The organism is Neisseria sp. HMSC070A01, from assembly GCF_001810165.1.
Taxonomy (GTDB): domain Bacteria; phylum Pseudomonadota; class Gammaproteobacteria; order Burkholderiales; family Neisseriaceae; genus Neisseria.
Genome location: NZ_KV800120.1, coordinates 57672 through 115342 on the forward strand (window position 1 = coordinate 57672; position 57671 = coordinate 115342).

49 protein-coding genes (2 of these 49 cut by a window edge) are annotated in these 57671 nt (G+C 49.9%); 22 read left to right on the top strand and 27 right to left on the bottom strand.

The annotated features are described in order from the left end of the window. From HMPREF2711_RS03370 to HMPREF2711_RS03380, 3 genes are all read left to right on the top strand, one after another. Positions 1-458, top strand: the 3' portion of a protein-coding gene (locus HMPREF2711_RS03370) for a S24 family peptidase (protein WP_003680158.1). It extends 229 nt beyond the left edge of the window; the window shows 458 of its 687 coding nt (coding positions 230-687); the start codon falls outside the window, past its left edge; it ends in the stop codon at positions 456-458. 131 nt (positions 459-589) lie between these two features. Beyond that, the gene (gene erpA, locus HMPREF2711_RS03375) at positions 590-928 is read left to right on the top strand and encodes an iron-sulfur cluster insertion protein ErpA (RefSeq protein WP_003680162.1); all 339 of its coding nucleotides are present in this window, start codon (positions 590-592) and stop codon (positions 926-928) included. 338 nt (positions 929-1266) lie between these two features. After that, positions 1267-1941 carry a hypothetical protein gene (locus tag HMPREF2711_RS03380; protein WP_003748368.1) on the top strand — a complete coding sequence of 225 codons (675 nt, stop codon included), beginning with the start codon at positions 1267-1269 and terminating at the stop codon, positions 1939-1941. An 80-nt stretch (positions 1942-2021) separates the two neighbouring features. Here the strand turns inward: HMPREF2711_RS03380 and HMPREF2711_RS03385 are convergent, their stop codons facing one another. Then, the gene (locus tag HMPREF2711_RS03385; RefSeq protein WP_070615510.1) at positions 2022-4211 is read right to left on the bottom strand and encodes a primosomal protein N'; all 2190 of its coding nucleotides are present in this window, start codon (positions 4209-4211) and stop codon (positions 2022-2024) included. 135 nt (positions 4212-4346) lie between these two features. Here HMPREF2711_RS03385 and HMPREF2711_RS03390 point away from each other — a divergent pair, with 135 nt between their 5' ends. Next, a complete protein-coding gene (locus HMPREF2711_RS03390; protein ID WP_003748365.1) occupies positions 4347-5138 on the top strand; it encodes a DsbC family protein in 792 nt (263 codons plus the stop codon). A 135-nt stretch (positions 5139-5273) separates the two neighbouring features. Here the strand turns inward: HMPREF2711_RS03390 and HMPREF2711_RS03395 are convergent, their stop codons facing one another. The 7 genes from HMPREF2711_RS03395 to HMPREF2711_RS03425 all read right to left on the bottom strand — a co-directional run bounded on the left by HMPREF2711_RS03395 (position 5274) and on the right by HMPREF2711_RS03425 (position 15217). Next, positions 5274-5957, bottom strand: a complete 684-nt coding sequence (locus HMPREF2711_RS03395) for a 2,3-diphosphoglycerate-dependent phosphoglycerate mutase (protein ID WP_003748363.1) — start codon at positions 5955-5957, stop codon at positions 5274-5276. A 102-nt stretch (positions 5958-6059) separates the two neighbouring features. Continuing rightward, entirely contained in the window at positions 6060-6812 is a 753-nt protein-coding gene (locus HMPREF2711_RS03400; protein ID WP_003748361.1) for a class I SAM-dependent methyltransferase, read from the bottom strand. Between the two features lie 46 nt (positions 6813-6858). Beyond that, a complete protein-coding gene (locus tag HMPREF2711_RS03405) occupies positions 6859-8484 on the bottom strand; it encodes a sigma-54-dependent transcriptional regulator (RefSeq protein WP_070615512.1) in 1626 nt (541 codons plus the stop codon). After that, positions 8477-10063: a two-component system sensor histidine kinase NtrB gene (locus HMPREF2711_RS03410; protein WP_003748356.1), complete on the bottom strand. Its 1587-nt coding sequence runs from the start codon at positions 10061-10063 to the stop codon at positions 8477-8479. Before HMPREF2711_RS03410 ends, HMPREF2711_RS03405 begins: the two co-directional genes overlap by 8 nt. 70 nt (positions 10064-10133) lie before the next feature. Continuing rightward, positions 10134-12437, bottom strand: a complete 2304-nt coding sequence (gene parC / locus HMPREF2711_RS03415) for a DNA topoisomerase IV subunit A (protein ID WP_003748354.1) — start codon at positions 12435-12437, stop codon at positions 10134-10136. Between the two features lie 208 nt (positions 12438-12645). Then, complete coding sequence (locus HMPREF2711_RS03420) at positions 12646-13968, bottom strand: MFS transporter (protein ID WP_003748352.1); 1323 nt, start codon at positions 13966-13968, stop codon at positions 12646-12648. 205 nt (positions 13969-14173) lie between these two features. Beyond that, on the bottom strand, positions 14174-15217 hold the full coding sequence (locus HMPREF2711_RS03425) for a LacI family DNA-binding transcriptional regulator (RefSeq protein WP_070615515.1): 1044 nt from the start codon (positions 15215-15217) through the stop codon (positions 14174-14176). A gap of 251 nt (positions 15218-15468) precedes the next feature. Here HMPREF2711_RS03425 and pgi point away from each other — a divergent pair, with 251 nt between their 5' ends. Further along, positions 15469-17109 carry a glucose-6-phosphate isomerase gene (gene pgi / locus HMPREF2711_RS03430; RefSeq protein ID WP_070615519.1) on the top strand — a complete coding sequence of 547 codons (1641 nt, stop codon included), beginning with the start codon at positions 15469-15471 and terminating at the stop codon, positions 17107-17109. 171 nt (positions 17110-17280) lie between these two features. Here the strand turns inward: pgi and ftnA (HMPREF2711_RS03435) are convergent, their stop codons facing one another. Next, on the bottom strand, positions 17281-17778 hold the full coding sequence (ftnA, locus tag HMPREF2711_RS03435) for a non-heme ferritin (protein WP_003686798.1): 498 nt from the start codon (positions 17776-17778) through the stop codon (positions 17281-17283). Positions 17779-17794: 16 nt separating this feature from the next. Next, positions 17795-18280, bottom strand: a complete 486-nt coding sequence (gene ftnA / locus HMPREF2711_RS03440) for a non-heme ferritin (RefSeq protein ID WP_003686837.1) — start codon at positions 18278-18280, stop codon at positions 17795-17797. A 912-nt stretch (positions 18281-19192) separates the two neighbouring features. On the opposite strand from ftnA (HMPREF2711_RS03440), the gene HMPREF2711_RS11245 reads away from it, so the two are divergent. Together HMPREF2711_RS11245 and HMPREF2711_RS03455 are read left to right on the top strand one after the other, a co-directional pair. Beyond that, complete coding sequence (locus tag HMPREF2711_RS11245) at positions 19193-19366, top strand: hypothetical protein (RefSeq protein WP_224783520.1); 174 nt, start codon at positions 19193-19195, stop codon at positions 19364-19366. A gap of 261 nt (positions 19367-19627) precedes the next feature. Continuing rightward, positions 19628-20905: an AmpG family muropeptide MFS transporter gene (locus HMPREF2711_RS03455; protein WP_283118175.1), complete on the top strand. Its 1278-nt coding sequence runs from the start codon at positions 19628-19630 to the stop codon at positions 20903-20905. A 79-nt stretch (positions 20906-20984) separates the two neighbouring features. Here HMPREF2711_RS03455 and raiA read toward each other — a convergent pair whose 3' ends face one another. From raiA to HMPREF2711_RS03490, 7 genes are all read right to left on the bottom strand, one after another. Beyond that, positions 20985-21299 (bottom strand): ribosome hibernation-promoting factor, HPF/YfiA family, encoded by a 315-nt coding sequence (raiA, locus tag HMPREF2711_RS03460; protein WP_003748344.1) that lies wholly within the window; start codon positions 21297-21299, stop codon positions 20985-20987. A 49-nt stretch (positions 21300-21348) separates the two neighbouring features. Continuing rightward, positions 21349-22704, bottom strand: coding sequence for an RNA polymerase factor sigma-54 (gene rpoN, locus HMPREF2711_RS03465; protein ID WP_070615522.1), 1356 nt, complete (start codon positions 22702-22704; stop codon positions 21349-21351). Positions 22705-22869: 165 nt separating this feature from the next. Further along, entirely contained in the window at positions 22870-23604 is a 735-nt protein-coding gene (lptB, locus tag HMPREF2711_RS03470) for an LPS export ABC transporter ATP-binding protein (protein ID WP_003748339.1), read from the bottom strand. Positions 23605-23674: 70 nt separating this feature from the next. Next, positions 23675-24205, bottom strand: coding sequence for a lipopolysaccharide transport periplasmic protein LptA (lptA, locus tag HMPREF2711_RS03475; RefSeq protein WP_003748337.1), 531 nt, complete (start codon positions 24203-24205; stop codon positions 23675-23677). After that, positions 24186-24767: an LPS export ABC transporter periplasmic protein LptC gene (gene lptC / locus HMPREF2711_RS03480; RefSeq protein ID WP_003748335.1), complete on the bottom strand. Its 582-nt coding sequence runs from the start codon at positions 24765-24767 to the stop codon at positions 24186-24188. The genes lptA and lptC overlap by 20 nt, the downstream gene beginning before the upstream one ends. Further along, positions 24764-25300: a KdsC family phosphatase gene (locus HMPREF2711_RS03485; protein WP_003686818.1), complete on the bottom strand. Its 537-nt coding sequence runs from the start codon at positions 25298-25300 to the stop codon at positions 24764-24766. The genes lptC and HMPREF2711_RS03485 overlap by 4 nt, the downstream gene beginning before the upstream one ends. A gap of 66 nt (positions 25301-25366) precedes the next feature. Further along, positions 25367-26341 (bottom strand): KpsF/GutQ family sugar-phosphate isomerase, encoded by a 975-nt coding sequence (locus HMPREF2711_RS03490; protein WP_003748334.1) that lies wholly within the window; start codon positions 26339-26341, stop codon positions 25367-25369. Between the two features lie 134 nt (positions 26342-26475). Here HMPREF2711_RS03490 and tal point away from each other — a divergent pair, with 134 nt between their 5' ends. The 3 genes from tal (at position 26476) to HMPREF2711_RS03505 (ending at position 29546) form a co-directional block, all read left to right on the top strand. Further along, on the top strand, positions 26476-27531 hold the full coding sequence (gene tal, locus HMPREF2711_RS03495; RefSeq protein WP_003748331.1) for a transaldolase: 1056 nt from the start codon (positions 26476-26478) through the stop codon (positions 27529-27531). A gap of 153 nt (positions 27532-27684) precedes the next feature. Continuing rightward, positions 27685-28572 (top strand): tRNA glutamyl-Q(34) synthetase GluQRS, encoded by an 888-nt coding sequence (gene gluQRS, locus HMPREF2711_RS03500; RefSeq protein WP_003748330.1) that lies wholly within the window; start codon positions 27685-27687, stop codon positions 28570-28572. Between the two features lie 239 nt (positions 28573-28811). After that, on the top strand, positions 28812-29546 hold the full coding sequence (locus HMPREF2711_RS03505; protein ID WP_003748328.1) for a LytR/AlgR family response regulator transcription factor: 735 nt from the start codon (positions 28812-28814) through the stop codon (positions 29544-29546). A gap of 275 nt (positions 29547-29821) precedes the next feature. Here the strand turns inward: HMPREF2711_RS03505 and pilC are convergent, their stop codons facing one another. Then, positions 29822-33193 carry a PilC family type IV pilus tip adhesin gene (gene pilC / locus HMPREF2711_RS03510; protein WP_003748327.1) on the bottom strand — a complete coding sequence of 1124 codons (3372 nt, stop codon included), beginning with the start codon at positions 33191-33193 and terminating at the stop codon, positions 29822-29824. Between the two features lie 483 nt (positions 33194-33676). Between pilC and carA the strand changes: the two genes are divergently transcribed. After that, positions 33677-34807 (top strand): glutamine-hydrolyzing carbamoyl-phosphate synthase small subunit, encoded by a 1131-nt coding sequence (carA, locus tag HMPREF2711_RS03515; protein ID WP_070615525.1) that lies wholly within the window; start codon positions 33677-33679, stop codon positions 34805-34807. Between the two features lie 136 nt (positions 34808-34943). Continuing rightward, positions 34944-35201 carry a SemiSWEET family transporter gene (locus HMPREF2711_RS03520; protein ID WP_070615529.1) on the top strand — a complete coding sequence of 86 codons (258 nt, stop codon included), beginning with the start codon at positions 34944-34946 and terminating at the stop codon, positions 35199-35201. Between the two features lie 57 nt (positions 35202-35258). On the opposite strand, the gene HMPREF2711_RS11095 is transcribed toward HMPREF2711_RS03520, so the two are convergent. Then, positions 35259-35441, bottom strand: a complete 183-nt coding sequence (locus HMPREF2711_RS11095) for a hypothetical protein (RefSeq protein ID WP_168162753.1) — start codon at positions 35439-35441, stop codon at positions 35259-35261. Between the two features lie 293 nt (positions 35442-35734). Between HMPREF2711_RS11095 and HMPREF2711_RS03525 the strand changes: the two genes are divergently transcribed. The 10 genes from HMPREF2711_RS03525 (at position 35735) to ispH (ending at position 47695) form a co-directional block, all read left to right on the top strand. Continuing rightward, on the top strand, positions 35735-36742 hold the full coding sequence (locus tag HMPREF2711_RS03525; RefSeq protein WP_168162754.1) for a PDDEXK family nuclease: 1008 nt from the start codon (positions 35735-35737) through the stop codon (positions 36740-36742). A 27-nt stretch (positions 36743-36769) separates the two neighbouring features. Continuing rightward, on the top strand, positions 36770-39985 hold the full coding sequence (gene carB / locus HMPREF2711_RS03530; RefSeq protein WP_070615534.1) for a carbamoyl-phosphate synthase large subunit: 3216 nt from the start codon (positions 36770-36772) through the stop codon (positions 39983-39985). A 403-nt stretch (positions 39986-40388) separates the two neighbouring features. Continuing rightward, positions 40389-42068, top strand: a complete 1680-nt coding sequence (pilB, locus tag HMPREF2711_RS03535) for a type IV-A pilus assembly ATPase PilB (protein ID WP_070615537.1) — start codon at positions 40389-40391, stop codon at positions 42066-42068. A 79-nt stretch (positions 42069-42147) separates the two neighbouring features. Continuing rightward, positions 42148-43389 carry a type II secretion system F family protein gene (locus HMPREF2711_RS03540; RefSeq protein WP_070615539.1) on the top strand — a complete coding sequence of 414 codons (1242 nt, stop codon included), beginning with the start codon at positions 42148-42150 and terminating at the stop codon, positions 43387-43389. 1 nt (position 43390) lies between these two features. Next, a complete protein-coding gene (locus HMPREF2711_RS03545; protein WP_070615546.1) occupies positions 43391-44278 on the top strand; it encodes a prepilin peptidase in 888 nt (295 codons plus the stop codon). Continuing rightward, positions 44278-44898: a dephospho-CoA kinase gene (coaE, locus tag HMPREF2711_RS03550; protein WP_070615547.1), complete on the top strand. Its 621-nt coding sequence runs from the start codon at positions 44278-44280 to the stop codon at positions 44896-44898. Before HMPREF2711_RS03545 ends, coaE begins: the two co-directional genes overlap by 1 nt. Next, the gene (gene yacG / locus HMPREF2711_RS03555; protein ID WP_003682475.1) at positions 44895-45077 is read left to right on the top strand and encodes a DNA gyrase inhibitor YacG; all 183 of its coding nucleotides are present in this window, start codon (positions 44895-44897) and stop codon (positions 45075-45077) included. The genes coaE and yacG overlap by 4 nt, the downstream gene beginning before the upstream one ends. A gap of 81 nt (positions 45078-45158) precedes the next feature. Continuing rightward, a complete protein-coding gene (gene glyQ / locus HMPREF2711_RS03560) occupies positions 45159-46058 on the top strand; it encodes a glycine--tRNA ligase subunit alpha (protein ID WP_003685919.1) in 900 nt (299 codons plus the stop codon). Between the two features lie 148 nt (positions 46059-46206). After that, positions 46207-46713 (top strand): signal peptidase II, encoded by a 507-nt coding sequence (lspA, locus tag HMPREF2711_RS03565; protein ID WP_070615550.1) that lies wholly within the window; start codon positions 46207-46209, stop codon positions 46711-46713. Between the two features lie 13 nt (positions 46714-46726). Continuing rightward, positions 46727-47695: a 4-hydroxy-3-methylbut-2-enyl diphosphate reductase gene (gene ispH, locus HMPREF2711_RS03570; protein WP_049331909.1), complete on the top strand. Its 969-nt coding sequence runs from the start codon at positions 46727-46729 to the stop codon at positions 47693-47695. 120 nt (positions 47696-47815) lie between these two features. Here the strand turns inward: ispH and ftsZ are convergent, their stop codons facing one another. The 8 genes from ftsZ to HMPREF2711_RS03610 form a co-directional block, all read right to left on the bottom strand. Next, positions 47816-49015 carry a cell division protein FtsZ gene (gene ftsZ, locus HMPREF2711_RS03575; RefSeq protein ID WP_003748303.1) on the bottom strand — a complete coding sequence of 400 codons (1200 nt, stop codon included), beginning with the start codon at positions 49013-49015 and terminating at the stop codon, positions 47816-47818. Positions 49016-49268: 253 nt separating this feature from the next. Continuing rightward, positions 49269-50522, bottom strand: a complete 1254-nt coding sequence (gene ftsA, locus HMPREF2711_RS03580; protein ID WP_003682483.1) for a cell division protein FtsA — start codon at positions 50520-50522, stop codon at positions 49269-49271. 74 nt (positions 50523-50596) lie between these two features. After that, positions 50597-51316: a cell division protein FtsQ/DivIB gene (locus tag HMPREF2711_RS03585; RefSeq protein ID WP_003748302.1), complete on the bottom strand. Its 720-nt coding sequence runs from the start codon at positions 51314-51316 to the stop codon at positions 50597-50599. Continuing rightward, positions 51306-52220: a D-alanine--D-alanine ligase gene (locus HMPREF2711_RS03590; RefSeq protein WP_003748301.1), complete on the bottom strand. Its 915-nt coding sequence runs from the start codon at positions 52218-52220 to the stop codon at positions 51306-51308. The genes HMPREF2711_RS03585 and HMPREF2711_RS03590 overlap by 11 nt, the downstream gene beginning before the upstream one ends. Before the next feature lie 88 nt (positions 52221-52308). Further along, positions 52309-53718 carry a UDP-N-acetylmuramate--L-alanine ligase gene (gene murC / locus HMPREF2711_RS03595; protein WP_003748299.1) on the bottom strand — a complete coding sequence of 470 codons (1410 nt, stop codon included), beginning with the start codon at positions 53716-53718 and terminating at the stop codon, positions 52309-52311. Positions 53719-53883: 165 nt separating this feature from the next. After that, the gene (murG, locus tag HMPREF2711_RS03600; RefSeq protein WP_003748297.1) at positions 53884-54951 is read right to left on the bottom strand and encodes an undecaprenyldiphospho-muramoylpentapeptide beta-N-acetylglucosaminyltransferase; all 1068 of its coding nucleotides are present in this window, start codon (positions 54949-54951) and stop codon (positions 53884-53886) included. A gap of 4 nt (positions 54952-54955) precedes the next feature. Next, positions 54956-56218 (bottom strand): FtsW/RodA/SpoVE family cell cycle protein, encoded by a 1263-nt coding sequence (locus HMPREF2711_RS03605; RefSeq protein WP_003748295.1) that lies wholly within the window; start codon positions 56216-56218, stop codon positions 54956-54958. A gap of 271 nt (positions 56219-56489) precedes the next feature. Beyond that, positions 56490-57671, bottom strand: partial view of an amidase gene (locus tag HMPREF2711_RS03610; protein ID WP_070615553.1) — the 3' portion only. The gene runs 315 nt beyond the window's last position; 1182 of the gene's 1497 nt are visible here — the last part of the coding sequence; its start codon lies off the right edge, out of view — the gene reads right to left on this strand; it ends in the stop codon at positions 56490-56492.

Genomic DNA, 57671 nt, shown 5'->3' on the forward strand with positions numbered 1-57671 from the left:
CCACGGCCACCGACACACTGGGCAACCCTGTCGATATAGACGAATTTGTCTTCGTACCGCGTTACGACATCCAAGCCGCGGCCGGACACGGCCAGCTCGTCGGCGATGAACAGCCCATGTTCGCCATGGCGTTCCGACGCTATTGGATAGAAAATTATGTGACGCGCGACATCAAAAACCTTTCCGTTATCTCAGTCAAAGGCGACTCGATGGAAGGCGTGCTGAATGATGGCGACACCATCCTCATCAACCACGGCCAAACCACGCCGCGCGACGGCCTCTATGTTTTGCGCCTCAACGAAAACCTTTTGGTCAAACGCCTGCAACTGATACCCGGCGGCATCGTCAACGTCATTTCCGCCAACGAAGCCTACCCTACTTTTGAAATCGACCTGAAAAACCCGACCGACGACGTTGCCATCATCGGCCGAGTCGAATGGTTTGGCAGAAGCATCTAAATCTGACATACTGGCGCTTGAAATTTCTGCCATACCCTCCATGTAAGCTGGCAGACCTGTCTGCACAAACTTGCTTTGGCCAACGGTTTGCGCGACAATAGTAAAAATATTCATATAAAAGGAATCACATCATGTCAGACGAAAGCCCTATTATCTTTACTGACAGCTGCTGCACCAAAGTTGCCGACCTGATTGCCGAAGAGAACAATCCCGACCTGAAATTGCGCGTATTCGTCAACGGTGGCGGCTGTTCCGGCTTCCAATACGGTTTTACCTTTGACGAAATCAAAAACGACGACGATTTCGAAATCCAAAAAAACGGCCTGACGTTCTTGGTTGACCCGATGAGCTACCAATATCTGGTTGGTGCGGAAATCGACTACACCGAAAGCCTGCAAGGTTCTCAATTCGTCATCCGCAATCCGAATGCAGAGACAACTTGCGGTTGCGGTTCGTCCTTCTCCGTATAAACAATCCGTTTTTGCCACAAAAAAAGCAGGCCGTCTGTATCTTCAGACGGCCTTTTGTGTGAATTTATTTTAAACAATTTTAGATTTACCTTATAATAATAATATCGGGCGTGAATATTTACTCTACAATAGACATAACATTGGACATGCATATTTCCATATAAATAAAAAATTATTGTCCAGCCGATTAACGACACAAAGGCAAACCGTACCTGGTCTGCCTGAGACTGCAGCCTCTGTCCTGGCTCTTATCGCAAGTCAGAACAGCTCAAACACAATAACAAAACCTTAGGCTAAACCCATTTGGTTGACGCAGTCGAAATATTCATGGGATATCAATGAGCAAACAAGAAAAATTTTTCGACGTATACGTTTCTTATCCGCCGAACACGGATAAGGAGCGCATCCATGCCTGCCTGTATGACAACCTGCCCGAAAACGAAGCCGAGAGCCTGATTCAAGCCTTGGCCGAGCGTCCGCAAGCCATTGTGGCCGAAAAATGCACGCAAGACGAGCGCGAAAATGCGCAGCATTACTTCAGCTATTTAGGTTTGGACGTAATCGTCCGTCAGGCTATGGAGTTGGAAGCGGTCGAAGAAGAACCCGTATTGGCAGTCAACACTCCCGACCCTATCCAATGCCCAGTCTGCATGACGATTATTGACGAACTCGATGCACAGGAATGTAAGACCTGCCACTTTGATTTGACAGAAAAAAATGAGCTGGCCATCCAGCGCAAGCGCATTGAATGGCAGGAAAAAATCTCTTTCGAGCATAAAAAACAAACCGAAATTGCCCACAAGCTCAAATACGAACGTGAGCAGGAGGAAAAAAAGCTGCGCAAAAAAATCCGCGCCGAATTAGAATCCCAATTACGCGAAGAGTTAGGCCAAAATCCTGAGCTGGCTGCACTTGCAGCGAGGAAGAAAACACAGTTTCTGCTTACAATGGCCATCGTATTCGCCGTTTTGAGCCTGCTTGCTCTCGGCTATATCGCTGCAAAATTCTTCTAAACTGATTCAAAAACTTAAGGCCGTCTGAAAAACAGATTTTCAGACGGCCTTTTATTTCCATATTGATTGCATCATTCCAATCAAGCCTCTTGCACATCCACATCCACCGACCATCTGATTTTGCCGTCGCGGTTTTGCTGCAACACCTGCACCCACAAACTCACGGCGCGGTGCAAATCTTGTCGGGATGTCGATTCGAGGAAGATTTGCGCGCGTTCGCGTTCGGCAAGTCGCACCATCAGCATGGGGGCGGCGCCGAACTGGGAGACGCTTTCGGGTAAAAGCGGGGCGAGGGTTTCTTTGGCGGCGTTGAGAAATTCCATCGCATCGGCAACGCGCGGCGCGTCGGCGCGGACGGCGGTCTGAAAACCGAAGGGCGGCATGGCGAACATTTGCCGCTCGTTCAATTCGTTTTCGGCAAACACGGCGTAGTCCTGCGCTTTGACGGCGGCGAAGACGGGATGTTCGGGCAGTTGGGTCTGTATCAGCACCTTGCCGGGTTTGTCGGCGCGCCCCGCCCTGCCGGACACTTGCATCAGCTCGGCAAACAGCCTTTCCGGCGCGCGAAAGTCCGCGCTGTATAGGCTGCCGTCGGCGTTTAAGACGATAACGAGGTTGAGCCGCGCGAAATCATGGCCTTTGGCGAGCATCTGCGTGCCGACCAGAATATCGATTTCGTTGTCGGCGATGCGGCGGTACAAATCCGCCCAGTCGTTTTTGTGCGCCGTGCTGTCCCTGTCGACGCGGACGACGGCGGCCTTGGGCAGGAAGGCGCGCAGGGTTTCTTCGACGCGCTGCGTGCCGTGGCCGACGGCGGTCAGGTCTTGGTTGCCGCAGTCGGGGCATTTGAACGGGATGGGCTCGCGGTGGTCGCAGTGGTGGCAGCGCAGTTGGCGGGCGCGTTGGTGCAGCACCATTTTGGCGGAACAGTTTGGGCAGCCGAAGGTATGGCCGCAGTCGCCGCAAAACAGCGCGGGCGCGAAGCCGCGTCGGTTGAGGTACACCAGCGACATGCCGCCCGCCTCAAAATTCTGTTTCAAAAGCTGCAAGGCTTGCGGCGAGAAGCCGTTATCGAGTTTCAGACGGCCTACATTAAGTATTTCCACTTGCGGCAGTTGCGCGGCGGCATGGGCGCGCTCGGTCAGTTGCAGCAGGCGGTACGCGCCGCTTTGCGCTTTGTGCCAGCTCTCCAAGCTGGGCGTGGCGCTGCCCAATATGATGGGGCAGCCGCTCTGCTTCGCCCGCCACACCGCCAAATCGCGGGCATGGTAGCGCAATTCATTGTCCTGTTTGAACGAGCTGTCGTGTTCCTCATCGACCACAATCAGCCCGACATCAGGCAAAGGCGTGAACACCGCCAGCCGCGTGCCGATGACCAATTTCGCCTGCCCCAACATGGCGCGCAGATAATCCTGCGTGCGCTTGCCTGCCGCCATCTGGCTGTGCAACACGGCGGTCGGCACGTCGGCAAAACGGTTTTCCACCCGCTTCAAAAGCTGCGGCGTGAGGTTGATTTCGGGCAACAAAAATAACACCTGCCGCCCCTGCGCCAACACTTTCGCCATCGCATCGAAATACACCTCGGTCTTGCCGCTGCCGGTAATGCCGTACAGCAAAAACGGCTGGAATTTGCCGAAGGCCGTCTGAATTTCATCGGAAGCCTGCTGCTGGTCGGCATTCAACACAAATTCAGAGTGCGAAGCCTGCCCGTGGTACGGCCTTAAAACGGACTTCGCCGCCTCCGTCGTTTCAATCCAGCCCTGCTCCGCCCAATCTTCAATCAATTTCACTGCCTGCGCGTTTACCTGCTTCAACGCCGCCATCGTCATTCCGCCCGACAGCAGCGCGTCCCACAAAGCCGCTTTTTTGTTGAACCGCGTCGGTGGCGGTGTTTGCGCCCTGCCCGCTTCGTTCAGCGCGTAAAACAACGGCGGCTGCGGCATTTCCACCGCGCGCGTTTCCTTCAAACCCTGCGGCAGCGCGGCAAACACCGCCTGCCCGGTCGGATAGTGGTAATAACGCGACGTAAACGCCAACAAATCACGCCAGCTTTGAGGCAACGGCTTTTCTTCCACAAAGGCCGTCTGAACACTCAAAATCCGCGCCGTATCCATATCGGGTGCAATATCCGTTTCCCACACAATCCCGACCACGGTTTTATTGCGGAAAGGCACAAGCACCCGCGTTCCTGGAGGGAGCGGCTCGGAATGCGAATAAGTCAAAAGGCCGTCTGAAAGCGGCACGTTCACAGCGATGCGGTGGTAAATCATACAAACAATCAAATCATTTTTTCGTATTTTAACAGCCGAAAGCTATTTTCAGACGATAAATTGAGCCTCAATACAATGCAGGCATGACAGAGGTTTGATACAATGCCTTACTTTTAACACACGCAAGTCTCTCGCATGAAAACCAAGTTAATCAAAATCTTAACACCGTTTGCCGTCCTTCCTTTGTTGGCATGTGGTCAACCTGCCGTATCCAATGCCAACGCGGCGCCTGCTCCGGCTGCCAAAGCGGAAGCGCCTGCCGACAAATCCGTTGCCGCTTCTTTGAAAGCGCGTTTAGAAAAAGTCTATGCCGCCCAAGATTTGAAAGTTTTGAGCGTCAGTGAAACACCGATTAAAGGCATTTACGAAGTTGTCGTCAGCGGCAAACAAATCATCTATACCGATGCCAAAGGCGACTATATGCTCGTCGGCGACCTCATCAACGTCAACACGCGCCAAAGCCTGACTGAAGAACGCGCCGCCGATTTGAACAAAATTGACTTCGCTTCCCTGCCTTTGGACAAAGCCATCAAAGAAGTGCGCGGCAACGGCAAACTGAAAGTCGCCGTTTTCTCCGATCCGGACTGCCCGTTCTGCAAACGCTTGGAGCATGAATTTGAAAAAATGACCGACATCACGATTTACACCTTCATGATGCCGATTCCAAGCCTGCACCCTGATGCCGCGCGCAAGGCCGAGCTGTTGTGGTGCCAACCTAATCCGACCCAGGCATGGACCGACTGGATGCGCAAAGGCAAACTCCCAAGCGGCAAAGCAAACTGCGAAAACCCTGTTGCGGAAACCACTTCATTGGGCGAACAATTCGGCTTCAACGGCACGCCGACCCTGGTCTTCCCTAACGGCCGCAGCCAAAGCGGTTACAGCCCTATGCCCCACCTCAAAGAAGTTATCGAGAAAAACCAGTAATACAGGGTTTAATCTCCATCAAGGACGCTTTACGCGTCCTTTTTTCATTTCGCCCTGCCATCAATTGCTTTCAGACGGCCTCAAACAGACAAATACAAAAAAGGACGTGTTCGCCACGTCCTTTTTCCCTTTACCTTACAGGTAGAATTTCTCAACCACTTTCAGGTTTTCGTCCAATTTGTACACCAGCGGCTGGCCGGTCGGGATTTCCAAGCTCATGATGTCTTCGTCGGAAATGCCTTCGATGTGTTTGGCCAACGCGCGCAGGGAGTTGCCGTGTGCCGCAACCAAAACACGTTTGCCGCTCAGGATGGCCGGAGCGATTTGGTCTTCCCAGAAAGGCAGGACGCGCTCGAGGGTAACTTTGAGGTTTTCGCCATCGGGAATAACATCGCTAGGCAGGTTGGCATAGCGGCGGTCGTTGTGGGCGGAATGCGGGTCTTTAGGATCAAGCAGCGGAGGCAGGGTGTCGTAGCTGCGGCGCCAAATGTGGACTTGCTCGTCACCGTATTTTTCTGCGGTTTGTTTTTTATCCAAACCTTGCAGCTGGCCGTAGTGGCGCTCGTTCAAACGCCATGATTTGATTTGCGGAACAAACAGTTGGTCAGATTCTTCCAAAACAATGTTACAGGTTTTGATGGCACGGGTCAGGACGGAAGTAAAGGCGATGTCGAATTCATAGCCTTTTTCTTTCAGCTTTTTACCTGCTGCGGCGGCTTCTGCCAAACCTTGCTCGCTCAGCTTGACGTCGCGCCAGCCGGTGAAAAGGTTTTTCGCGTTCCATTCGCTTTGTCCGTGACGGATGAATACTAATTCCATGATTGTTTGCTCCAATGAAGTTTGGGAAAAGGTATTTATAGCACACTTTGCCGCCGCGCTGATAACGTCGGCGGTTTCTTTTGATATGTTGCAAGTTTGCTTCTAGTCTTCAGACGGCCTTGTCGGAAGGTAAACGTCAAAACGCGTGCTTTTGCCGGTGTATTGATATGCCGGTTTGCGTCCGTCGAGAAATTCGCCCAAGCGCGGGCGTTTGACGACAATGCGCTTTTTGGCGGTATCCAATGCCGCCTCCAACAACTCGGCTTCGTCTTGTGCCGCGCCGACCAAGTCGTGAAAGTAAGCCATTTCTTTTTTCACGGCGGCGGTTTTGCGGCGTTCCGGGTACATCGGGTCGAGGTACACCACATCGGGCCTGCCGTTTTGCGCAGATAATTCCTGCATCAAATCAACGGCATTGCCGAAATACAAAGTAATTCGCCGGGCAATCTCCCGTGTTTCTTCACTTTGCCCAGCCCTGTTGAGGCCGTCTGAAAGTAGACAGGCAACCGCAGGATTTTGTTCAAAAGTGTGTACATTCAAACCCAACGAGGCAAGCACGAAGCTGTCGCGCCCCAGTCCGCCGGTAGCGTCCCAGACAGTCGGTTGCGCAGTATGATTGACGGCTTTGGCAATCAACTCGCCTCCGCCTTTAGTGCGCCGATAATGGGCGGCACCGCCATCAAAATCAACGCGGACACGGCCTTTTTCACCGGCGCGGCATAAACTGATGCCGCTTTCGTCAGCAATAAGGAAACTGCCTGCTTCAGGCTGCCGGTCGATAACGGTCAGCCCGAAAGGCGCGGCAAGGCTGCGAAGTTCGGCAGATGCGGTTTCGTCAAAATAAATCTTGTACATAAGGCTTATGTTTCAGACGGCCTTGAACTTGGGCCGTCTGAACGTTTTAATTGATGTCCAAGCGTTCCATGCGGTAGCGCATGGAGCGGAAGCTGATGCCCAAAAGTTTGGCGGCTTGGGTACGGTTGTAACGGGTTTGCTGCAAGGCCTGCTCGATGATGCTGCGTTCCACTTGGTCGAGGTAATCCTGTATCTGCATGGTGCGCGGATCAAACGGCGGAATGGGGCTGTGATTGAGCGTGGTTTCGCGCGCGTCAGGTTCGGCGATGTCGTCAAAAGAAAGGCTGCTGCGATCGGCCTTGGCCTGCGGGGCGTTTTGAATCTGCAAGTCGTCCACTTGTATCACTTGGCCGACCGTCAGTGCAACGGCGCGTTCGAGGATATTCTCCAGCTCGCGGAAGTTGCCGGGATAGCTGTAATGCAGCAGGGCTTCTTGGGCTTTCGGACTGAGTTTGTAGGTTTGATTGCCGTGGCGGTGTTTGTACAGCAAATACAGAATCAGCGCGCCCAAGTCTTCGCGCATTTCGCGTAAAGGCGGCATGTGTAGGGAGACAACGTTGAGGCGGTAATACAAGTCCTGGCGGAATGCGCCGCTCTCAACCAAGGCTTCGAGGTTTTTATGGGTTGCACAAATAATGCGTACGTCCACAAAGGTTTCCCGCGCATCGCCGATACGGCGCACGGCCTTTTCTTGGATGGCGCGCAGGAGTTTGACCTGCATGGCAAGCGGCAAATCGGCAACTTCGTCGAGAAACAGTGTCCCGCCGTCGGCGTGTTGGAAAAAGCCGAGACGGTCTTGGTCCGCACCGGTAAAGCTGCCTTTTTTGTAGCCGAAAAATTCGCTTTCCATCAGGTTTTCAGGAATCGCGCCGCAGTTGACGGCAATAAACGGTTTGTCGGCGCGGTCGGACAGCTCGTGAATCGTGCGCGCCGCCTGCTCTTTACCCGTACCGGATTCGCCGGAAATATAAACGGGAACCAGGCTGCGTGCCAATCTGCGAATCAGGTGGCGCACTTCGACCATTTGCGGCGAAGTACCCAACAGGCGCGGCATATCGTCGTCGCCTTTCAGGATAGGCTCTTCTTGCAAAGCAGGATTGATATTGCCGGTTGAAAACCGCTCTTTTAAGGAATTGAGCCCTTCCGGAACGGTCAAAGGCCGGTTAAATTCGCTCTGCACGCTCTTGGGCGGCGTAACAACAGGCTTGACCGGCTGGGGGTCGGGTTTATACAGGGCGGCAGAAACAGGCGCCGGCTGAGATTTGACTTTTTCAGACGGCGTGGGTTCGTTGGTATTGTCTGAAACCGATACGGCCGATTTTACCAACGAACGCAGTTGCGACAGCGTAATCGGTTTTTGCAGATAGTCAAACGCGCCTGCTTTCAAGGCTTCAACGGCTTGGTCGGCATTGCCGAAAGCCGTAATCACGGCAACGGGTGTATCGAGCATCAACTCGTCAATGTATTGGACCACCTCGAGGCCGGAGCCGTCGGGCATACGCATATCGGTCAACACCAGCGAATAATCGTTGTTGTCCAGCTTGTCTTTGGCTTCTTCAACACCAGCCGCCGTATCGACACGCAGACCCATTTTCATCAGGGTCATTTCCATCAGGTCGCGGATGTCTGCCTCGTCATCGACAACCAAAACCGGCTCTTGCAATTTATTCATCCTGCGCTTGCTCCTTCGGTAAAATCAGTTCGAACCCGTTCATTTCAGGGTGATAATGCAGCTGTCCCATATTGGCGTGTGCCAACTCGCGTGCGACGTAAAGCCCCAAACCGGTGCCTTGTTTTTCGGTGGTGTAAAACGGCTCGAACAGATGGTTTCGCACATCCGGCGGCACACCTTTGCCGTTGTCCGCCACGACGATGGAAATATGCATCCTGCCGCTGGGGCGGATCAGGACGGTAATGGCGTTTTCGTCCTGACGGCTGTGTCGCCAAGCGTTGTTGCACAAGTTCCACATCACTTGCTGCAAGTGCATAGGATCGACCAATACGGTCAGGTTGTTGCCGTCCATATTCATGCGCAGACAGCCGATGGCATCAGGATTGTTCAAGGTAAACTCCTGCTTGAACTCTAACCAGAATTTCATCAGATTGACCGGCTGGCGGCTGATGTTGTCGCGTTTGTTAATCAGGGATACGTCTTCCAACATCTTGTCGATGCGTTGGATATTGCTGTCGATGATGTTGTAGAGCTTGGCCTTGAGCGGATCTGCCTCGTCTCCCTCTTGCAACAAATCGCTGGCATGGCGGATGGCGGACATCGGGTTGCGGATTTCGTGGGCAAGGTTGGCAGTCAACTGTCCAAGCGAAGTCAGCTTGGTGGACATGGCCTCTGCAGCCACTTCACGCAATGAGCGGACATACAGCATCAGCAGCTCGGTCTGCTCCTGAATCAGCGGAACGGCACGGACGTGCATGGCGTGTTGAAAAATATGAATATCGGTTTCAAAAGGTTTGTCGGGTTGGCGCTGCCATCGGGCCACCAGTTCGCCGAACACGATTTCCTGCTGATCGATAATCAGGCTGGGAAAATAGATTTTTGCCTGTTTGTTAAACAGCCACACGCGCTGGGTCGCATCAATCACCACCACCGCTTCCTGTACACGGTTTAAAACCAAATGGTTCAGGCCGCTGATACGGCGGTAGGCTAATTGATGGCGGCTGGCGGACTCTGTGGCCTGTTCGAGATAACGGGCGGCAAACGAAGTCAACATCGCCACCAGATAGCTGGCGCCGATCAGCATTAAAGAATTCGCCACTGATTTTGCGTCCCAATTAAACGAATCGAAACGCATACTGCCGTCTAAAAACAGGTTCAAAATAAACAGCATTGCCGTATAGCCTGCGTACAGCATGGGATAATGGCCATAACTGAGCAGACACGACGTGGCAACAAACGGCAAAACCAAAATCCCGAAACCTGAAGCCGTACCGCCGGAGATATACACCAAAACCATGATCATGGTAATGTCGACCACGGCGCTGGCATTGGGCAAATCCAAGGATTGCCACTGCCAGCCCGGGCGGAGCACGGAGAGCATAATCAGGAAGAAATACAGCGTTATCCAAATATAAAACTCAACTGCCGGCAACGAAACGCCAATCAGATTGCCGCCCGTATAGCTGCCGAAAGCGTGCAAAACCAAAAGCGGCAAGACGATGGCTATTCGGGCAATGTTGATGACGCCGGGAATCCGCTCCCTCAGATTACCCAGCTCTTGAAGATTGGCTCTGTTCATAAGTGAACCTTTTTTATTTTCATGCAATGTCGTAGTAAATTTAATTTATTTGAATATATTGGTTTTTGCCTTAAGACAAACTTTTCAGACGGCCTGATATTTCCAATACCTTGCCTTTTTTACCGCGCTTGCCGTCAATATCGGCAATACGCAGTTTTTCCTGATGTTCTGCGCCGCGTCGGCCGACCGATACAACGGTAAACTCAGGAGAGGTCGTTACCATAACGTGTTCCAAAGATGCACCCTCGGCCAACGACATCAGCTGCAAACCGCGGCCTTTGGGCATGACTTTGAGTTCGCCGATGGAAAACGCCAAGAGACGGTGGTCGCTGCTGGCCAGTACGATTTTGCAGTCGGGATTGATGAGCGAAGAAGCATAGACGGCAACCGGAGGCAGGACGGTTTCACTGCTGTCCACGGTCATCACTACTTTGCCCGCTTTCACGCGTCCGACCATATCGGCCAACTTAGCGATGAAGCCGTAGCCGCCGCTGCCTGAGAGCAGGTAGTGCTGTTCGGGTTGGCCGGTGAGCATGGCGACAGGTTTGGCGCCGTTTTGCAGCTCGATTAAGGATGAAACCGGTACGCCGTCGCCGCGTCCGCCGGGAATTTCGGCGGCATCGAGCGTGTAGGTTCTACCCAATGAGTCGAGAATGACGACGGGCAAAACGGTTCGGCCTTCGAGGGTCTGCTTGAGGCGGTCGCCTTCTTTGAATGCAGTTTGGCTCAAATCAAGGTTGTGTCCGGCACGGCTGCGTATCCACCCTTTTTCCGACAGAATTAGCGTGATGGGCTCGTCGGCGGTGGTTTGCGTCAGCACTGCGCGTCCGGCTTCTTCCACCAGCGTGCGGCGCGCGTCGCCGAACTGCTTCATGTCCGCCTGCATCTCTTTGATAATCAGCTTGCGTTTTTCGTTTTCGTCGCCCAAAAGGATATTCAGACGGCCTTGTTCCTCGCGCAATTCGTTCAATTCTTTTTCGAGTTTGAAACCTTCCAAACGCGCCAACTGACGCAGGCGGATTTCCAAAATGTCTTCGGCTTGGATTTCGGTCAGCCCGAACGCCGCCATCAAATCGGCCTTCGGGTCGTCTGATTCGCGGATGACTTTAATCACTTCGTCGATGTGCAGGAAGACTTTCAGACGGCCTTCAAGGATGTGAAGCCGTTTTTCCACTTGGTTCAAACGGAATTTCAGACGGCGTGTTACGGTAACGACGCGGAAATCCAGCCATTCCTGCAAAATCGTTTTCAGGTTTTTCTGCGCGGGACGGTTGTCCAGCCCCATCATCACCAAGTTCATGGACACATTGCCTTCCAGCGAAGTCTGCGCCATCAGCGTGTTGATGAAGGTATCGGTATCGATGCGGCTGGATTTCGGTTCGAACACCAGACGCACGGGATGTTCGCCGTCGGACTCGTCGCGTACACGGTCGATTAAATCCAGCATCAGCTTTTTGGTATTAAGTTGGTCTTGGTTCAGCTGCTTTTTACCCGCTTTCGGTTTCGGGTTGGTTTGTTCTTCGATTTCGGCAAGGATTTTGGCGGAATTGGCGTTCGGCGGCAGCTCGGTCACAATCACGCGCCATTGTCCGCGCGCCAGCTTCTCGATTTCGTAACGCGCACGCACGCGCACGCTGCCCTTGCCGGTTTCGTAAATCCGGCGCAATTCGTCCGCCGGCGTGATGATTTGACCGCCGCCGGCAAAATCGGGCGCGGGAATATATTGCATCAGGTCGGCGGTTTCCAGCGTCGGCTTTTTCAACAGCGCAATCGCCGCCTGTGTCACTTCGTTTAAATTGTGTGATGGGATTTCGGTCGCCATGCCCACTGCAATGCCCGATGCGCCGTTGAGCAAGACCATAGGCAGACGGGCGGGCAGGTGCAGCGGTTCGTCAAACGCGCCGTCGTAGTTCGGTACAAAATCTACCGTACCCTGATTAATTTCGGACAACAGCAATTCCGCAATCGGCGTCAGCCGCGCTTCGGTGTAACGCATCGCCGCCGCTCCGTCGCCGTCGCGTGAGCCGAAGTTGCCGATGCCGTCGATTAAGGGATAGCGCAAGGTAAAATCCTGCGCCATGCGGACCATCGCCTCATAGGCGGAACTGTCGCCGTGCGGATGATATTTACCCAAAATCTCGCCGACCACGCGCGCCGACTTCACCGGCTTCGCGCCCGCTGTCAAACCCATATCGCGCATGGCAAACAAAATACGCCGTTGTACAGGCTTTTGGCCGTCTGAAACTTCAGGCAGCGCGCGGCCTTTGACCACGCTCATGGCGTATTCGAGATAGGCGCGTTCGGCGTACTGACCTAACAGCAGGTAGTCTTCGCCGACAGGAGATGGACTTGGAGCGGAAATGTGTTCTGTCATCAGGATGGTAAAACGAAATCAATTAAAGAAGGATATTGTAAAGCAAAATCGGTAGTCATAGCCAATTTGAGTGATGAACGGTAGCTCGGCGGCAATAAGGCTTACCGAATCAAGTCGGCAAATATGATTTTTTTCGACCAAAAAGGCCGTCTGAAACCCTTTCATGTTTCAGACGGCCTTTTTATTTTGGTTTTAAATCAAAACTTCGTTATTCTGCAGTAGCCGGTTTGGCCGCAGTTTTAATGGTTAAGGTCAATGCGGCGGCAATGGCCAGGGAAACACCGGCAAAAGTCATCGCGTTGGCAGGGTTTGAATCCAAGAAAGTTCTGTACACCCAGCCGAAAGATACGGTTTCAATCAGCATAGGAATCACAATCATCATGTTCACAATACCCATGTACACGCCGTAACGTTCTTTAGGGATAGAGCCGACCACAATCATAAACGGCACGCCCATCATACTTGCCCAACCGACACCGAAACCAATCATCGGCGCAAACATCAGGTATTTGTTGCCGATGTGCGGAATGGTGAGCAAGGCCAGCGCGGCAAGGGTTACGGCAAAGGCGTGAACATATTTGGCGGCGTATTTGCGCGCCATCCACATCAGGCCGAAGGCGGAGATAAAGGTTACCACGTTGTAGAAACCGTTTACCAGGCCGGTCCATGCAACCGCTTGGCTATACGCTTCGGTATTCTCAACGGTCGAGTCCCAGACGGATTGGACGATACTGTGGGAAATATATTGCCAGTAGATGAAGAGCGCGTACCATTGGAAGAGATACACCAAAGCCAGTTGCCACAGGGCAGTCGGCATTTCGCGCACGGCAACGACAATATCTTTAACAGCATGGGCCGGACCGCTCGGCTGGGCTTTAATGGCCGCCATTTCTTCAGGACTGGGCTCGCGTTCGGCTGTTGATAAAACGGTAACCAAAACCGAACCAATGGAGCAGACCGCACCAATATAAAACGAACCGAATACCCAATACGGAATGCCCGCTTCGGAGGTTTGTTGCAACCAGCCGATTTGTTGGAAGATGTAGAGGGAAACGTTGGCCAGGGTAATACCCAAACCGGTAAACACGGACTGCATCAAGAAACCGGTGGATTGCTGGTGTTCAGGAACGGTATCGGCAATAAAGGCACGGAAAGGTTCCATTGCCGTGTTGTTGCTGATGTCCAAGAGCCACAGCAGCAATACGGCCACCCACAAGGCGGTAACGTGCGGATAAATAAATAGGCAGAGGCTGCAACCGATGGCGCCGATCAAGAAATACGGACGGCGGCGGCCCAATCCCGGCACCCAAGTGCGGTCACTCATTGCACCAATCATCGGCTGCACCAGCAAACCGGTAATCGGGCCTGCCATATTCAAAATCGGCAATTGGCTCGGGTCGGCATGAAGAAAGCTGAAAATCGGGTTAATCGCAGTCTGCTGCAACCCGAAGCTGTATTGAATGCCGAAGAAACCGAAGTTCATCAGCATAATCTGGCGAAGTGTCATCGCCACTTGTGGGGAGATTTTCATAGGAAGGCTACTCCTGGATAATAAACTATGGAAACAACAAACTCCAATTTCAGCGGTATGACGCTTTTGCTTTTATTGTATTGAGCCGCCTTTTTTAATGAGGCAACTCCGTTTTCAGACGGCCTTTATTTTGACCGTTCACATGAATCTTATTTTGATGTGTGTTTGTGTTGTTTAAAGCTTATTATTTTCAGGCCGTCTGAAACTATTTATTAATCACAGACTGACGCCAGATGGTTTCCCCAACGACCTTGACTGGCTGAACCGCACCGGCCGGATCTTCGATGTATTGGAACAGCAAATCCGCCGCCATCGCACCCATGCGTAGATACGGCAGTTCGGTACTGGTCAACGGCGGAAACAGCGTTTCCGCAATCGCGCTGTGGTTATCATATCCGGCAACAGAGACTTGCTCGGGAACCCGCATGCCGCGCGTCCTCAAAATCCCGTACACGCGCACCGCCATTTCATCGTTGCCGCAGCAAATTACCGTCGGCGGAAGCGGCAAAGACAACAGTTTCAAAATAGCCGAAATCAAAGACCCGCTGTCGTTGCTGAAGTCAGGATAACCAGTTTGCACCAAATCAGGATCGAAGACAATATCCGCATCAGCCAAAGCACGGCGGTATCCGGCCAATCTCAATCTCGTCGCTTCCACGCCCGGCTGCAAAGTCACATAAGCAATCCGTTTGTGTCCGCTTTGGATAATCCGGCGCACCAAGCCATACTGCCCCGCTTCGTCATCCGGCAAAACCGACGGCGTACCTGCCAAATCAAAGCAGTTGACCAACACCATCGGGCAACGGTTGGGCACTTCCGGCAGCAATACTTCCTGATGGAAACCTGCCACATATAAAATCCCCTCGGCACGATGCTCCATAAAGGTACGAATCAGCGGCTCCATCTGACCGGGCTGACCCGGCTTGTTGTCGATGTCGGCAATCATCAAAATCTTGCCTTGCGCGCGAATCTGCTGCTGAATGCCCTTAATCAAGAACATATCCGGTATACCGTGCCCGCCCGTATTCTCGCCTGTCCGCGAAATGGCGCCGGTAATCAGACCGACCAATCCGGAACGGTGTGACCGCATAATCCGCGCCGCAGAAGACGGGATATAGCCCAAAGCAGCAATCGCTGTTTCTACTTTGGAACGGGTTTTATCACTGACCGGCGCATCGCCGTTAATCACCCGGCTGACCGTCTTGGGAGATACCCCGGCATAAGCAGCGACATCATAAATTGTAGCCATCTTACGGACCCGCCCCGACAAGATTTCAATAATGTTACATAGGATAACACAGCAGACATCGGTGTCATACCCCCTTTTTTACAGAAACTTGATGATAATCAACCGTTTCTATTGCATTTTGCATACATTTCTTAAACAAAACCGACCCTACTATCTCCCAAAAGTTGTCCAAATTTGTTAAACTACAAACAACTACAAAAAGCAGAAAATAGATACCCTGCTTGTTTACCGTTACATACTAAGGAAACGAGATGTCCGCATACTCAGACGCATGGCAGGCCTTGGAAGCCCATCATGCCGATACTCAACACGTTACCCTGCGCGAACGCTTCGCCGCAGATGCCGAACGTTTCAACAATATGCACGAAATTCTGCACGGTTTGTTATTTGATTACAGCAAAAACCGTCTAGATGAAAACACCCTTGATTTATTGTGCCAACTGGCCGAAGCGGCCGATTTGCCACAATATATGCAGGCCATGAGCAGCGGTGAAAAAATCAACACCAGCGAACACCGCGCCGTCCTCCACACTGCCCTGCGCCTGCCTGCCAATGCCAAACCTGTTTACGTTGACGGCGAAAACATCGTGCCCAATGTTCATCACGAACTCAACCGCGCACTCGAGTTCGCACGCCAACTTTTAGACGGCACGCACGCAGGCATTACCGGCAAACCGATTACCGACTTGGTTCACATCGGTATCGGCGGCTCCGATTTAGGACCGCGCATGGCAACACAGGCGCTACAGCCTTATTGGCAAAACATCCGCGTCCACTTTGTCAGCAATTCCGATGATGCTGACCTGACCCAAACCCTTCTCGGCCTCAACCCCGAAACCACCGTATTCAGCATTGCCAGCAAATCGTTCCGCACACCGGAAACCCTGCTTAATGCCTACGCTGCGCGTACTTGGTATCGCGATGCAGGTTTGCCTGATTCCGGCATCTACCGCCATTTCTGCGCCATTTCCGCCGATGTGGCCGCAGCCCAAAACTTCGGCATCTCCCCCGACAAAGTCTTCGCCATGTCCGACTGGGTCGGCGGCCGCTATTCCGTCTGGTCACCCATCGGTCTGCCGCTGATGGTTGCCGTCGGCGAAAAAGCGTTCCGCAAAATGCTGGCCGGCGCACACGCGATGGATACCCATTTCTTCGAAACCCCATTCCGCCGCAACATTCCCGTCCTGATGGCGCTCATCAATGTTTGGTACAACAACTTCCAACATTCAGACGGCCAAACCGTTGTCCCATACAGCCACAACATGCGCCTCTTTACCTCGTGGCTCAACCAGCTCGATATGGAAAGCCTCGGCAAACAGCGTACTTCAGATGGCCAACCCGTTTCCTGCACCACCGGCGGCATTGTCTTCGGCGATGAAGGCGTCAACTGCCAACATGCCTACTTCCAGCTTTTACACCAAGGCACGCGTCTGATTCCCGTCGATTTCATCGTCCCCATGACCACAATCTACGGCAACCACCGCCAACACCGCTTTACCGTTGCCAATGCCTTCGCCCAAGCCGAAGCGCTGATGAAAGGCAAGACCTTAGACGAAGTACAAGTCGAATTGGCCGCCCTGCCCCAAGACGAACGCGACTGCCTTGCACCGCAAAAAGAATTCCCCGGCAACCGTCCGAGCAACAGCCTGCTCATCGACAGCCTGACACCTTTCAACCTCGGCATGCTGATGGCGGCTTACGAACACCGCACCTTCGTACAAGGCGTGATTTGGCGTATCAACCCCTTCGACCAATGGGGCGTGGAATACGGCAAAGAGCTGGCCAAAACCATCGAACCCGAACTCGAACGCGGCACGCCGGCACATGACAGCTCCACCAACGGCCTGATTGCCTTCTACCGCAACTGCAACGCAAAATCAAAGGCCGTCTGAAAATAAAATGTCCGTAAGACTAGCATATCTACCTATCTTACGGACATTTCAAAACCTAATCGGCGGTAAGAATGAACCGTTAAAGCACCGCACTTTTAGACAAAAGTAGCTAGATTTTGATATAAAAAAAGGCTAAATCGATAATGACTTAGCCTTTTTCATCAGACTTGATTAGTTGTTTGTTGTTAATGCGCCTAAATCTTTATCAACTAAGAACAAACCTTTACCATCTTCACCAAGAAGATTTAATTTATCCAAAATTCCACTGAATAATTTTTCTTCTTCATGTTGTTCAGCCACATACCATTGTAAGAAGTTAAAGGCAGAGTAGTCTTTCTCTTCAAAAGTTCTACCAACTAATTCATTGATTTTAGAGGTAATTAACTTTTCATGTTCATAAGTTAATTCAAGTACTTGTTTCAATGATGAAAATTGATGAGGTGGTTCATCAATTTGTGTGATGATAGCCAATGCGCCGGTCTCATTTAAATAAGTGAAGAGTTTACGCATATGCTGCATTTCCTCAGCCGCATGCTCTGATAAAAATTTTGCAGCTCCTTCGAAACCTTGTTGTTCGCACCAGGCGCTCATTTGTAAATATAAGTTAGAAGAATAAAACTCTAAATTCATTTGATCATTTAATAGTTTAATCACGCTATTTGATAACATTTTATTTCTCCTATTCTTATAAAGTTTTTAATTCACGATCAATGTAGTAGAGCGCTGTACCACTTTCACCAAGAAGTTTGAATTTATCAACAATACTGTTAAATAATTTTTCTTCTTCATGCTGTTCAGCTACATACCATTGTAAGAAGTTAAAAGTAGAGTAATCCTTTTCTGCAAAAGTACTCTCAACTAACTCATTAATTTTAGATGTCACTAGTTTTTCGTGTTCAAGTGTTGTTTCAAAAACTTCTTTTAATGAAGCGTAATCGTGTTTAGGGGCGTCAATTTTACCTAACAAAGGCATTCCACTGGTTTCGCTCACATAAGTAAACAACTTTTGCATATGTTCCAATTCTTCATCGGCATGACGAAGTAAAAATGCTGCAGCGCCTTCATAACCATGTTTATGGCACCATGCACTCATTTGCAAATAGACATTTGATGAATACAACTCGAGATTAATTTGTTCGTTTAATTTTGCTGTAATTGACTTACTTAGCATAACTAACTCCTTTTCTTAATGCGGTTATATAGATGTATCACAATACAAAATTTGTATTTGCGGATGAATTTTACTCATTTTATTGAGAATAGTCAATTTTATTTTATCAATTTTTATTGTAACCCATTAATTTAAAAGGATTTTATAAATAAATCATTCTCATTTAGTTCCATTTGATGAAATGAGTTATCAATATCGCCTTTGCCTAAATTCTCTAGAGAAATGATGAGGTGTTGGAAGGAGAATCGTAGATTTCCAAAGTTTTTTGCTCTCACTTATCAACTCCAAAATACTGGATAAATAGAAAACATGAAAATTCAATGTTTTTTATAGAATTACGCATCAAAGCGATATAGTTTCAAAGTAGGTTATCCTTAATATTTGAATGTGACAATTACCATTTATTATTTAACATAATATACATATTGTTGAAAAATCTACTGGTTAACTTCAATCAGGGAAAGCATGAAGAAGTTAGGAAGTTGATTGGAGAGTTGATTAGGGTAGATTTTATTCAAATGAAAGACTAGGCTATGAAATCAAAATTTGTGTATAAGTTACTGGTAATTTCAAAGTACCTGTATATTTTAATTTGTATATCAATACCGATCGTTTTTATTTATGAAAGCTACCAAGGAGATAATGTTGATTTTATGATTTATATTCATGCTTTTATTATTTTTTCCATATTGGGTGTATTGACTCAATATTCTACGTCTAATTTTTTTGAAAAGGAAAAATAACATGATTGAACTATCCATTTAGGATCTGGAACTAATTTATGGAGGAGGCTTAGGAGAGAGAATCCTTCAAGGAGGAGCAAATGGTGCATAAATAGGAGGATCAATTGGTGCAGGTATTGGTCTGGGTGTCGGTATAGCTTTTGGCAGTATTCCTGCCGGACCAGCTATTATGGTCGGTGGCACAATTGGTGCTGCTGTTGGTGCTGCAACTGGTATGGGTGTTGCAGCATATGAGTATTACCAAGAAACTCAGCCTAAAGGGACAGTAACGGTCGGTCCGATTTCTGCTTTTGCTGTGGACAAATCAGGAAACGGCTACACTGACGGCACAAATTACCACTGATATTTCTCATCGTTCAAACGATCTCTAGGGGTCGTCTGAAACTTTCTTAACTTCAATTTTATGAATACACCCAAGCAACCCTTCTTCCGTCCTGAAGTCTCCGTTGCCCGCCAAACCAGTTGTTCCAACAAAAGGCCGTCTGAAACTTAATTTGTTAAATTTTCAGACGGCCTTTTATTATTCAATAAAGATAGCAGAAGTTAATTCGCCATATCCACCATCTTTGCTACAATATCCCTTTCCTTTTTTATTGATTCCACTATGACAACCGCACCCCAACCCAGCACTATGCAGCGAATTTTCTCGCGCAAAATGCTGATTTGTATTTTCACAGGCTTCACTTCGGGGCTGCCGCTTTATTTTCTGATCAACCTGATTCCTGCATGGTTGCGCAGCGAACATATCGATTTGAAAACCATCGGCCTGATGGCACTTATCGGGCTGCCTTTCACTTGGAAATTTATCTGGTCTCCCGTCATTGATTTGGTCAGATTACCTTTTTTAGGACGGCGACGCGGTTGGATGCTGGTAACTCAGATTGGTTTACTGCTGGCCTTACTTGCTTACGCCTTCCTAAACCCTGCTCAGCATTTATATGTAATTATGGGCTTATCGTTGGTGGTCGCCTTTTTCTCTGCCAGCCAGGATATTGTATTGGATGCATTTCGCCGCGAAATTTTGTCAGATGAAGAATTAGGCTTGGGCAACTCCATCCACGTCAACGCCTACCGTATTGCTGCTTTGGTACCTGGTTCGCTCAGCTTGATTTTGGCCGACTTGATGCCTTGGCACAACGTATTCATCATTACTGCACTATTTATGCTGCCCGGTCTGCTGATGACCTTATTTTTAGCTAAAGAACCTGACATTCCACCATCTGTGTCGCGTACATTTGCCCAAACAGTCTCTGACCCCTTCAGTGAGTTCTTCTCCCGCAAAGGAATCAAACAGGCCATCTTGGTATTGCTGTTTATCTTCCTCTACAAACTGGGTGACAGCATGGCCACTTCTCTGGCAACACCGTTTTATCTGGATATGGGCTTCAGCAAAACCGACATCGGCCTGATTGCCAAAAATGCCGGTTTATGGCCTGCCGTCATTGCCGGTATCGCCGGCGGTATTTGGATGTTGAAACTCGGTATCAACAGGGCATTATGGGTTTTCGGCGTGGCGCAATGGGTAACGATTCTAGGCTTTGCCTGGCTGGCGGGTTTCGGTAAATTTGAAACCATTACCCTGACGGAACAAATGATGCTTGCCGCCGTGATTGGTGCGGAAGCGGCAGGCGTAGGCTTGGGCACGGCGGCATTTGTCGCCTATATGGCCCGTGAAACCAATCCTGCTTTCACGGCCACACAATTGGCCCTCTTTACCAGCCTGTCAGCCGTTCCCCGTACATTTATCAATGCTTCGGCAGGCTATCTGATTGAAGCGATGGGTTACTTCAATTTCTACTGGCTGTGTTTTGCCCTAGGCATACCCGGCATGTTGCTGCTGTTTAAAGTGGCACCATGGAATGGTCAAAAAGTGAGTAACTAGATTGCCAGTCTAAAACTTCTAGCAAAACAAAAGGCCGTCTGAATGGTTCAGACGGCCTTTATCATACAAAAACTTTATTCTATTCTGCTTCAGGTTTGACAGTGCTGCGGACATCGCCACTTTTTTCTTTATGTTTCAAAACAGCGCGGTCGAGTTTGTCCATCAAAACATCAATCGCGGCGTACATATCCTGTTCAATCGCTTCAACGTGCAAATCTTTGCCTGCCAGATGGACATCGGCTTCGGCTTTTTGGCTGACTTTTTCCACCGAGAGCGTGATGGTCACGGAAATGATGTTGTCGGCGTGGCGGCTGATTCGTGCCAACTTGTCGGAAACGTAGTTTTTGATGGCTTCGGTAACATCAAAATTCAGACCGGTGATTTTCAGATTCATGATACAGCTCCTTCGGTTGGTTAGTCCGTCAAAACGGATCGGAATATATCTACTCGGTAAATTTTCGTTTGTGTGCCGGCGGGATGTCTAATGATTCTCTATATTTAGCCACTGTACGTCTGGCGATTTCAATGCCGCGTTGTTTTAATAATTTGACGAGGGCCTCGTCCGAATAAGGTTTGCTGCTGTCTTCGCTTTCAATCAGCTGGCTCAAGACAGCTTTGATTGCGCCTTGGCTGAACCCTTCGCCCTCATCGTCGGCATTGACTGCCTGTGTGAAGAAATAGCGTAACGCAAACAGGCCGCGCGGGCAAGACAAATATTTCTGGTTGGCAGCGCGCGAAATGGTGCTTTCCGCCAAACCCAATTCGGCGGCGGCATCTTTCATCAGCATGGGCGACAGGCCGATTTCGCCGAAGATGAAAAAATCTTCCTGATTTTTGACAATATACTCGGCAAGGCGGAGGACTGTGCTTTTGCGCAATTCCAAAGAATCAATGCGCTGTTTGGCTTCGCTGATTTTTTCCTTCCACTCCGGCGCGCCCTCTTCCGCCGATTTCATCAGGTCGCAATATTCCTGATTAAGCTGCAGCTTCGGCCAGGCCGCTTCGTTGCTGATGACTTCCCAGCCGTCCTTGCCCTCTCTCACCCAAACGTCAGGCTGAATATAAGGCGTGGGGGTGGCAGAAGCGAAGCCGTAAGCCGGATAAGGATTCAAGCCGGCAATCATATCGAGCGCGGCTTCTATGGTTTCGCTGTCGGCCTGGGGATAAAGTTTGCGGAAACGCAGAACGTTTTGTTTACGGTTTTTGCCCAAATCTTGAAGCGAACTTTGCACCAAATGCGCGGCCATTTGTCTGGCCGGAGAAGCCGGCAAACGCATCAGCTGCAGCATGAGCGACTCGGTCAAATCGGCCGCCGCCACGCCGGGCGGGTCAAAGGTTTGCAATACGTCCAGCGCATTTTGCAGGGCTTCTTCGTCCAGCATCCATTCCAACGGCGTGTGGTCGATGATTTCTTCGAGGCTGTCGGTGAGGTAGCCTTGTTCGTCCAAAAAATCAATCAATACATGAACATAGACCGCTTCTATTTGAGAGAGCGGATGCTCGCACACTTGGGCATGCAGATAGTGTTTGAAATCCTCTTCTTCGGCGATGTTGCTCCAAATATCTTCGGCATCGCCGCCGCCCAACTGCTGACCGGCACGCGGCATGGTGACGGCACGGTTGAGCCCGCTATCGGCAAACTCATCGCTTTCCGGACGCTCAAGCAGAGGATTGTCCGACAACCAGTCTTCCACTTCGCGCTCAAGCTCAAGACCCGACATCTGCAAGATGCGCAGAGACTGCTGCAGCCGCTGGTTGAGCTGCTGGGTCTGTTTGAGTTTAAGGACGAGTGAAGACATAGTGTTTGATTCGAAATGTATGGATAGTTTTTCAGACGGCCTTTATACGGCAGGCCGTCTGAAAGATTAGGTTATCGGTATTATATTTGTATTTGTAGTGATTATTCCAATATTTATAGCCGCCCTCAATTGAAATGAGGGCTTCATATACCGTCAAATATGCATTCAATATTTAAAATTTTCACCCAAGTAAACCGAACGGACTTGTTCATTGTTGACCAAATCATCCGGCTTGCCTGAAGCCAATACCGTACCGTCGCTGATGATGTAGGCACGGTCGCAGATGCTGAGGGTTTCGCGCACGTTGTGGTCGGTAATCAATACGCCGATACCGCGTGATTTGAGGAACTCGATGATTTTCTGAATATCGATGACGGCAATCGGGTCAACGCCGGCAAAAGGTTCGTCCAACAAAATGAAACGAGGCTGCATGGCCAACACGCGCGCGATTTCGACACGGCGGCGTTCGCCGCCGGACAAGGACGGCGCGGGGTTGTTGCGTAGGCGCTCGATATTCAAATCAGCCAACAGTTTTTCCAGTTCGGCATCGATGCGGCTTTTGTCCTTCATGCTGATTTCCAAAATAGCGCGGATATTTTGTTCCACGGTCATTTTGCGAAAAATCGAGGCCTCCTGCGGCAGATAGCCGACGCCGAGGCGGGCGCGTTCGTGAATGGGCAGGTGGCGCAACTCTTGTCCGTCCAGCATCACGCTGCCTGCATCGGCGGCAATCAGGCCGACAATCATGTAAAAGCTGGTAGTCTTACCCGCGCCGTTGGGGCCGAGCAGGCCGATGACCTCGCCGCTTTCGATTTCAAGGGAGAAGCTTTTGACGACTTGGCGTTTTTTGAAACTTTTTTGCAGGTTTTGAACCACAAGACGGCTGTTTTTTGCGCTCATATTCTGTTGACTTTCGATATTGACCTCAGGCCGTCTGAACCTTTTTCAGACGGCCTTTTTGTGTGTTTTCTTATTTGTTTTTCTGCGTGCTGGACGGCTGGATGACCACGCTGACGCGGCCGGATTTCGCGGCGGATTTCACACCGGATTTGGCGCTGCCGTTGATGGTGTAAACCTCGGTTTTGGTGTTGTACGTGATGACCGCACCTTCGGCCACATCGCCGCCGCGCTGCACTTTGGCATTGCCGGACAGGGTAACGAGGTTGGCTGCGGAAGAATACGTCACGGTATTGGCTTGGCCGTTGACCACGCCTTTACCGCCGTCCAACTCTTGGCTGAATTTGACGGGCGAGCCGGTGGCTTTCATCAACTGCTCGCTTTTGTCGTTGCGTGAAACGGTTACGCTGCCGGCACGGATATTGAGCGTGCCTTGTTTGATGATGACGTTGCCGGAAAAGGTGGTGCTTTGGTTGTTTTGGTCAAGCGAGCCTTGGTCGGCTTCAATTTGAATCGGCTGCTTGCTGTCGCTTTGCAGGGCAAAGGCCGGGCTGGCGGCAAAAACGGCAACAAGGGCTAAGGTTTTACAAATTTTTTGTATCATAAATTGTGGCTTTCACTTTGGAAGGGAAATTCAGCAAACCGGTTTTGTGGTCATAAGTCATGCCGTTTGCCTGACCGCCGGACTGTCCGTATTGGAAAGTAACCGGGCTGTCGGTATGGGCGTATTGTGCTTCGGTATCGACATTCAAACGTTCGGTTTTGACGATGCCGGCCAAACGCTTGGCATCTGCCGCTTTATTTAAGACAACATTTTGTTCAAAAACGACTTTTTTGTTTTGAATATTGTACACGGCCTTGTCGCTGCCGACTTCGTACAACAGGCTGCCGTCGCGGTAAAACGAAAGATGCGGTTTGTCCAAATGAACGTCCGCGCTATTCGGATATTGAACGGCATCGGCCGCGCTCAGGTTTTCTTTCAGACGGCCTTCTTGGTCAAAACGTTTGCCGTTGATGCCTTTCATCGAATATTGCGGCTCATTCGGATTGAGGACGACTTCTTCGACCTGCACTTCGCTGATGCGGCCGAGCCACGCCGCCAGTGCGCCGAGTGAGACTGCCAACACCAGCGGAAAGGCGATTCCGTAACGCCATCTGATTTTCATCGTACATACTCTTTCAAAGCAGGTTCAAGCGTACCTTGCGCCTGCATAATCAAATCGCACACTTCACGCACCGCGCCTGCGCCGCCGGAACGTCGGGTTACATAATGGGCGTATTGCAAAGTAAACCAATGCGCTTCGGGGACGGCGACCGCCAATCCGCAACGCACCATCACGGGCAAATCGACAACATCGTCGCCGACAAAGGCGCACTCATGCTCCTCCACACCGGCCTGTTCGCGTAATTGGGCGTAGGCGGCACGTTTGTCGTGAATGCCTTTGAAGTAATAGTTGATACCGAGCTGCTTCACGCGGATACCGACGGAAGGCGCATCGCGGCCGGTAATAATCGCCGTTTGCACGCCGCTGGCCTGAAGCATTTTCAAACCGTGTCCGTCCAAAGTGTGGAACGATTTGATTTCTTCGCCGTTGTCGCGGATAAAAATGCGGCCGTCGGTCAAAACGCCGTCCACATCCAGTATCAGCAGTTTGATGCCTAAAGCGCGTTGTTGCAGGTCGGAAGAGAGGTTTTGCATAAGGTTTCCTTATTTCAGACGGCCTATTCTAGCATAAGGCCGCCTGAAAACGTTTTTGCCGTCGATTCAGACAATTCGTGCCATCAATAAATCGTGCATGTTCAGCGCGCCAATCAGTACGCCGTTTTCTTCGACCACCAGCAAACCGTTCACATGGCCGCTTTGCATGGCTTTCAAGGCTTCTGTGGCGAGGCGATCGGCGGAGATGGTTTTCGGCGAAGCGTGCATGATGTCGTCCACTTTCAAACCGGCAAAGCTGTCGCGTTCTTGAAACAGACGGCGCAAGTCGCCATCGGTAAATACGCCTTTCAGACGGCCTTCGGCATCGGTTACCGCCAACATGCCCAAACCTTTTTCACTCATGCGGACAATGGCCTCTTTCAACGGCGTGCCCAACAAAACGGCAGGCAGGGCTTCGTCTTTGTGCATAATATCCGCCACGCGCAACAGCAGGCGTTTGCCCAAGCTGCCGGCCGGATGGCTTAAAGCAAAATCGTCGGGCGTGAACGCGCGTGCACGCAACAATACAACCGCCAGCGCATCGCCCAATGCCATCACGGCGGTCGTGCTGGAAGTCGGCGCAAGGCCGAGCGGGCAGGCTTCTTTGGAAACCGCCGCGGTAATATGGATATCAGCATGGCGCGCCATGGTGGAAGTCGGATGGGCAGTGATACAAATAAGCGTGATGTTTTTGCGTTTCAACGCCGGAATAATCGCCGCAATTTCATCGCTTTCACCGGAATTGGAAATGGCAATCACGACATCGTGGTCCACAATCATGCCCAAATCGCCGTGCGCCGCTTCGGCTGGATGGACGAAAAACGCAGGCGTGCCGGTAGAAGCCATGGTCGCCGCCATTTTACGGCCAATGTGTCCGGACTTGCCCATGCCGGTAATGACCACCCTGCCCTTGCAGTGCAACAACGCTTCCGCCGCACGGACAAAATCATGGTCCAAAGCCGCCGCAATTTCACGCAAACCTTCGGCTTCCGTATCCAATACATCGCGCGCCCAGTCGAGATAAAGTGTGTTTTCCGCCATCAAAGCCGCCTTTCATGCTTGAATTTAGGTTTGTTTTGCCCAAATTAATCGGCTGTAAACTGTTCAAATTCATCGAATCGGCGTAGCATTACCGCCACTTCACAAACAAACCTATTATGTAAAAGGAATCAGAGATGACTATTTTATCGGACGTTAAAGCATTAGGACAACAAATCTGGTTGGACAACCTCTCCCGTTCGCTGGTACAAAGCGGCGAATTGGCCGAAATGCTCAAACAGGGCGTGTGCGGCGTAACTTCCAATCCTGCCATTTTCCAAAAAGCCTTTGCAGGCGATGCCCTGTACGCCGACGAAGTAGCCGCGCTCAAACAGCAAGACCTGACCCCGAAACAACGCTACGAAACCATGGCGGTTGCCGACGTACAAGCCGCTTGCGACGTGTGCCTTACCGAACACGAATCCACCGGCGGCAAAACCGGCTTCGTCAGCCTCGAAGTTTCGCCCGAATTATCCAAAGACGCACAAGGCACGGTTGAAGAAGCGCGCCGCCTGCATGCCGCCATCGGCCGTAAAAATGCCATGATTAAAGTACCGGCAACCGACGAAGGCATCGAAGCGCTTGAAACCCTCGTTTCAGACGGCATCAGCGTCAACCTGACCCTGCTTTTCTCCCGTGCCCAAACCCTCAAAGCCTATGCGGCCTACGCGCGCGGCATTGCCAAACGTTTGGAAGCGGGACATGATGTTTCCCATATCCACGTTGTCGCCAGCTTCTTTATTTCCCGTGTCGATGCCGCGTTGGACGCCACCCTGCCCGACCACCTCAAAGGCAAAATCGCCATCGCGCTGGCCAAAGCCGCCTATCAAGATTGGGCGCAATACTTCGGCAGCAGCGAATTTGCCGCACTTGCCGAAAAAGGTGCCAACCGCGTACAACTTTTGTGGGCATCCACAGGCGTGAAAAACCCTGCCTATCCTGACACGTTGTACGTTGACAGCCTGATTGGCGCCCATACCGTCAACACCGTTCCCGATGCGACACTCAAAGCCTTTATCGATCACGGCACCGCCCAAGCCACGTTGACCGAAGGTGTGGACGAAGCCCAAGCGCAGCTTGCCGAAACCGCGAAACTCGGCATTGATGTCGAAACTTTGGCAACTCGTTTGCAGGAAGACGGTTTGAAACAATTTGAAGACGCTTTTGCCAAACTGCTGGCTCCCTTGGCTTAAACGGATTAAACAGACGGCCGATTGAAACTTAAATCATTTTGAAAAGTCTAGGCCGTCTGAAACCCAAATTCGGGCGTGTACGGCACGCCCTTTTCTATCACGATTTGAATACCGCGCAGGCATACTTACCCTGCCCTACACAAACACCCTGCCATGTATATAGGACGTTTCGCCCCCAGCCCTACCGGCCTGCTTCATATCGGCTCCCTGCTGACCGCCGTCGCCTCCTATGCCGACGCGCGCGCCCATCAGGGCAAATGGCTGGTTCGCATTGAAGACCTTGACCCCCCGCGTGAAATGCCCGGCGCCGCTGCCGACATTTTGCGCACGCTTGAGGCTTTCGGTTTTGAGTGGAACGGCGAAGTCGCCTATCAAAGCCGCCGTTACGACCTGTATCAAGACACACTCGACCGCCTCCAAGCAGCCGGGCTGGTGTATCCCTGCTATTGCAGCCGCAAAGACTGGCAGGCAGCGGCAACTCAGGGCGCAGACGGATTTGTGTATAACGGCCGTTGCCGCAATCCACAGCAAAGACCTAACACGCAAAACAAAATGCCGGCATGGCGCATTCAAGTCCCCAATCGCGTGATCGGTTTTTCAGACGGCATTGTCGGACAATACGCACAAAATCTGGCACACGACATCGGCGATTTCGTCCTGCTTCGTGCCGACGGCTATTGGGCCTATCAGCTTGCCGTGGTTGCCGACGATGCCGATCAAGGCATAACGCATATTGTCCGCGGCCAAGATTTGCTCGTTTCCACGCCGCGCCAAATCTATCTGCAACAATGCCTCGGCGCTCCCACACCGTCCTACGCCCACCTGCCGCTATTGACCAACAACCAAGGGCAAAAGTGGTCGAAACAAACCCTTGCCCCGGCTTTGGATTTGAATCAAAAAGAACAACTCCTCCGCCAAGTCCTGACCTACCTCAACCTACCCGATGCACCCGCCGTAAACCGGCCGCAAGAATTACTCGATTGGGCGGTGGCGCACTGGCAAATGGACAAAATCCCAAAATCGTCCATTATCACGAAATGAATTAGCACGATTACAACAAAATTACTCTAGGTATTACAATATTTCATAAAATTATGTAAGTAATCTTCAGATTCATTCCAAATCACGCCCAAGAAGCGAAAAATCATGTATATTTTAAAAATTTCCTAAAATTGTTGCGAAGTGATAATTTCAAGATTGCAACAACATACGGCTGGCGCGTTATTGAGGATGACAAAGCGCGGCAGATCTCCCACGATACAACAAAAAGAAATACCGCTATGCCAAGTGCCATTATTGTAGAAGACGAAGTATTAGCAGCAGAACGCTTGCGTGTATTATTGGAAGAATGCAATGTCGTACTGCTCAACGTCTTTCACCATGCCATGCCAGCATTGGAGTGGCTGAGCGTCCACGAAGTCGACATTGTCTTTGCCGACATCGGCATGCCGGAAATCGACGGTCTCGAGTTTGTCGAACGCATCAAGCGTACCGCCAAACGCCAGCCGGAAATTGTCTTCACCACAGCCTACGAAGAACACGCTCTGCGCGCGTTCGAGCTGGCTGCCGCAGACTATCTGCTCAAACCGATCAAAATGACCCGCCTGCAAACCGCGCTTGACCGCATCATCGAGAAAAACCGCGAAAAAGCAGACAGCTTCACCCATTTCAAAGTGTACAACCGCGAGCGCATGGTTGAAATCCCCTGGCAACAGGCACGTTACCTGATGGCGGAACACAAAACCGTCTATCTGTTTACCGGCGACGGCCAAAGCTACGAATTACCGAAAACATTGGTTTACTGGGAAGAGTTGCTTGGCGACAAAGTCATCCGCATCCACCGCAACGCCCTCGTCTTCCGCCACACCCTCGACAGCTTGATTCGACTGGACGATGACGAAAACGACGAATACGCATCCACATGGGGCGCAAAAATTCTCGATATTCCGACCCCGTTGCCCGTCAGCCGCCGACAACTGTCCACCCTGCGGAAAATCATTAAAAACAGCATCTAACAATACGCTCTTTGACTCACTCTTTTTAAATCAAAGGCCGTCTGAAAATATCTTTTCAGACTGCCTTTTAACTTCTCATTTCAATAATAGAAAACAGAAAAAAGAAACGACTAAAACCTACCGTTTGGGCTTATCCAGGCTTTTAATTTAATCAAACCGTTTTACCCACAAACAAGGTTTTCTATTTTTCTTAATCCAACATCTCTCAATTATTATCACTCAACAAAAAGGCCGTCTGAAACATTCAGACGGCCTCAATACTCAAGCCTTACCGATTAAAAGAACAATTCACGCCAGCTGATGCGTTTGAGTCCGCATTTCCGGCCTTCTACTTTCAGACTGTGCATCTTATCAGAGTTGGTCAACAGACTGCGCTCGGCTTGGGTTGCAAAACATTTATTGTTTGGCACGCTCGGCGTAGCGTTCAACTCTTTATCCGTACCCGTGCCGCCGCTATCGCCATCGGCGGTTACCGGAGAATCATCGGCCTTAGAGCCATTCAGATAAGTAAAGTTGACCACACCGTCAAACACCATACCGCTGGCGTAATAGACTTGGCCGTTGTTTTCACGTTTGATGAATTGGCGGTTTTTATCGGAAATACGCGCATCACGCAAACCCAAACGGCCGCCGTTTTCAGCATTGACGCCCAGAATAACCGTTTTTGCAGTCGTTTGTGTGGACGTACTGTCAGGCAAACAAACATCAGCACTGGAAGAATTTGTATGTATGACTTCCTGCTTGTATTTGCGAATAGTTACCACCGCTGTACGCAAAATCATCGTCGGTTTGACAGTTACCCGCTCACCCGAACCCAACGCCAGCTTCCAACCTTTTTGATCTTCGCTGACCTTATTGTTGGTAACAGAAATATATTCACCATCCGCTTGAACAGTTTGGCTGGTCAGCTCATCGCTTTTAGCCAAGACAGCTTCTTTGGACGTATCATCATAGATGCCGTAAACCGCATTGTTCTGTGTCGCTACATCCAGCTCGCTATGATAAATCTCGCTACCCGTACCAAAAATGACGACATACTTATCTTTACTGCGGCGCGATACCGCAGGCGCAGACGTAATCGGTTGATTACCCGAACCTTGGAAAATCATCTGCGCAGACCATTCAGACGGCGTCTCACCTCTCAAGTCGAAGCGGAACATATTGCCGTAACGGTCGCCGGCATAGGCAATATCGACAACACCGTCAAAATCGGTATCTACCAAAGTAGGGGTAGAGAGGCCGCCTTTGCCATTCGGCGCAGGAATTTTAACCAAGAGCTTACCGGCATCAGAAACATTGCTTCCCGTACCTTTCGTCCCAGCCTCTTTACCTGTCATATCATAGACATATAAAGCCGTTTCATTATCGGCACTGTTCACATCTTCAGTACGATAGCCGCTGGCCAAGAAGCCTGCATAACGCACGTCAGATTCCAGATTAACCGGGGTAGCATTGCGTTTAATGGAAACACGGCCGATTTGTGTCGAACCAATGGTGTAACCCAGCTTATTGCCAGAGCCTTTTTCTGTTTCAAACAAAGGTACAGTCGTATTCCAACCACTACGGTCACTGTTTGCCACTGCACCGATATTCAACGCATACGCACCGCGTCCACCCTGACCCATCGCACCAAACATAAAGGTTTGCTTATCAGGCGTTTGGCGGAGAACAAAACCACCATTGACCATATAGCGGTGCGGCGTGCTGGAGCCGTAGCCATCGCGAGCGACATCCTTCAGAACCTTGCCCAAAGTTGTCGCTTGACCTTGATCGTCCTCACGCTCCATGCCTGCCGGAATATAGCTGAGTTTCAAGTCATAAGGATTGCTAGGCGTACCATTACGGAAAATATGTACCATGCCGTCATTGGCAGCGGCGACCAAAAACTCTTGACGGTTGTCGCGCTTATCGCCAACAGCAGCAACCGAACCGTCTAAAATATCGCCTAAATTGCGCTCATCTTTACTTGAATCAGCAGAATCTGTCGGACGAATTCGATAAGACTGGCTATAACCTTTTGTCTCCGCATCCGCTTTGATGGTTTCATCACTACCTGCTCGGCCAGTCCATTTCAGCAATGCATTTTTCCATTCCAACTTATCTTTTGCACTGCCGTCTGAAATGCCGAAATCGGCATTTGAAGCCTCATTGTCTGCAACTCTATCGATGAAATAGGTCTTGCTGCCGTCATTAACTAAAGTAAGGCGGTTATTAAATGATGGCTGAACAAACTCTGTCGTATTGATAGGCGTGCCATCACGGTTCAATTTATAAAACCGCAATTGACTGCTCCAAGAGCCGGTATTCAAATGAACCGTTGCCGCCATATTGGGAATACCTGTACTGGTCGTTGCAGGCGCAGTTGAAGATGTCCCTTCAAATTTTGTTATTTTGCTGTCATTTTCAATATTATCGACGATGGTTTTAAAGGCTTCAAGCAAATCTTCTTTTTTCGCAGCATTAAAATACCAGTCTGGACGGCTTGCACCCTTTTCTAGATATTCTCGTCCGACCTCAGAGATCCCCTCACCAAAGCCCACAGTAAAAGTCTGTACCAATTGTTTGCTGTAATCTACGCCTTTGGGATCGCTTGGATCACCATCCCAGCTCTTACCGGCATCATCTAAGCCGTCTTTTGCTGTTTTGATGTCTTTTTCTGCCAAAGTCCGGCTAAAGAAACGCAGACCGCGTTTTTCATCTTTATAGTTTCTATCCCAATAAGGAACAATGATTTCGCCGGCAGCTACCCATATATCTCTCTTATAAAAAGGACTATACTCACGCGCATATTTGCTAGATTGACATAACAATTTTCTTTCGTTCTCAGGTAAGAATGACTCATATTGATAAATTGGAAAATCAAAATATCCTTTGAATCCATGCCTATCGTCAAATAATTTACCTGGCCCATATGCATCATCAATAGTCTTTACTTCAGACGGCCCAAAATATTGGTATGCAAATGTATTTGCACTACGTTCAATACGATGGTAATAGTTTGAATAGTAATAATCCCGATCATAGTTGAAGTTAGTATTACGAGATAAGCGAGGATCTTCGCCTGGAACCTGGTTACTACAACTCATATTGGCATCACCGTCCGACATCACAATCACATAAGACTTCTGACAACGGTATTTGATATTGGGCATCACAAAGTTTTTGACTACTTCATAGTAGCGGCGTGTGATTGGCGTAGCATGACCGGGGTCGATACCATCTACCCTCCTTTGAACATCCTTCCAATCATCGGTAAAGCCCTCCTCATCTGGAGTATCAGTACGACCATTGTTATGCAGGGTTTGCAAACCCCACTGGAATCGTTGTTTTTCGCCATACTCTTTCAATACCGATTTTAGAGCCTCCTTAGTAATCGTTATTCTTTTATCAGCCCATATCGATGTTTCCTTACCTTGCACATTCCATTGCATACTGCCCGAGTCATCAATCAAAAACATAATATTGTGTTTGACTTTGGGTTGGCCGTTGATGGAGGTTTCGTTTTGCAGGTAAAACGGAATTTTGGCAAATTGCTGCGTATTTGCCTGAACGGAAAAGCTGATAAGCGCTAAAGCGGAAGCGACGCTTGCATGAATAAGGCGATGGCGGCCTGATGGAGCGTTTTGCATAATGTGTTCTTTTTTCATCGGATAATCTCAGCTAGAAATGACATTGTTTTTATTTTTTATAAGGCTACGATTTTAGCATAAACAGCCTGTTCCATGTTTGATTCGGCTGAATTTCCCTATGCCTGCATTTCAAACACAACAAAAATGAAACAATCTGCCTGATCAGTTTTCAGACGGCCCGACTGGATATTTAGTTCAACCTTACTCATCAAGCATTCCAAAAGCAAGGGACTGTACCGTAAAGATAAAACGTTTTTTAAATTATCGATTATTTGCTCTACGCTTGAAATTCCTATTACTTTGACTTAAAATACACTGCTTCTACGGCATAGACCGCTATGTCTGAAAAAGCACGTTACACAGCAAAATCAAAGCTGCGGAGCGTGTTTTTTTTTAGCCGAGATTTCCGAAGGCTGTCTTTTTTGTAAACAATTTTTATTTTTCAGACGGCCCGACCCATTTTTTTCGAACCGACCATCATCAGGCAAACAGGATTCCATCATGACCACTCCGGCTCTTCTCGTTCTCGCTGACGGCAGCGTATTTCACGGCACATCAATCGGTTACGAAGGTTCGACTTCCGGCGAAGTCGTGTTCAACACTTCCATGACCGGCTATCAAGAAATCCTGACCGACCCTTCCTACTGCAAACAAATCGTTACCCTCACCTACCCCCACATCGGCAATACCGGCACCAACGCCGAAGACGAAGAAAGCCGCAGCGTTTACGCCGCAGGCTTGATTATCCGCGACCTGCCGCTCTTGCACAGCAACTTCCGCGCATCCGAAAGCCTGCACGACTATTTGGTACGCAACAAAACCGTCGCCATCGCCGACATCGACACCCGCCGCCTGACCACCCTGTTGCGTGAAAAAGGCTCGCAAGGCGGTGCAATCTTGACCGGTACAGATGCCACCGTTGAAAAAGCACAAGAACTGATTGCCGCATTCGGCAGCATGGTCGGCAAAGATTTGGCAAAAGAAGTTTCCTGCACAGAAACTTACGAATGGACCGAAGGCGAATGGAAATTGGGCAAAGGTTTCGTTACCCCTTCCGAACAGCCTTACCACGTCGTCGCCTACGATTTCGGCGTCAAAACCAACATCTTGCGTATGCTCGCCGCACGCGGCTGCCGCCTGACCGTCGTCCCCGCACAAACCAGTGCGGAAGAAGTATTGGCACTCAATCCTGACGGCGTATTCCTGTCCAACGGCCCCGGCGACCCCGAGCCTTGCGACTACGCCATCAAAGCCGTACAAAAACTGATGGAAAGTGGCAAACCGATTTTCGGCATTTGCTTGGGACACCAGCTGATCAGCCTCGCCATCGGAGCAAAAACTCTGAAAATGCGCTTCAGCCATCACGGCGCCAACCATCCGGTACAAGACTTGGACAGCGGCAAAGTCGTCATCACCAGCCAAAACCACGGCTTCGCCGTCGATGCCGACACCCTGCCCGCTAACGCACGCATTACCCACAAATCCTTGTTCGACAACACCTTGCAAGGCATCGAACTGACCGACAAACCTGTGTTCTGCTTCCAAGGCCACCCCGAAGCCAGCCCAGGTCCGCAGGATGTCGGCTATCTGTTTGACAAATTCATTGACAATATCAAAGCAGCAAAACAATAAAGCTGATTTTTTCAGACGGCCACACTCAACTCAACAACAGGCCGTCTGAAAACCAAACTTCAAAAATATAAATTCGGGCACACTCTCAACATCAACACAGTCTGAAATCCAACCCTCTAATCAGAAAGGAAGAATCATGACAGAAAAGCAAATGCGCATTCTTTCCGTCGTCGCCACCCTGACTGCCGTCGGCATGTACGTTTCCTATATCCCACAAATCCAAAATAACCTTGCCGGCAACCCCGGCTCGCCGCTGCAACCCCTCGTCGCCGCCATCAACTGCACATTATGGGTTGCCTACGGCTTTTTGAAAGAAAAACGCGACTACCCCGTCATGCTGGCAAACGCCCCGGGTATTGTTTTGGGCTTGATTACGTTTGTCACTAGTTTTTAAGGAAGTTTTCAGACGGCCTGTGCAACATAAAAACACAAAAGGTCGTCTGAAAAAGAGTCACCAAAATATCAACGGCAGGAATTTTTCAGGTAGCTTTTTATCGAAAGGTAGATGGAACAAACGTCTTAAGCGTTTTTTCAGACGACCTTTGAATCCATCGGTAGGGTGTGTGCCGCAAGGTACGCACGCGGTGGGTTGGGGTTGCAGGGAAAATGGAGAACGCGTGCGTGCGTACCGCACACACCCTACATGCGGGCTACGGCTTGCTCTCTCTCGTGGGAGAGAGCTAAAGAGAGGGCAACAAGCCCCAAGGCTTGTGTTTGGGTAATTAAGAAATTTAGGAAAGATTGCCACAATTCAGAGAATGCCCTCTCCCCAACCCTCCCCCACGGGGGAGGGAGTAGGTGGCAGCAGATTCAGGCATTGCAGGCCGTCTGAAAAAGAATGCCCGAACTACATATGTGCTATGACTGACTGAAAATACCATTTACACAGGATCATCTATGTATCAAATTGACATCCGCAACAAGAAAATGAATAAATTAAATGCAACAACATTTTCAGAATTAAATTTAAGTGAGCGGTACGATATTCAAGAATGGATTGACGATACCCCAGAAATTCTTGGGGAAAAATTATTGATTATTGGGAAAGAAATTATCTTACCAAGTGGTATTCGATTAGATTTATTAGCTATAGATGAGAGTGGTAATTTAGTTATTATTGAGTTAAAGAGAGATACTTCAGGCAACCAGGTTGAATGGCAGGCAATTAAATATGCTTCATATTGTTCAGCCTTTACAGACGAAGAAATTTTTGGAACATATCAAGAATACCTTAATAAAAAATATACTGATAAAAGTAAAAATGCAAAACAAGAAATTGAAAATTTTATTGTTACTTTTGAAACAGAAAATTTAAATAATGAACAACGTATTATTTTAGTTTCACGAGATTTTAATTCTGATGTTGCTTCTGCTGTTTTATGGCTAAATGATAAAGGGCTAGATATTAAGTGTATTAAAATTAATTCATTTCTTTCAGAAAACAATGAGTTACTTATTTATCCTACCCAAATTATTCCCTTACCAGAAGCAGAGGATTTTATTAAGCGAAAAGCTATTCAAAGAAAAGAAAATTCTTTACAACAATATGATGCAGATAGAATTTCATTTGATGTTCCTGAATATTCACTAGATGAGCTAAAAATTAAACTATCTGATTTTTTATCTAGACAGAGTAATTTAAAAGAACGATTTATCGCATTTTTTCAAATTTTATTATCTGAAAATCGTAAATTTGATCGTGAGGAAATTAAAGAAATATTCTTTAATAAATATAAAATTGGTAATGATGTCCAACATGCAGGCAGATTATTAAGCAATGTCAGCCAAGCGATTACTCGCAAAGCTAACGATTTTCTCCGCCAATTAATTGAATTTGGAAGAGATTATGAATATTCAGGAGCATACAAAAACAGTTATTTAGTTCCTAACGAATATCGCTGCCTAATCCAAGAAATAATTGATGAAGTTGAATAACATTTTTTAAAACAGAAAGACCCATCCATGCCCAAACGTACCGACCTAAAATCCATCCTTATCATCGGCGCCGGCCCTATCGTTATCGGTCAGGCCTGCGAATTTGACTATTCGGGCGCACAGGCCTGTAAGGCTTTGCGTGAAGAAGGTTATAAAGTCATTCTGGTGAATTCCAACCCTGCCACCATCATGACCGACCCTGAAATGGCGGATGTTACCTACATCGAGCCGATTATGTGGCAGACGGTGGAGAAGATTATCGCCAAAGAGCGTCCTGACGCGATTCTGCCCACGATGGGCGGTCAGACCGCGCTGAACTGTGCGCTGGATTTGGCGCGCAACGGCGTGCTGGCGAAATACAACGTCGAGCTGATCGGTGCGACCGAAGACGCGATTGACAAGGCAGAAGACCGCGGTCGTTTTAAAGAAGCGATGGAAAAAATTGGTTTGTCTTGCCCGAAATCTTTTGTCTGCCACACCATGAACGAGGCATTGGCAGCGCAAGAACAGGTCGGCTTCCCTACCCTGATTCGTCCTTCTTTCACCATGGGCGGTTCGGGCGGCGGTATTGCCTACAATAAAGACGAGTTCTTGGCGATTTGCGAACGCGGTTTCGATGCGTCGCCTACGCATGAGCTGCTGATTGAGCAGTCCGTTCTCGGCTGGAAAGAGTACGAGATGGAAGTGGTGCGCGATAAAAACGACAACTGCATCATCATCTGCTCGATTGAGAACTTCGACCCGATGGGCGTACATACCGGCGACTCCATTACTGTTGCGCCTGCACAAACATTGACCGACAAAGAATACCAAATCATGCGTAATGCTTCGTTGGCAGTATTGCGCGAAATCGGCGTGGATACCGGCGGCTCAAACGTTCAGTTTGCAGTAAACCCTGAAAACGGCGAGATGATTGTCATTGAGATGAACCCGCGCGTAAGCCGTTCTTCCGCGTTGGCATCTAAAGCAACCGGCTTCCCGATTGCGAAGGTGGCGGCGAAACTGGCTGTCGGTTTTACGCTGGACGAGTTGCGCAACGACATTACCGGCGGCCGTACGCCCGCGTCGTTCGAGCCTTCCATCGACTATGTCGTCACCAAAATCCCGCGTTTTGCGTTTGAAAAATTCCCCGCCGCAGACGACCGCCTGACCACGCAGATGAAATCGGTGGGCGAAGTAATGGCGATGGGCCGTACCATTCAAGAAAGCTTCCAAAAAGCCTTGCGCGGTTTGGAAACCGGCTTGTGCGGCTTTAACCCTCGCAGCGAAGACAAAGCGGAAATCCGCCGCGAACTGGCCAACCCAGGCCCTGAGCGCATGCTGTTTGTGGCAGACGCGTTCCGCGCAGGCTTCACGCTGGAAGAAATCCACGAAATCTGTGCCATCGACCCTTGGTTCTTGGCGCAAATCGAAGACTTGGTGAAAGAAGAAAAATCGGTTTCAGACGGCCAGTTGCAAGATTTGGATTACGCCGCTTTACGCCGTCTGAAACGCAAAGGCTTCTCTGACAAACGTTTGGCACAATTGTTGAACGTAAGCGAAAAAGAAGTCCGCGAACACCGCTACGCGCTGAACCTGCATCCGGTTTACAAACGCGTCGACACCTGCGCCGCCGAGTTTGCCACCGAAACCGCCTACCTCTACTCCACTTACGAAGAAGAATGCGAATCCCGTCCTTCCGACCGTAAAAAAGTGATGATTCTCGGCGGCGGCCCAAACCGTATCGGCCAAGGTATTGAATTTGACTACTGCTGCGTTCATGCCGCACTCGCCCTGCGCGAATCCGGTTTTGAAACCATTATGGTCAACTGCAACCCTGAAACCGTATCTACCGACTTCGACACCAGCGACCGCCTGTACTTCGAGCCGCTGACCTTGGAAGACGTATTGGAAATCGTCCGCACCGAAAACCCATGGGGTGTGATTGTGCATTACGGCGGCCAAACTCCGCTCAAACTGGCCAATGCCTTGGTGGCAAACGGCGTGAACATCATCGGCACATCTGCCGACAGCATCGATGCTGCCGAAGACCGCGAACGCTTCCAAAAAGTATTGAACGACTTAGGTCTGCGCCAACCGCCTAACCGCATCGCCCACAACGAAGAAGAAGCCCTCGTTAAAGCCGAAGAAATCGGTTATCCGTTGGTTGTCCGTCCTTCTTACGTCCTCGGCGGCCGCGCCATGCAGATTGTTCACTCTGCCGAAGAGTTGCAAAAATACATGCGCGAAGCCGTACAAGTTTCCGAAGACAGCCCCGTATTGCTCGACTTCTTCTTGAACAACGCCATCGAAGTGGACGTAGACTGCGTTTCAGACGGCCAAGATGTCGTTATCGGCGGCATCATGCAACACGTCGAACAAGCAGGTATCCACTCCGGCGACTCCGGCTGTTCATTGCCTCCATACTCATTGGACGAAGAAATTCAAGACGAAATCCGCCGTCAAACTAAAGCCATGGCATACGCACTGGGCGTGGTCGGCTTGATGAACGTACAGTTTGCCGTACAAGACGGCGTGGTCTTCGTACTGGAAGTGAACCCACGCGCCAGCCGTACCGTACCGTTCGTATCCAAAGCCACCGGCGTACCGCTCGCCAAAGTCGGCGCACGCGTGATGGCAGGCATTTCGCTGAAAGAGCAAGGCGTAGAAAAAGAAGTCATCCCGGACTTCTACGCCGTTAAAGAAGCCGTGTTCCCATTCATCAAATTCCCGGGTGTGGACACCATTCTCGGCCCTGAAATGCGTTCTACCGGCGAAGTCATGGGCGTAGGCGCAAGCTTCGGCGAAGCCTACTTCAAAGCCCAACTCGGCGCAGGCGAACGCTTGAGCACAACCGGCAAAATCTTCCTTGCCGTACGCGACGAAGACAAACCGCTCATCGTCAAAACCGCACAAAACTTCCAAGCACTCGGCTACGGTGTCTGCGCCACACGCGGTACCGCCGAATACTTGAAAGAACACGGCATCATCGTACAAGCGGTCAACAAAGTGCAGGAAGGCCGCCCACACATCGTGGACGCCATTAAAAACGGCGAAATCGCACTGGTGGTCAACACCGTCGGCAGCACAGTGCAATCTGTTACCGACAGCCACAGCATCCGCCGCACCTCCCTCACCCAACGCGTACCGCAATACACCACCATCGCCGGCGGCGAAGCTATGAGCGAAGGCGCAAAAAGCCGCGAACACTTGGGCGTGTACAGCGTACAGGAGTTGCATGGCCGTCTGAAAAACAAAGCCTAATCAATCCTATCGGATTTAAATAGCTAAAAGGCCGTCTGAAACCTGATTGCTCAGTTTCAGACGGCCTTTTCATATTTCGAATTCCAACCGTCTATCCATCAAAACAACCTTTTCTGCCGTCTCCCGACAAGCGATAGCAACATGAAATATAATTTCGTTATTGATTGGATTCATATGACAAAATTGTTGTTTTTTCATCATCATCCCAAAATATTGAGTTTAACGCCTATTCTCCTTGCTTTATAATGGCCGTCTGAAAGAAAAATACAATTAAAGCAGAAGCATGTCTTTGCAACTTAAGCAGATTTGCATAATTAAATATATGCTTTAATCATAATAATGATAAAATAATACGGCTTTCCTCTAAATTAAAGGGAAAACTGCACAAGAAACGGAAAATAAAATGAGTGTCGGATTATTGCGTGTTTTGGTTCAAAGCCAGACCATCTCAAATCAACAAGCGGAACATTACAACAGCCTTTTACAATCGGGCAAAGAAATCCTGCCCGACTTGTTTTCAGACGGCATCATCACCCCTAAAGCCTTGGGCGAATTGGTTGCGCGCGTATTCAGCTATCCCCTTTTGGATTTACACTACTATCCGCGCAATAATGTAGTCAGCGACATCCTGACGGAAGAGCAAATGGTGCAAAACCGTTGCGTTCCGATTTTCAAACGCGGACGCAAGGTTTATTTCGCCGTATCCGATCCGACTCAAATCCAAAACTTCCAAAAAATCGCTTTTTCTTCAGGTTTAAGTGTTGATTTGGTAGTGGTTCCCGATGACCAACTCAGCTCCTTACTGGAATGGTTGGGTCAGCGTTCGACCACCATTCTGAAAGAAATCAACGAAGAACATGAAGCAACGCAGCAATCTCAGTCGCTTTATATCGATAATGAAGAGGCTGAAGACGGCCCTATCCCCCGCTTCATCCACAAAACCTTATCCGATGCCCTGAATGCGGGCGCATCGGACATCCACTTTGAATTCTACGAACAAATGGCGCGCGTCCGTTTCCGTGTGGACGGGCAACTGCGCGAAGTCGTACAGCCGCCTGTCGCCGTGCGCGGTCAGTTGGCATCGCGTATCAAAGTGATGGCGCGTTTGGATATTTCCGAAAAACGTATTCCGCAAGACGGTAGAATTCAAATTGCCTTCCACAAACATGGCCGTCCGATTGACTTCCGTGTCAGCACTTTGCCGACGTTGTTTGGCGAAAAAGTGGTGATGCGTATCCTAAATTCCGATGGTACATCGCTCAATATCGACCAGCTCGGTTTAGAGCCTTTCCAAAAAGAAATGTTGCTTGAGGCCATCAACCGCCCTTACGGCATGGTGTTGGTTACCGGTCCGACAGGTTCGGGCAAAACCGTTTCGCTCTATACCTGCCTGAGCATTTTGAACACGGAAGATGTCAACATTTCAACAGCAGAGGATCCGGCCGAGATTAACCTGCCGGGCGTCAACCAAGTCAACGTCAATGAGAAACAAGGCCTGACGTTTGCCACCGCACTCCGATCCTTCTTACGTCAAGATCCTGATATTATTATGGTCGGTGAGATCCGCGACTTGGAAACCGCCGACATCGCCATTAAAGCCGCCCAAACCGGCCACATGGTTTTCTCTACCCTGCATACCAATAATGCACCGGCCACACTGTCCCGCCTTTTGAACATGGGTGTTGCGCCTTTCAACATCGCCAGCTCGGTCAGCCTGATTATGGCGCAAAGGCTGTTGCGCAGGCTATGTCCAAACTGCAAACGCGAAGTGGAGCGCCCGCCGGTTCCGGCATTGAAAAAAGCCGGCTTTACCGATGCGGACTTGGCTCAAGATTGGAAGCTCTACCGCCCGGTTGGTTGCGACAGCTGCCGCGGCAAAGGCTTTAAAGGCCGCGTCGGTATTTATGAAGTCATGCCGGTCAGCGATGAAATGCAAAAAGTCATTATGAACAACGGTACAGAAGTTGATATCATGAACATGGCCTATCAGGAATGCATGGTAGACCTGCGTCGTGCCGGCCTCATGAAAGTCATGCAGGGCCTGACTTCTTTGGAAGAAGTAACTGCTCATACCAATGACTAAACTGCCATATTTTCGAAAATTACAATAAAGCGGCATGGGGAAACAGTCCGCTTTATTTCTTACTAACAAGGGATAACTCATGGCTCAAGCAGAGCAAAAAAGAAGTCTGTTCGGTTCAAGAAGCAAAGGTAAGCGTTTTACGTTTGAAGGAAAAAACATCGAGACCGAACGTCTTGTCCGCGGCGAAGTAGTTGCCAAAGATGAAGAAGAGGCGCGCAAAAAACTCCAGCGCAGAGGCATTCGTCCTTTGCGTATCAGCAAAGTCAAAACCGCACGCAAACGCCGCATTACCCAAGAAGACATCACGGTGTTTACGCGCCAATTGGCAACGATGATGAAGGCAGGCTTGCCGCTGATGCAGGCTTTTGAAATCGTTGCTCGCGGCCACTCCAATCCGAGCATGACCGAAATGCTGATGCAGGTTCGCTCCGATGTCGAACAAGGTAGCGCATTAGGCAAATCGTTCTCCAAATATCCAAAATATTTCGACCGTTTCTATTGCAACCTGGTCAGCGCAGGCGAGTCCGGCGGCGTATTAGAAAGCCTATTGGACAAACTGGCTGTTTATAAAGAAAAAACCCAAGCCATTAAGAAAAAGGTTAAAACCGCGCTGACCTACCCGATTGCCATTATCGTGGTAGCCATCGCGCTTATCTTCATCATGATGATGTTTGTACTGCCTGCCTTTAAAGAAGTTTATGCCAATATGGGTGCAGAGCTGCCAGACCTTACCCAACTCGTCATGAACTTGTCTGATTTATTTGTCGACTACGGCTGGATTATGATCATCCTTTTGATTGCTTCCGCCTTCGGCCTGTACAAACTCCATGAGAAATCGCCCACCTTCCAAAAGCGAATCGATGCTTTGATTTTGAGGTTGCCTATCTTCGGTACCATCGTCCGTAAAGCGACCATTGCCCGTTGGGCGCGTACGACTTCTACCCTCTTCGCAGCCGGCGTTCCTTTGGTGGAAGTATTAGATTCAGTTGCAGGCGCATCCGGCAATATTCTCTATGAAGAAGCCACTCAAGACATCCGCGCCAAGGTAACCCAAGGTCTGTCGCTGACATCCAGTATGCAAAGTACTGATATGTTCCCCAACATGGTGATTCAAATGGCGGCCATCGGCGAAGAGTCTGGCTCCTTGGATGATATGCTGAACAAAGCGGCCGAATTCTACGAAGATGAAGTAGACAACTCCGTCTCCCGCTTATCTGCCTTGATGGAACCTATCATTATGGTGGTATTGGGTTCGCTCATCGGTATTTTGCTGATTGCCATGTATCTGCCGTTGTTCAACTTGGGTAATGTCGTAGGTTGATATGCTTGATAGTATTTACTCTGCCATCGACGCCCTCTCCGTTCTTGCGCCATTCGTTATTCCTTTAGCCGTTATTTTGGGATTACTGATTGGCAGCTTTCTGAACGTCGTCATTTATCGCACGCCGATAATGATGGAGCGTGAATGGACACAATTTTCCAAAGAGCATTTGGGCATCGAGCTGACAGACGAAGAAAAACAGCCATTTAATCTGCGTAAACCGGATTCACGCTGCCCAAAATGCGAAAGTCCGATCAGAGTTTGGCAAAATATACCCATCCTCAGCTATGTTTTCCTAGGTGGGAAATGCCACGCCTGCAAAACCCATATCAGCATACGCTATCCGTTGATTGAGCTGCTGACAGGTGTCTTATTCGGTATTGTCGCGTGGCAATACGGCTGGTCATGGGCAACTATTGGCGGATTAATTCTGACTGCCATATTGATTGCGCTGACCTTTATCGATGCCGATACGCAATATTTGCCCGACAGCCTGACTCAGCCCCTAATTTGGATCGGCCTGCTGTTTAATCTGAACGATACATTCGTGCCCCTGCATTCAGCCGTTTGGGGTGCAATCGCAGGCTATATGAGCCTTTATACTTTATGCGCCGTCTATAAACTTCTGACCGGTAAAATCGGCATGGGCAATGGCGATTTCAAACTTTTGGCCGCACTCGGTGCATGGCTGGGCGTAGGGATATTGCCTGTTCTGATCTTCATGGCTGCCTTAGTCGGGCTGGTGTGCGCGCTCATCGCCCGCGTCGGCAAAGGCCAATATTTTGCTTTTGGCCCCAGCCTTGCTGTGGCAGGATGGATTATTTTGGTTGCCAATGCACCTATTACCCAACTGGTACAATGGTGGCTCGTACAATCAGGATTCCGATAATGACATTATGGATAGGCTTGACCGGCGGTATCGGCAGCGGCAAATCATCTATCGCCCAAATGTTTGCCGAACTTGGCGTACCCATTATCGATGCCGATGCCATCAGCCGCTCACTGACCGCTGAAAACGGCGAAGCACTTCCAGCCATCCGTCAGCTTTTCGGCGATGAGGTTTTTGACAACGAAGGCCGTCTGAATCGTACGGCTTTACGGGAAGAAGTTTTCAGACGGCCTCAATCCAAAAAACAACTGGAAAACCTGCTTCTTCCATTAATCTTAAACAAAATCCAACAGCAGAAACAAAAACTTGCTTCCTCTGCCTACGGCATTGTCGATGTCCCGCTTTTAATTGAGAATCCGGCATTTAAAGCGGAGACCGACCGCATTTTAGTTGTAGATGTTCCGGAGTCCGTCCAAATCAAACGCGTACACCAACGCAATGGTTTTTCAGAAGAACAAACGCGTCAAATCATGGCAACCCAAGCTTCCCGATCTGACAGACTGCTTCATGCCGACGATGTATTGGACAATACCCATAGCTTGGAAGAAGCAAAAATCAAGGTTACCCGTTTGCATCAATACTATCAATCCATTGCACAATCACTGAAAGAAACTGCATGACTGCTCCTGTTGTAAAATGCCCAACCTGCCACAAAGAAGTCGTTTGGAACACCGACAGCCCCTACCGCCCTTTCTGCAGCAAACGGTGTAAACTCATTGATTTAGGCGAGTGGGCGCAAGAAAAATACACCGTTTCTTCGGAAGACGACCCCTTTTCAGACCTGTTGGACGGCAAATAAACTGCGCCGCTTCCTTCAGCCTATCCAAAACAGGCTCAAAACAGTAAAATACCCTCTTTATTCCAATCTATTCCATCCACCATGCTCACCTTCCAACAAATTATTTTCAAATTACAAAACTACTGGGCAGACAAAGGCTGCACCGTTATCCAACCTTTCGATATGGAAGTTGGTGCCGGTACTTCACATCCAGCCACCTGCCTGCGTGCATTAGGCCCAGAGCCTTGGTTTGCCGCTTACGTTCAACCCAGCCGCCGCCCCAAAGACGGCCGCTATGGCGACAACCCCAACCGCCTGCAACACTACTATCAATTCCAAGTTGCGCTCAAACCTGCACCGGCCAATATTCAAGACCTCTACCTCGATTCCCTGCGCGAATTGGGTATCGACCCTAAAGTACACGACATCCGCTTTGTCGAAGACGACTGGGAAAACCCTACTCTCGGCGCTTGGGGCTTGGGTTGGGAAGTTTGGCTCAACGGCATGGAAGTAACCCAATTCACCTACTTCCAACAAGTCGGCGGTATCGACTGCTCCCCTGTACTTGGTGAAATCACCTACGGCATCGAGCGTCTCGCCATGTATTTGCAAGGCGTGGAAAATGTGTACGACCTCGTTTGGGCAAAAACCCTTGATGGCAACATCGTCACTTACGGTGATGTTTATCATCAAAACGAAGTCGAACAATCCACCTACAACTTCGAATACAGCGATGCCGATTGGCTCTTGCGCCAATTCAACGACTACGAAGAACAAGCCAAACGCCTGCTTGCAGTTGAAGACACCAGTCTTGCCCTGCCTGCTTACGAGCTTGTACTCAAAGCCGGCCACACGTTCAACCTCTTGGATGCACGCGGCGCCATTTCCGTTACCGAACGCGCAACTTACATCGGCCGCATTCGTGCACTGAGCCGTATCGTTGCACAAAAATTCGTTGAAAGCCGCGAGAAACTGGGCTTCCCATTACTTAAAAACCAATAAGTCCGCACATGCTTACCACGCCGCCCTTTGATACATTCAAGTGGCGGCGTTTCTATTTTCAGACGGCCTTAACGTTGTTGCCATCGCAAACACTTCCAGCCTGCTTTCAGGTAAAATAAGCCCTTTATTACATAAACCGTCTGAAAACATGAGTTCATCCTCTTCTGCAAAAACACCCTTTTTCTTACTTTCCCTCGTTGCCATCATTCTTGACCAACTGAGCAAATGGGAAATCTTGAAACACTTTACTGAAGGAGAACGCCTCAATATCATTCCAAACTTTTTTGACCTGACACTTGCCTATAATCCAGGCGCGGCATTCAGCTTTTTGGCCGACCAAGGCGGCTGGCAAAAATTCTTCTTTTTAGGTTTGGCCGTCGTCATCAGCCTGTATTTGGCCCGTGCTATCTGGCGTGATGAGTTTGGCCGCTGGGGCAAACTGGGGGCGGCCATGATTATCGGCGGCGCAATTGGCAATGTGGTTGACCGTCTGATTCACGGCCACGTTGTCGATTTTCTGCTTTTCTATTGGCAAAACTGGTTTTACCCAGCATTTAACATTGCTGACAGCTTTATCTGCGTTGGCGCGGTTTGCTTGGTATTAGATGGTTTGCTGCACAAAAAAACATCTTCAAACGACACAAAGGCCGTCTGAAAACGGAACACACATGACTCAAAAAACCATTATCCTTGCCAATCCCCGTGGCTTCTGTGCCGGCGTTGACCGCGCCATCAGCATTGTTGAACGTGCACTCGAAGAGTTCGGCGCGCCTATTTACGTCCGCCATGAGGTCGTTCACAACAAATTCGTCGTGGACAATCTGCGGGCAAAAGGTGCCGTCTTTGTCGATGATTTGGCGGATGTACCCAAGGGTGCCACGCTGATTTACTCTGCTCACGGCGTATCCAAAGCCGTACAGGAAGAAGCGGCACAACGCGGTTTCCGCGTTTTTGATGCCACCTGCCCTTTGGTAACCAAAGTCCACAAAGAAGTAGCCCGTCTCGATGCCCAAGATTACGAAATCATCATGATCGGCCACAAAGGCCACGTCGAAGTAGAAGGCACAATGGGACAATTGCCTCCGGGTAAAATGTTTTTGGTCGAGACAGTGGAAGATGTGGCCGGGCTGAACGTCAAAAATCCTGACAAGCTTGCCTACGTCAGCCAAACCACTTTATCGGTGGACGAAACCAAAGACATCATTGCAGCTTTAAATCAACGCTTCCCCAATATCCGCAATCCGCACAAAGAAGACATCTGCTACGCCACAACCAACCGCCAAACTGCCGTTAAAGAATTGGCGGAAGAATGCGACCTCGTGATTGTTGTCGGTTCGCCCAACTCTTCCAACAGCAACCGCTTGCGTGAAGTAGCCGCATTGCGCGGAGTCGATGCCTATATGGTCGATAATGCTTCCTATCTGAAAAAAGAATGGTTTGAAAACAAAACCAAGGTCGGTGTGACTGCCGGCGCATCCGCTCCCGAAGTCTTGGTTCGAGAAGTCTTACAAACCATTCAAGACTGGGGACATGAGACCATACGTGAAGGAGAAGGCGCAGAAGAAAGCATTGTATTTGTCTTGCCTAAAGAATTGCGCCGTGAGGGCGAAAACAAGCAAATTCTCAATAAAGGGTAGGCTTGTTATTTGCTTTATTTGAAACTCAAGGCCGTCTGAAAATTTTCAGACGGCCTTGAGTTTATTTTGCCAATAAAAAAGACCTGCCTTAAAGGCAGGTCTTTTCATACCTTATCCTGATTATTTCTCAGGAGTGTGTTGCTGACGGCGCAAGATTGCTGGAATTTCAAAGTCATCCAGTACAGACTGGTTGCTGAAATCAGCCGCAGTCAGATTCATAGAACGGATATTGCGGTTGGTACGAACCAGGCTTTCAGCACTGCTTTGGCTTTGAGCTTGAGGCGCTTCTTCCGCACCGCGTACCAATTGTTGGGTACGGGCAGCAGCGCGCAGTTGGTTGTCAGTACCGTTTTCTTTCAAGCCGGTAGCAATGATGGTAATACGGATAGCGTCTTCGCTCATGCTCTCATCTTCGGCAGCACCAAATTTGCATTCCACTTCAGGGTGTGCATTTTGGTTGACGATACGCATAATCTCGTTGAACTCAGACATTTTCAGGCAGCCAGGAGCAGTGGTAATGTTTACCAATACACCGCGTGCACCATCCAAAGTAACATTATCCAAGAGCGGGCTGGAGATAGCCTGATCGGTGGCCAAACGGGCACGGTCGATACCTTGTGCGAAACCAGAACCCATCATGGCGATACCGCGATTGCTCATCACGGTCTTCACGTCGGCGAAATCCAAGTTGATCATGTCGCTAGGACAAGTCACCACTTCGGAAATACCGGCAACCGCGTCACGCAGTACATTATCGGCCGCACGGAAAGCTTCACGCATGGTCACGTCTTCGCCCAAGGCAGTCATCAATTTGTCATTCGGGATAATAATTAGGGAATCAACGCGCTCTTTGAGCTGATCCAAACCTGCTTGAGCAATGTGTACGCGTTTGCCTTCGTAAGCAAACGGACGGGTTACAACCGCAACGGTCAGGATACCCATTTCTTTAGCGATTTCAGCCACAACAGGAGCAGAGCCGGTACCTGTACCGCCACCCATACCGGTAGTGATGAACAGCATATTTGCACCGCGGATGGCATCTTCGATGGCTTCGCGATCTTCTTGAGCAGCGGCGCGACCGATTTCAGGATTTGCACCGGCACCCAAACCGCGAGTCAGGTTTGTACCCAATTGAATGCGTTTAGCCGCATTGTTTTTAGCCAATGATTGCGCATCGGTATTGGCACTGATGAACTCAACACCATGAATAGTGTTGGCAACCATGTTGTTGATGGCATTACAGCCGCCGCCACCCAAACCGATAACTTTAATAACAGCAGGGCTTGTTGCTGATTCTGCTACGTCGTAAACAAATTCCATTCAATAATCCTCCGCGCCCCGCTTTATAAGGACGGTTCAAAAATAACTTATTATCCGTATTATATAAGAAGTATCCTGATACTGGCAAAAATCTTCTTATCATCCGACTGTCGGCGTTATATTTTTACTACAATTTTTAACAGAAAATATACAAGTCTTAAATTATTCACTTAGCAATTATTTAAAACCGTTTAAATTCTACTTAAATATTCAGGACAAACGGATTTTACACCACCTGCCCTGAACGCTTTTATCAGAAATTGTCTCTGAAGAATCTTTGGATTTTTTCCCACAGACCCATTTTTTTGCCTGAATCATTCAGGGCAATCGCACCGGTTCGGCTGGTTTGTTCACCCTCTTCAGCAGCATAGGCCGTCTGAAGCAGACCAATTGCTGTTGAATAGCGTGGATTGCGGATACGCTCGGATACGCCGCCCATTTCCTGCGGAACACCGATACGGGCCGGCAAATTAAAGACTTCTTCCGCCAACTCAACAATACCGGTCAACATAGAAGCACCGCCGGTCAAAACGATACCGGAAGTCAGCACTTCTTCAGGGAAGCCGGAACGGCGCAATTCGTTCAGCGTCAATTCCAAAATCTCTTCTACGCGCGGGCCGATGATTTCAGCCAATACGCGGCGTGAAATTTGACGTGATTGACGGTCACCAACACTAGGAACTTCAATCATTTCATCCAAGCCGTCCATAGTCGGAATGGCGGCACCGTAATGGATTTTGATGTACTCGGCTGCACTGTGCGGCGTACGCAGGGCTTGCGCCAAGTCTTTGGTAATCAAATCGCCGGCAACGGGAATAACCGCGGTATGGCGGATGGCGCCATTGGTATAAACCGCGATGTCGGTTGTACCACCACCGATATCGATGACGCACACACCCAAATCTTTTTCGTCTTCAGTCAAAACGGCGTGACCGCTCGCCAAAGGCTGAAGCATGATTTGATCCATTTGCAGGCCGCAGCGTTGGATACATTTTTGGATATTTTGCAAAGCAGTGTTCGCACCAGTAATGATGTGTACACGGGTATCCAAACGCACGCCGCTCATGCCGATAGGCTCTTTCACACCGGGTTGGTTGTCGATGATGTACTCTTGAACCACGGTATGTAAGATATTGTGATCAGGCGGAATATTGATGGCTTTGGCCGTTTCGATGGCACGATCGATGTCGGCTTGCGATACTTCGCCATCTTTAATTTTGACCACGCCTTGTGAATTCAGGCTGCGGATATGGTTACCGGCAATACCGGTAACAACGTGGGAAATTTTGGTATCTGCCATCAACTCGGCATCTTCTACCGCCTGACGAATGGCTTGCGCGGTAGCGTCGATATTGGTCACCATACCTGCACGCAGGCCGCGTGAAGGACTTTGGCCCAAGCCGACAATGTGGATTTCATTATCTTCCCGAATCTCGCCGATTAAGGCGATGACCTTGGACGTACCAATGTCTAAGGCACTGATATATTTATTTTGTTGTTGTTCCATAATTGCTCGTTCGCTATGTTGTCTGACTGACGGTTTGATTATTTTTGAAACAAGATTGCTTCACGTCTAATCGGCTATTCACTGTCGGAAGGATTTTCAGACGGCCTGTAACGGACTGAAAAACCATCCTTATAACGCATATCGATATACTCGATACGACTTTGTTTTTTACGCAGCAACGACGGCCAAATCTGGGCAAACTGCTGCAAACGTTTGATTTCGTTTTCACGCCCCAAACGCACGGTAATGCCGTTGTTCAATACAAGCAGCCATGCCGAACGCGGCGTGTAGATCAATTCTTTAATGGTCAGTTTCAACGGACTCAAAATACCGGAAAAGTCCGCATAATGTTTGACCATGTCTTTGCCTGTCCCCTGCTGCCCTTCAAATATAGGCAGGTCCTGTTTCAGGCTTGCGGCAAACACATTACCCTTACTATCCACCAAGCCGCCAGCGCGCCAGTGTGCAACCGGCACGCGCTCGGTCAGGATAATTTCCACGGTTTCCGGAAAACGGCGGCGCACCATTGCCGAGTCAATCCAAGGCAACTCCTGAAAAGCGGCCTGCGCCGAATCAATATCGGCGCGGAACATATTACCTCTGATATGCTCTCTTGCAACGGTTTGTAATTCTTTGCCGGAAGCATATTTCAGCTTGCCCTGAATGGCAATCTGTTTCACAGGGAAATATTTGGAATTGTAAAGCCAAGCTATGCCCGAACCTATCAGCAGAAAGGCCATCAGCAACAATAGCCGGCGGGTCAGCCGACCCAGTGCGCCTGCATCATCCCACATGAGCGGTCTTCAAAATCTCAATACATAAATCAGCAAAATCTACGCCGGTATGGGCTGCAGATTTTGGCACCAAACTGTGGCTGGTCATACCGGGTAAGGTATTGATTTCCAAAAGATACAGCTTACCGTCCGTATCTTTCAGAAAGTCCACGCGCGAACAACCGTCCGCACCAATCGCCTGCGCGCCACGCACGGCCAGTTCACGCATCAGGTTTTCCTCTGCCTCGCTCAAATCTTCCGACGGGCATTGATAAACCGTATCGTCGCGGTTGTATTTGGCTTCGTAATCGTAAAACTCGGTAGCCGGAATAATATGAATGCTCGGCAGACCTTTGCCGTTCAATACCGGGCAAGAATACTCGCCACCGCCGATAAAGCGTTCGGCAATAATTTCGCCCTGCAAATGTTTCAATTCTTCGTAAACGCTTTTCAGACGGCCTTTTTCTTTGACTTTTACAACACCGACGCTGCTGCCTTCCGCGGCGGGTTTCACAAACATCGGCAGGCCCAATTTTTCTTCAACGGCATCAAAGTCGCTGTCGTCATGCAATACGGCAAATTCAGGAACAGGCAAACCCACGGCCTGCCAAATCAGTTTGCAGCGGTATTTGTCCATACCCAGTGCGGAAGCGGCCACACCGCTGCCGGTATAAGGAATACCCATCAGTTCCAATGCGCCTTGAATCGCGCCATCTTCGCCGAAAGTGCCGTGCAAAATATTGAAGGCCGTCTGAAAACCTTGTGTTTTTAATTCAGACAACGGGGTTTCTTTGGGGTCGAACGCATGGGCATCCACGCCTTTGCTTTTCAAGGCAGCCAAAATAGCGGCGCCGCTGTCTAGAGAAACTTCGCGCTCGCTGGAGAAGCCGCCCATCAACACGGCCACTTTGCCAAAATTCTGCATAATTTCTACTTTCTTAAATACTGATACAGGCCGTCTGAAATATTGTTCAGACGACCTATGTGTCCTCAAAGGCAAATATGCCTGTTTATTATGATTGTTTCGACAATTCCACCAATGCAGACGGAACGCGGTTGATGCTGCCGGCACCCATATTCAGTACAACATCGCCGTCTTGCAAAACATTCAGCAGCATTTGCGGCAAATCGGCAACGTTTTCGCAGTAAATCGGCTCAAGTTTGCCCAATACGCGGATGGCGCGTGCCAAGGCGCGGGAATCGGCTGCAGCAATCGGCTCTTCGCCTGCGGCATAAACTTCGGTCAACACCAGCGCATCGACAGTATTGAGGACTTTGGTAAAGTCTTCAAACAAATCGCGCGTGCGGGTATAGCGGTGCGGTTGGAAAGCCAAGACCAAGCGTTTTTCAGGGTATGCGCCGCGTGCGGCGGCCAGAGTTGCCGCCATTTCGACAGGATGGTGCCCATAATCATCCACCAGCAGCGCGGCTCCGCCGTTTGGCAATTTGATGTCGCCATATTTTTGGAAACGACGGCCGACACCTTCAAAGCCGAGCAAGCCTTTTTGAATAGCTTCAACCGATGCACCAACTTCCAGCGCAACGCCGATAGCTGCCAACGCATTGAGGACGTTGTGGCGGCCGGGCATATTCAAAACAACTTCAAACGGCTCTTGCTCATGTCCTTTCATTTGAACATGAACGGTAAATTTCATTTGCGCACCGACGTTTTCAATATCGGTCGCGTAGATATCGGCAGTATCGTCCAAGCCGTAAGTGGCGTAAGGTTTGCTGATTTTCGGCAAAATCGCGCGGACGTGTTCGCTGTCGATACACAAAAAGGCTTTGCCGTAAAACGGCATACGGTGAATGAAGTCGACAAACGCCTGATGCAGTTTCTCAACGCTGTGTCCGTAAGTGTCCATATGGTCTTCGTCGATATTGGTTACGACGGACATAATCGGCGTCAGATACAGGAAAGAAGCATCGGATTCGTCGGCTTCGGCAACAATGTATTCGCCTTTACCCAAACGGGCGTTGGTACCCGCGGCGTTGAGCTTGCCGCCGATAACGAAAGTCGGGTCGAGTCCTGCAGCGCCGAGAATAGAAGCAGTCAGGCTGGTGGTTGTGGTTTTGCCGTGCGTACCGGCAATGGCGATACCATCGCGGAAGCGCATCAATTCTGCCAACATCAGTGCACGCGGAATCACGGGAATCTGCTGTTCCAACGCAGCAACGACTTCGGGATTGTCTTTTTTGACGGCGGTAGAGGTAACAACCACGTCGGCACCATTGACGTGTTCGGCAGTATGGCCGGGATAAACTTGGATGCCGAGAGCGCTCAAATGCTCGGTAACGGCATTACGCGCCTGATCCGAACCGGAAACTTTAAAGCCCAAATTGTGTAAAACTTCGGCAATACCGCTCATGCCGACGCCGCCGATTCCGACAAAATGGATGTTGGTGACTCGATTTTTCATCATAATGTTGCGTTCCGGTTGGTTTTTAGTGCGTAAAGGCGTTATTTTAAAGGGCTATCCGCTTCTGCGCTATGCTTTTATTGTAAAGGAATTTTAACAAAAGCAATAAAGGCTGTCTGAAACGCCGTTAATCAACTTTTCAGACGGCCTTGAACAAAGTCTGCCTGCTTATTCGGTACAGGATATGGCAATTTCCGCCACATCGTCCGCACTGTGCGGCAACGCCAAGGTACGGGCATTTTTCGCCCATTTCAGGCATTTTTCACGGTTTAATCCGCCGAGGATTTCGGCCAGTTTTTCTGCCGTCAGTTGAGTTTGCGGCAGCAGCAAACCGGCTTCAGCCTGCACCATAAAACGCGCATTGGCTGTTTGGTGGTCGTCCACCGCGTGCGGATACGGCACCAGTAGCGCCCCCAAACCCGCAGCCGTCAGCTCGGCAATCGTCAGCGCGCCGGCACGGCAAATTACCAAATCGGCATCACGGTAGGCGGATACCATATCGGTAATAAACTCCACGCACTCGGCTTGCACACCCAACGCATCGTAATCCGCCTGCAGGTTGCCCAATTTATTGCGGCCGGACTGATGATACATCTGCGGACGGGCCGCTTCAGGCAACAATGCCAAAGCTTGCGGAACGGTTTTATTCAACACATCCGCACCCAAACTGCCGCCCACCACCAAAACTTTCAGACGGCCTTGACGGTTTTCAAAGCGTTCTTCGGGAACAGGCAATGCCGCAATATCGGCACGGACAGGGTTACCCACCAATCCGCCTTCATGTTGAAAGGCTTTGGGGAAAGCATACAGAACACGTTTTGCCCAACGCGACAGTTGGCGGTTGGACAAACCGGCTACGGCGTTTTGCTCGTGAATCACAATCGGCACCCCGGAAATTTTTGCCGCCACGCCGCCGGGGAAAGTAACGAAACCGCCAAAACCGATAACGCACTCGACACGGTGTTTCTTAATAATCTGCTGCGCCTCGCGGACGGTTTTATACAGCGTAAACGGCAACATCAGCTTGCGCTTGATGCCGTTGCCGCGGATGCCTTTAATGGCCAGCGTTTCCAAGCGTATGCCGTATTGCGGCACGATGCGCTCTTCCATCGAATCTTTACTGCCCAGCCAAATCACATGATGGCCGCGCTTTTGCAGCGACTCGGCAACCGCCAATGCAGGGAAAATATGACCGCCCGTACCGCCGGCCATCAGCATAAAAGTTTTACCGCTCATGGTTTTACTCCACTGAATAACCGCGCATTTTTTGGCGGTTTTCATAATCAATGCGCAATAACAAAGTAACGCACACCAGCATGATAAAGACAGCCGAACCGCCATAAGACATAAACGGCAAAGTCAGGCCTTTAGTGGGCAGGATACCGATGTTTACACCGATATTGAAGAAACTTTGAATACCAATCCAAATACCGATGCCGTTGGCGATGTACGCGCTGAACATCAAGCCCGAATCACGCGCCTGTTTGCCGATGGAAAACGCGCGCCACACCAGCCAGCCGTAGCAGAACACCAAAACCAGCATCCCTAAAAAGCCGAATTCTTCGCCGATGACGGCAAAAATAAAGTCCGTGTGCGCTTCAGGCAGATAGAAACGTTTTTCCAAACTTGCGCCCAAGCCCTCGCCAAACCAGCCGCCGCGCGCAATCGCCATCAAAGAATGCGTCAGCTGATAGCCTTTGCCCAAAGGATCGCTCCACGGGTCCAAAAACGCCGCCACACGCGCCATACGGTAAGGCGCGGCCAAAATCAGCAAACCCATTCCGCTCACAACGGTCGCCACCAATACGGCAAAGTACTTCCACGGAAAGCCTGCCAAAAACAGCATACCCATGGTAATCACGACAATCACGACAAACGAGCCGAAATCCGGCTGGCCCATAATCAAAACCAAACCGACCGCCACCGACATAATCGGCAGAATCAGGGTTTTAAATTTACGGAAGCGTTCCTTCACCCTTACCCAAGCTTCACTTTTAAAAGGGCTGCACACTAAATCGCCAATACCGGTAAACAAAGACGACCAACCCAAAGAATCCAAATCGCGCAACATTTCTTCACGGCGCGTAAACAGGCTGGACAAATACAAAACCGTTGCCAATTTGAAAAACTCGGTTGGCTGCAAGTTGAGCGGTCCGATATGAATCCAGCGCGTCGCGCCGTTAATCTCACGGCCGACAAACAAAACCAGCAACAACAGCAAACCGGAAACGACAAAATAAAACGGAATAATCCGCCGCCAAAAGCTCATCTTCAACAGGAAAAGCGGCAAGCACATGGCCACCGTAAACAGGATAAACATTGCCTGTTTGGACACAAAAGAAAACTGGCTGCCCCCATCCGATGCCGCATACGCAATAGAGGCCGAATAAATCATTACCAAGCTGAAGGTCGTCATCAAAACGACCATCCACAAGAGAGAAACATCAAACTTCCGACCATCGCGCGCAATCGGCCGGTCAAGCATTTTGGAAAGACTAATCATGAAAACATCCGTAACGGCTTGAATAAAATATTCAGACGGCCTGCTAATGGGCAAGAGGCCGTCTGAAAAAATGAATTAACGTTATTTTAAAGGTTTATTTCCAAACCAACAATTCAGAATCTTTAAAGATGCCTGATTCCGACGTTCTTTGCGCCCTCCCCTACCCTTTGATACCGGCAAAAGGCCGTCTGAAAACGTTTTTATGTTTTCAGACGACCTTCTATAAATCTTTTCCTCAGGCAAACAGACCGTTTTGTATCCAATGCAAACCCTAAACCACCTGCGGTATTTCCGCCCACGGCTGTATCTGTTCCAACTGCGCGGCGAGGCTAAGCAGCGTGTCTTCGCGCCCGAGTGCAGCGGCGAACTGGGTACCGACAGGCAGCCCGTTATGCCGGTAAAGCGGCACACTCATGGCGGGGTTGCCGCTCATGTTCAGCGGCGACGTATAACCGACGTATTGCAGCGCGGCGGCGGCTTCTTTTTCTAAAAACGGGTTGTTTTTCAACAGAAAACCCAAGCGCAGCGTGCCAAACAGCAGGCGCATGGCTTTTTGTGCGGCGGGCGGCGGCATCATCTCGCCGATTTTCGGCGTGGTGCGCGGGCAGACGGGCGTCATCAACACGTCGTAGCGCGTGAAAAATGCTGTGGCGGCACGTTCCTGCGCCAGCATCACGTCGCGCGCCCATGCCATTTCGCCCGCGCTGATTTGCCGACCCTGCACAATCATTGCCCACGTTGTCGGCTCAAGCAGGCGGTGCGGCAGTTTTTGCCCGGTTTCGTATTGATATTGGTAGAACAGTTTTGCCGTTTCGCCCATGACGATGATGCGGGCGGCTCGGTTGAGCTGTTCGGGTGGCGCAAAATCGGGCGTGGCTTCTTCCAATTCGTGTCCCGCGTCTTGCATCAGTTTCAGACTATGGGCGAACGCGGCTTCCGTTCCTTCGTCGTTACCGCCGCCAAACCATGTCTGTTTCCAAAAAGCGATTTTCAGACGACCTGTTTCTAGTTTCAGGCTGTCTGCAAAACCGTTTTCGGGCGGCGGCGGGCAGGCATACAGGGCGCGGGCTTGGGTTTGGGCGGCGATGTCCAGCAAAACCGCGCTGTCGCGCACGCTGCGGGTCAACACATGGTCGCATACCAAACCTTGCCATGCCTCCGATGCGTTCGGCGCGTAACTGCTGCGGCCGCGCGTGGGTTTCAGCCCGAACACGCCGCAGTTGTGCGCGGGTAAGCGAATGGAGCCGCCACCGTCGCTGCCGTGCGCTGCGGGTACGACGCCCGAAGCCACTGCCGCCGCCGCGCCTCCGCTGCTGCCGCCCGCGGTGTAATCCAAATGCCACGGATTGCGCGTGATGCCGTAAATTTCGGTTTCGGTAACGGGATACGCGCCCCATTCGGGCGTAGTGGTTTTGCCGAACACGCGCAGCCCCGCATCGAGATAGGCTTGGGT

Bases quoted from the DNA above. Each gene is read 5' to 3' on its own strand.
- erpA (WP_003680162.1), top strand. From the start codon at position 590: ATGTCAGACGAAAGCCCTATTATCTTTACTGACAGCTGCTGCACCAAA.
- HMPREF2711_RS03380 (WP_003748368.1), top strand. From the start codon at position 1,267: ATGAGCAAACAAGAAAAATTTTTCGACGTATACGTTTCTTATCCGCCG.
- HMPREF2711_RS03385 (WP_070615510.1), bottom strand. From the start codon at position 4,211: ATGATTTACCACCGCATCGCTGTGAACGTGCCGCTTTCAGACGGCCTT.
- HMPREF2711_RS03390 (WP_003748365.1), top strand. From the start codon at position 4,347: ATGAAAACCAAGTTAATCAAAATCTTAACACCGTTTGCCGTCCTTCCT.
- HMPREF2711_RS03395 (WP_003748363.1), bottom strand. From the start codon at position 5,957: ATGGAATTAGTATTCATCCGTCACGGACAAAGCGAATGGAACGCGAAA.
- HMPREF2711_RS03400 (WP_003748361.1), bottom strand. From the start codon at position 6,812: ATGTACAAGATTTATTTTGACGAAACCGCATCTGCCGAACTTCGCAGC.
- HMPREF2711_RS03405 (WP_070615512.1), bottom strand. From the start codon at position 8,484: ATGAATAAATTGCAAGAGCCGGTTTTGGTTGTCGATGACGAGGCAGAC.
- HMPREF2711_RS03410 (WP_003748356.1), bottom strand. From the start codon at position 10,063: ATGAACAGAGCCAATCTTCAAGAGCTGGGTAATCTGAGGGAGCGGATT.
- parC (WP_003748354.1), bottom strand. From the start codon at position 12,437: ATGACAGAACACATTTCCGCTCCAAGTCCATCTCCTGTCGGCGAAGAC.
- HMPREF2711_RS03420 (WP_003748352.1), bottom strand. From the start codon at position 13,968: ATGAAAATCTCCCCACAAGTGGCGATGACACTTCGCCAGATTATGCTG.
- HMPREF2711_RS03425 (WP_070615515.1), bottom strand. From the start codon at position 15,217: ATGGCTACAATTTATGATGTCGCTGCTTATGCCGGGGTATCTCCCAAG.
- pgi (WP_070615519.1), top strand. From the start codon at position 15,469: ATGTCCGCATACTCAGACGCATGGCAGGCCTTGGAAGCCCATCATGCC.
- ftnA (WP_003686798.1), bottom strand. From the start codon at position 17,778: ATGTTATCAAATAGCGTGATTAAACTATTAAATGATCAAATGAATTTA.
- ftnA (WP_003686837.1), bottom strand. From the start codon at position 18,280: ATGCTAAGTAAGTCAATTACAGCAAAATTAAACGAACAAATTAATCTC.
- HMPREF2711_RS11245 (WP_224783520.1), top strand. From the start codon at position 19,193: ATGGTCGGTGGCACAATTGGTGCTGCTGTTGGTGCTGCAACTGGTATG.
- HMPREF2711_RS03455 (WP_283118175.1), top strand. From the start codon at position 19,628: ATGACAACCGCACCCCAACCCAGCACTATGCAGCGAATTTTCTCGCGC.
- raiA (WP_003748344.1), bottom strand. From the start codon at position 21,299: ATGAATCTGAAAATCACCGGTCTGAATTTTGATGTTACCGAAGCCATC.
- rpoN (WP_070615522.1), bottom strand. From the start codon at position 22,704: ATGTCTTCACTCGTCCTTAAACTCAAACAGACCCAGCAGCTCAACCAG.
- lptB (WP_003748339.1), bottom strand. From the start codon at position 23,604: ATGAGCGCAAAAAACAGCCGTCTTGTGGTTCAAAACCTGCAAAAAAGT.
- lptA (WP_003748337.1), bottom strand. From the start codon at position 24,205: ATGATACAAAAAATTTGTAAAACCTTAGCCCTTGTTGCCGTTTTTGCC.
- lptC (WP_003748335.1), bottom strand. From the start codon at position 24,767: ATGAAAATCAGATGGCGTTACGGAATCGCCTTTCCGCTGGTGTTGGCA.
- HMPREF2711_RS03485 (WP_003686818.1), bottom strand. From the start codon at position 25,300: ATGCAAAACCTCTCTTCCGACCTGCAACAACGCGCTTTAGGCATCAAA.
- HMPREF2711_RS03490 (WP_003748334.1), bottom strand. From the start codon at position 26,341: ATGGCGGAAAACACACTTTATCTCGACTGGGCGCGCGATGTATTGGAT.
- tal (WP_003748331.1), top strand. From the start codon at position 26,476: ATGACTATTTTATCGGACGTTAAAGCATTAGGACAACAAATCTGGTTG.
- gluQRS (WP_003748330.1), top strand. From the start codon at position 27,685: ATGTATATAGGACGTTTCGCCCCCAGCCCTACCGGCCTGCTTCATATC.
- HMPREF2711_RS03505 (WP_003748328.1), top strand. From the start codon at position 28,812: ATGCCAAGTGCCATTATTGTAGAAGACGAAGTATTAGCAGCAGAACGC.
- pilC (WP_003748327.1), bottom strand. From the start codon at position 33,193: ATGAAAAAAGAACACATTATGCAAAACGCTCCATCAGGCCGCCATCGC.
- carA (WP_070615525.1), top strand. From the start codon at position 33,677: ATGACCACTCCGGCTCTTCTCGTTCTCGCTGACGGCAGCGTATTTCAC.
- HMPREF2711_RS03520 (WP_070615529.1), top strand. From the start codon at position 34,944: ATGACAGAAAAGCAAATGCGCATTCTTTCCGTCGTCGCCACCCTGACT.
- HMPREF2711_RS03525 (WP_168162754.1), top strand. From the start codon at position 35,735: ATGAATAAATTAAATGCAACAACATTTTCAGAATTAAATTTAAGTGAG.
- carB (WP_070615534.1), top strand. From the start codon at position 36,770: ATGCCCAAACGTACCGACCTAAAATCCATCCTTATCATCGGCGCCGGC.
- pilB (WP_070615537.1), top strand. From the start codon at position 40,389: ATGAGTGTCGGATTATTGCGTGTTTTGGTTCAAAGCCAGACCATCTCA.
- HMPREF2711_RS03540 (WP_070615539.1), top strand. From the start codon at position 42,148: ATGGCTCAAGCAGAGCAAAAAAGAAGTCTGTTCGGTTCAAGAAGCAAA.
- HMPREF2711_RS03545 (WP_070615546.1), top strand. From the start codon at position 43,391: ATGCTTGATAGTATTTACTCTGCCATCGACGCCCTCTCCGTTCTTGCG.
- coaE (WP_070615547.1), top strand. From the start codon at position 44,278: ATGACATTATGGATAGGCTTGACCGGCGGTATCGGCAGCGGCAAATCA.
- yacG (WP_003682475.1), top strand. From the start codon at position 44,895: ATGACTGCTCCTGTTGTAAAATGCCCAACCTGCCACAAAGAAGTCGTT.
- glyQ (WP_003685919.1), top strand. From the start codon at position 45,159: ATGCTCACCTTCCAACAAATTATTTTCAAATTACAAAACTACTGGGCA.
- lspA (WP_070615550.1), top strand. From the start codon at position 46,207: ATGAGTTCATCCTCTTCTGCAAAAACACCCTTTTTCTTACTTTCCCTC.
- ispH (WP_049331909.1), top strand. From the start codon at position 46,727: ATGACTCAAAAAACCATTATCCTTGCCAATCCCCGTGGCTTCTGTGCC.
- ftsZ (WP_003748303.1), bottom strand. From the start codon at position 49,015: ATGGAATTTGTTTACGACGTAGCAGAATCAGCAACAAGCCCTGCTGTT.
- ftsA (WP_003682483.1), bottom strand. From the start codon at position 50,522: ATGGAACAACAACAAAATAAATATATCAGTGCCTTAGACATTGGTACG.
- HMPREF2711_RS03585 (WP_003748302.1), bottom strand. From the start codon at position 51,316: ATGTGGGATGATGCAGGCGCACTGGGTCGGCTGACCCGCCGGCTATTG.
- HMPREF2711_RS03590 (WP_003748301.1), bottom strand. From the start codon at position 52,220: ATGCAGAATTTTGGCAAAGTGGCCGTGTTGATGGGCGGCTTCTCCAGC.
- murC (WP_003748299.1), bottom strand. From the start codon at position 53,718: ATGATGAAAAATCGAGTCACCAACATCCATTTTGTCGGAATCGGCGGC.
- murG (WP_003748297.1), bottom strand. From the start codon at position 54,951: ATGAGCGGTAAAACTTTTATGCTGATGGCCGGCGGTACGGGCGGTCAT.
- HMPREF2711_RS03605 (WP_003748295.1), bottom strand. From the start codon at position 56,218: ATGATTAGTCTTTCCAAAATGCTTGACCGGCCGATTGCGCGCGATGGT.